Below are 49696 nucleotides of genomic sequence, written 5' to 3'. Positions count from 1 at the left end.
ATCTAAATAATGAAAGCCATCTGGCTTTCCATCTCTCATCATAAAACCACTATCGGGATCCGTTGTACTGATGCGGGTTTGTTTTTGTAAGGCAACGCCTTCCTTTCGAGGACTTAGTTCTTTTTTCCGTTTTCAAGACGATCTTCGTTGACGGCTGCTTCTAACTCTTCCATATACGCTTGTCGGCGGGACTTCTTTGGTTGTTTTTCATATTTATGTTTATTCGCATTCGCTTTGATATGAGTCTAGTCTGTCATTAAAGCACGTCCACCAACCATGCGATGTTCTATCGCCTGGCGAACAATTTCATCAAAAATGTCTTCAAAAATCGTCGTATCTAAAAAGCGTGTTCGGCGATTAAAACTAATCGTCGAATGGTGAGGAACGGCATCCGTTAACGATAAGCCTAAGAACCATCGATACGCCACATTCGTTTGAATTTCTTTGGCAAGTTGACGTTCGGAACGAACGCCATAAAAGTAACCAATAAACATCATTTTGAATAGCGTAATGGGATGAATGGAAGGACGTCCATTGTCTTCACAATAATAAGGAAGAAGCTTTTCTTCAATAAAGCTAAAATCAATTGTCGCTTCAATTGTACGCAAAAAGTGATTGGCAGGAACTAAATCTTCTACAGAAACCATCACTTGTTCATCTCGATGATTTTTAAGTGCACCCATCATGTTTCATCAACTCCAGTCTTTTTTTATCAGTGTTACCACTGATAAAAAAAGACAGACATAAAAAAGCTGTTGAGAACAAAGTTTCTCAACAGCCTGAAAAACGCAGCGAATATTTCGCTGCGTTTTTATTCGACAAGTCCTTTGTCGAATAGAGAAAGGGATTGCTTTCAACAGCAATCCCCTTTCTTATTTATTCTTCTTATTTTAACCACTCAGTGTGGAATACGCCTTCTTTATCAATACGTTGGTACGTATGAGCTCCAAAGTAGTCGCGTTGCGCTTGTAAAAGGTTTGCTGGCAGTGTTTCTGTACGGTAGCTGTCATAGTAAGCTAACGCGCTTGAGAAACTTGGCACTGGAATACCTTGCTTAACCGCGATTGAAATAACTTCACGAAGCGCAGATTGATATCCTTCTACGATGTCTTTGAAGTATGGGTCTAACAATAGGTTTGTTAAGTCTGCATCACGATCGTATGCTTCTTTAATTTTTTGTAGGAATTGTGCACGAATGATACAACCACCGCGGAAGATCATCGCAATATCCCCATATTGTAAATTCCAATCATACTCTTCAGACGCAGCTTTCATTTGAGCGAATCCTTGTGCGTATGAACAAATTTTACTCATATATAGCGCTTTTCGAATTGCTTCGATTAGTTCTGTTTTATCGCCTTCGTAAGAAGTTGCTTCTGGACCACTTAATACTTTACTTGCTTTTACACGCTCTTCTTTCATTGCTGAAATAAAACGAGCAAATACAGATTCTGTGATGATTGGTAGAGGCACACCTAAGTCTAATGAGCTTTGGCTTGTCCATTTACCAGTACCTTTTTGTCCTGCTGTATCTAAGATCACATCAACAAGCGGCTTGCCTGTTTCGTCGTCTTTTTTTGTAAAGATATCAGCTGTAATTTCGATAAGATAGCTATCTAGCTCTCCTTTATTCCACTCAGCAAATACCTCATGTAATTCATCTGCTTCTAAACCTAAAACGTTTTTCATAATGAAATACGCTTCAGAAATCAGTTGCATATCACCATATTCAATTCCGTTATGAACCATTTTTACATAGTGACCCGCACCATTTGGTCCGATGTATGTGCAGCAGTCATCTCCGTTTACTTTAGCAGAGATAGACTTTAAGATTGGCTCTACTAACTCGTAAGCTTCTTTTTGACCACCAGGCATGATTGAAGGACCTTTTAGCGCACCTTCTTCTCCACCTGAAACGCCTGTACCAACAAAGTTAATACCAAGCTCTTCTAATTCTTTATTTCGACGAATTGTATCTTGGAAGAATGTGTTACCACCGTCAATTAAAATATCACCTTTTTCAAGGTATGGTTTTAATGAATCAATTGTTGCATCTGTTGCTGCACCAGCTTTAACCATTAATAAAATTTTACGTGGTTTTTCAAGAGAATTAACAAACTCTTCGACACTGTATGTACCAACAAAGTTTTTACCTTCTGCCTCGGATTTTAAAAACTCTTCTGTTTTCTCCGGTGAGCGGTTGTAAACAGATACTGAATAGCCTCTGCTTTCAATGTTTAGCGCAAGGTTTTTCCCCATAACCGCTAAGCCAATAACACCAATTTGTTGCTTTGTCATGTTCTCTCTTCCCTTCGTTTTTTAATATGAATTAGTCACTTTAATCTTAACTGAACCACATAAAAACATTCAAGCTAGAATGCAGCAACCTTCATATCATCTATTATACATATTTGTATAGTACCATGGTTGTATTAAAAAAAAAACGAAAGCGCCTGCTTATGCAGACGCTTTTTAATATTAGCTTGCTTTTTTCATTGTTGCTACTTTGTAATGATTTTCAAAATAATCGTTTGTTTCATGAACAACAACCTTATATAACAACACAAGAGCAATTAAGTTTGGAATCATCATCAGCGCATTTGCCATATCTGCAAACGCCCAAACAACCGTTAAGTTTGCTACTGCTCCAAGGCCACAAGCCGCTACATAAATTGTACGATAAAGACCTGTTGCTTTCGTACCAAATAAATATTCAAAACATTTTTCTCCGTATACATACCAACCTACAATTGTTGAGAATCCGAAAAAAATAACAGAAAATGCAACAATATATTCACCAATTTGACCTAAGGACGACGCAAAGGCTGCTGAAGTTAAAGCTCCGCCATCTAAGTTGGCATTATGCGCCACACCAGAGATAGCACCTCCTGTTGGATCCCAGAAGCCTGTAATAATTAGTACTAACCCCGTCATCGTACAAACGATGATGGTGACAATGAATGTACCCGTCATCGCTACAAGGGCTTGTTTAACCGGATGATCCGACCGAGCATTTCCTGCAATTAAAGCTGCTGTTCCTAAACCGGCTTCATTTGAGAAGATTCCACGTGATACCCCACTACGAATTGCTTCAGAAACCGCGATACCAACAAATCCACTTGTTGCAGCTACTGGTGAAAATGCATATTCGAAAATCAATGCAAATGATGGAATAATTTTATCAACGTTTAAGAAAATAATTAATAATGACCCTGCAATGTATAGTAAAGCCATCATCGGTACAAAAAACCCTGCTACGGTACTAATGCGTTGAATACCACCAAAGATGATCAGAGTTGTTAAAACCGCTAATACGATTCCCGTCACAATTCCACTAATACCAAAGCTTTCATCTACAACGCTTGCAATGGTATTAGACTGAACGCTGTTTCCAATACCTAATGCTGCAAAGGCTCCAAAAAGAGCAAAGGCGATAGCCAAAATTTTAAATTTCGGTCCCAGCCCTTTTTCCACATAGTACATCGGACCGCCTGAGTACTCACCTTTATCATTTTTCACACGGAATTTCATTGCTAATAATGCTTCAGCGTACTTTGTAGCCATACCCAGTAAACCTACAATCCACATCCAGAAGATTGCCCCTGGGCCACCTAACGTGATAGCCGTGGCTACACCAGCGATATTACCGTTACCAATTGTTGCAGCCAAAGCTGTCATCAAGGCTTTAAAATTACTTACATCACCTTCAGCTTTTGCATCTTCTTCTTTTTCTTTTGTAAATCCTAATTTGAACGCATACATCAACTTACGGAACTGTAAACCCCTTAATGCAAAGGTTAAAAATAAGCCTGTCCCAAATAAAAGAATTAAGCTCGGTGTTCCCCAAAGAATTCCATTGATTTTCCCTAAAATATCTAGAATGTCCATTGATGCTTCCTCCCCATCTGTTAGCGCTTACATTCTAAATAAGCTCTAATAAATGATTCCCTGATATAATTTTAACATTTTCTCAGACAAGTTTTTTTGTTAAAATCATTAAAAAGGATAGTTTGTTTTTGTCTATTTTCACAAAATGTTTTTAATCAATAGTCAAAAGATTATCAAAAGATTTATGATAAATCAATATGTAATTATTTTTATTAAAGAGGGATTTAATATGAACAAACCGATTCGAGATCCATTTAAGGAAAACTTTGACACACTTGAAGAGTTTGCAGACCGTATTAGTGAAGTTTTACAATGCCCAATTACTATTGAAGATTCGAACCACCGTCTTTTGGCATATAGTACGCATGACGAGCGGACAGATCAGGCGCGTATCGCAACGATTATCGGTCGACGCGTACCCGAGAAAGTAATTAATAACTTGTGGAAAGAAGGTATTATTCCTCAATTATTAAAAACGGATGACCCTATTCGCGTTGAAAATATCAATGAAATTGGACTAGGGAATCGTGTAGCTATTTCAATTTGGAAAAACGACGAAGTATTAGGTTTTATTTGGGCTGTAGAAGTCGATAAAACCTTAAATGAAGAAGAGTTACTTCTATTAAAAAAAGCTGCTACCGTACTTCGCAATAAATTACTTCAACTTCAAATTCGTAAATATAAGCGCGAAGAACGTTCACAAGAGTTTTTTTGGAAGCTGCTCACAGGACATATGGAGTCAAAAGAGGATATCACGCAAGCTTTTTATGATGCGCAAATTACTCCACCCACGTCTTTTTCAATTGCAGTATTTCGATTTCAGGAAGATATTATGCCAGAATCTGAACGCCAAATTTCTTATTTACTAAAAACCATGCATCGTTTGAAAATTATTCTATATACAATTGATTGCAATGATCTTATTCTGTTCCTTTCTTTGGATTCAATTTTAACTCCATTAAAAGATCAGCATGATTTTGTAACATTCTTTAAAGATACAATGAAAGAAAGGTTCTCAATTGAGCAAATTGAAGCTAGCTTTAGCAGCATGTATTCTTCTTATGATCATATCGCCAAAAGTTACAATGAAGCACTAAACGTATTGAACATTAAGAGAAAGTTCCCGAAAGAAACGGCCCACATCGCAGGCTATCAAGAATTAGGGATCTATCAATTTTTAGATGTACTGCTAGAGAAAAGAACGCAAGATCACTTTGAAAATTACTCATTAGCTAAATTAAACGAGTATGATTTGCGCCACAATAGTACCTTAGTGGAAACACTCGAAGTATTTTTAGATTCAGACAACAACATTAACGATGCTGCTAAAGTTTTAAACGTTCACATTAATACTTTAAGTTACCGTTTAAAGCGTATTTCAGAGATTGGTGATATTAACTTAAAAGATACAAACCAAAAAATTACGCTTTATTTAGATATTAAATTACAAAAATATAAAAATAACCCATCAAATTAAGTAAAAGAGCCATTCTGCATATAGGATGGCTCTTTGCTTATTGATAGACCAAAAGACCCAACCTATGTCAGAACAACTAACAAATAATCAGAAAAATCAAAATAGTAAACGCTTCCATTTGTGTGTTTTCACAAAATAATACGATTGATTTCTTTTTTCCTGACAAAGAAAAAGAAAGAAGTTTTTTATATACTGTAGCTAGAAATAAGATTTCGTCTATTTTAAGGGAGGAAACATATTATGATTATTGGTGTACCAAAAGAAATTAAAAACAACGAAAACCGTGTAGCGATTACGCCTGCAGGAGTAGCATCATTTGTTGGTACAGGTCATCGTGTCTTAGTAGAAGCAGAAGCAGGAATCGGAAGTGGATTTACGAATGAAGACTACATGAAAGCTGGAGCAGAAATTGTTGAATTAGCTGCTGACGTTTGGGCTCAAGCTGAAATGGTCATGAAAGTAAAAGAGCCTCTACCTAGCGAATATGATTATTTCCGCCCAGGTTTAATTTTATTTACTTATTTACACTTAGCTGCAGAACCTACTTTAGCACAAGCGCTTAAAGATAAAGGTGTCACGGCTATCGCATATGAAACAGTTGCAGTAAACAGAACGTTGCCATTATTAACACCAATGAGTGAAGTAGCGGGACGCATGGCTTCTCAAATCGGTGCTCAATTCTTACAAAAATCAAACGGCGGTAAAGGAATTCTATTAGCTGGCGTACCTGGAGTAAGCCGCGGAAAAGTAACAATTATTGGTGGCGGTGTTGTTGGAACAAATGCTGCTAAGTTAGCAATCGGACTTGGTGCAGATGTAACAATTATTGACCTAAGCCCTGAACGCCTTCGTCAATTAGACGACATTTTCGGAAACCAAATCAATACGCTGGTTTCAAACCCTTATAACATCGCTGATGCTGTTGCTCAAGCAGACTTATTGATTGGCGCTGTGTTAATCCCAGGTGCAAAAGCACCTAAGCTTGTAACAGAAGAAATGGTACAATCAATGAAACCAGGATCTGTTATTGTTGACGTAGCAATTGACCAAGGTGGTATTGTTGAAACAGTTGATCATATCACTACTCACGATCAACCAACGTACGAAAAGCACGGTGTAGTTCACTATGCTGTTGCAAATATGCCAGGTGCAGTACCTCGTACATCTACAATTGCTCTTACAAACGTAACTGTACCATACGCTTTACAAATTGCATCTAAAGGTGCTTATAAAGCAATTCAAGAAAACCCAGCACTTAAATTAGGTGTAAACGTAGCAAATGGCGCAATTACGTATGAAGCAGTTGCACGCGACCTAGGCTATGATTATGTACCGGTTGAAGTTGCTTTAAACAAAGAATTAACTTCTATTTAATAAATCAAGAGACTGAGACATAAGTAGTTCAGCATCTACTATACCTGAACGATTGAGAGTTCATAACTTTTAATCGTTCAGGTTTTTTGTTGACTGTGAAAACAATGTTGGAAACAGGGTGGAATGGAGCGTAGGACACTCGACTCCTGCGGGAAAGAGAGGGAAAACGGAGATCCCAAAGCGCAGCGAGGAAGCTCAGGTTCCTCCCCGCGGAAAGCGAGTGACCGTAGCGCAATGGAATGAACGTGTTGAGACAAACTAAAGAGATGGGAACAGCTAGTGTTCGTCTTTTAGAAGCAATCATTTTGTTATGTCCCAAACTCTTGTTGTTTATAACAAATTATTCAAAGAAAACATCCATCATCTCTCACCCTCCTATTCCTCCCTTTTGAATTATATATTAGTAAAATATTATTACCTCTCATTGAATAGTTATTGTTAATTCTAAAAAGTTTAATTTTGTAAATTGAATCTCTACTATAAAAGCGCTAGAATAGAAGAAAATAAATAGCTTAGATTGAAGGGAGATTTTCCATGAGTATGAATAAAGTACTAACAATTGCTGGCTCAGATACTAGTGGTGGTGCAGGTATTCAAGCCGATTTAAAAACATTTCAAGAGTTAGGTGTTTATGGCATGACCGCTCTTACTACAATTGTTACAATGGATCCAGAAAACGGCTGGTCACACAATGTTTTTCCACAAGAAACATCAACTGTTGCCAAACAGTTAGATACCATTGTAAAAGGCGTAGGTGTGCAGGCTCTTAAAACAGGCATGCTGGGCTCAGTTGAAATTATTGAGCTAGCAGCAAAAGTAATTGATGAGCACGCTCTTAAAAATGTAGTAATTGATCCTGTTATGGTGTGTAAAGGGGAAGATGAAGTATTACACCCAGAAACAGCAGTTAGTCTACGCGATGTATTAGTGCCAAGAGCAACGGTTGTTACTCCAAACTTGTTTGAAGCAGGACAACTAAGCGGCATTGGAGCTATTAAAACAATTGATGAAATGAAAGAAGCTGCGAAAAAAATCCATGAACTAGGTGCACAGTTTGTATTAGTTAAAGGCGGAAGTAAACTAAATCACGATAAGGCTGTAGACGTTCTATATGACGGCCAAACATTTGAACTGTTAGAATCTGAACTAATCCAAACGACTTTCACTCATGGGGCTGGCTGCACATACTCTGCAGCGATTACAGCACAATTAGCCAAAGGTAATGATGTAAAATCAGCTATTTATACAGCTAAAGAGTTTATTACTGAAGCAATTCGCCATTCTTTCCCATTAAACCAATACGTAGGTCCAACAAACCACAGTGCTTATCGTCGTAAAAATGTGTTAATAACAAATTGAGGCTGGGACATAAGTAATTCAGCCAATGATAAACCTGAACGATTGAGAGTTTCTCACTTTTAATCGTTCAGGTTTTTTGGTTGATTGTGAAAACAATGTTGGAAACAGGGTGGAATGGAGCGTAGGACACTCGACTCCTGCGGGAAAGAGAGGGAAAACTGAGATCCCGCAGCGCAGCGAGGAAGCTCAGGTTCCTCCCCGCGGAAAGCGAGTGGCCGTAGCGCAATGGAACGAACGTGTTCAGACAAACCAAAAAGATTGGAACAGCTAGTGTTCGTCTCTTAGAAGCAATCATTTTGTTATGTCCCAAACTCTATACTGGCTTAAAGATACTCTCAATAGCTTCCGCTACACCATGTTCATCATTCGTTTTTGTTACGACATGAGCATGACGCTTTATTTCATCCGGTGCATTGCCCATTGCAACGGCTCTTCCTGCTTTATGAAACATCGAAAGGTCATTATAATTATCACCAATTGCCATTGTTTCTTGTAAGGAGATACCTCGGCTTTTGACGAACTTTTCTAATGCAATTCCTTTTTGAGCTTCTTCACTATTCACTTCAATATTTTCTTTACCTGAAGAGCTTACAGCAATTCCATGAAAAGCTTTTAACTCTTCACGCGCACGATTTAGCTTCTCATCATCGAATGAGAAAGCCAACATTTTATAAATCAATATATTTGAATCCTGAAAGAGTGGCTCATACTCTTCAATTAACTTTACTTTTCCTTCTTCAAATCGCTTTTTAGCTGCTTTTAATAACTCATCGTATTGATTTTTTAAGCTAGCACTCATATAAATATCCATTACAACAGAAAGTGCTTTATCATAGTCATTTGAGTATGTTCCATCACTTGTATACACCTCAAAGTACAGCTCATGCTTATTAAAAACCTCTTCAACAGCTTTAATTTTATCCAGAGACATTCCAAACGCTTCTAACTTCTCACCTTTTTTATTTCTTACCTCTGCTCCATTTATACAAATAAGAAACGTCTCAATGCCAGCTTCTTTTAGTAAAAAAGCAGCTTCTTCATAAGAGCGTCCAGTCGCCACAATAACTTCTACACCTTCACGCTGTGCAGCTTTAATTGCTTTGCTGTTCTCTACACTAATTTTTTGTTCGCTATTTACTAATGTTCCATCCATGTCAGTTGCAACGCATTTAATCATTCTGAGTCCCCCTGCTGTTTTTTATTTTTAGGTTAACATGTTTTATTACGTAGTCTTTGACTTCTATGTAAACAATATAATAAGTATTTGTGTAGACGACGTTACATTCAGCCAATTAACGGTTTACAAACTTCTTGTTCACGCTCTTAAACGTTAGTTCATGAGTAGAAGCTACTTGCCAATCCGCTTGTTCCATTCCTTCATGTAATCCTACTCCTATGGAAAACATATCCGTTTGTTTAATCGCGGTTAAGCCTGCAATTCCATCCTCAATCGCAACACAGTTTTTAGGGTGGGTACCTATCTCTTTTGCTGCTGTTAAAAAAATTTCTGGATCTGGCTTCCCACGCGTTACGTCTCTACTGGTTACAACCTTATCAAAATAAGACTGCAAACCGATTTTTTCTAATACATGCATCGCGTTTGAACTAGAAGAAGCGATTGCAAGCTTGGTCTCAGCTGCTTTTGCTTCTTTTATCAACTGAAAAATGCCTGGTAAGATGGCCTTTTCATCTAACGTTTCAATTAACACTTGATAATGACGGTTTTTCTTTTCCGCTAATGCATGCATCTCTTCTTCAGAATAAAATTTGTCACTTTGTCTTACAATTTGCTTAACTGTCTCATAGCGGCTAATTCCCTGGATTTGTTGATTCCAATCGTGTGTAAAATGAACACCTGTTTCATCAGCAATCATTTTATTTGCTTGGTAGTATAAGTTTATTGTATCAACAATTACACCATCTAAGTCAAAAATAAGCGCTTCAAACTGTGCCTGCATATGAAATCTCTCCTCTTCAACTATCTATTCTTTTTATCATATCGATTATTGAAATAAATTTCCTACTTTTATTTTTCAAAAAAGTGTTGCATTATGAAAGCCTTTTTATTAAAATAAATTTATGCAAGCGGTTGCACTATTTATATTCGTTTCAGCTATAAAATAACTGTAAACGCACACAACATATTGAAAGCCCATACAACGGGGAGGGGAAATAGTCATGAAGAAATTCTTTTCATTTGATTTTTGGCAGAAGTTTGGTAAAGCCTTACTGGTTGTTGTAGCTGTTATGCCAGCTGCAGGTATTATGATTTCACTTGGAAAGCTAGTTGGTATGACTGGTGGAGAAATGGCACTTGTGCAAACGATTGCCCGAGTGATGGAAGATATAGGTTGGGGTATTATTACAAACCTCCATATCTTGTTTGCGGTAGCGATTGGAGGATCTTGGGCAAAAGAACGTGCGGGTGGAGCATTCGCTGCACTAATCGCTTTTGTGTTGATTAACCGTATTACTGGTGCAATCTTCGGGGTTAACGCCGATATGCTAGCAGATCCTGAAGCAAAAATTACGTCTCTATTCGGACAAGAACTTGTTGTAAAAGATTACTTCACATCAATTTTAGGTGCTCCTGCTTTAAACATGGGCGTATTCGTTGGTATCATTGCCGGTTTCCTTGGAGCCAACTTATTTAACAAGTATTACAACTACGATAAATTACCTGAAGCTTTATCATTCTTTAACGGTAAACGCTTTGTACCTTTTGTTGTTATTGGTGGATCAATTGTTACAGCAATTATTTTATCGATTGTATGGCCATTCATCCAAGGTGCTTTAAACAGCTTTGGTCAGTGGATTGCAACATCTCGTGACACAGCACCAATCTTGGCTCCATTTATTTTTGGTGCATTAGAACGTCTATTATTACCTTTCGGTTTACATCATATGTTAACGGTTCCAATCAACTATACTGAACTTGGTGGAACGTATCAAATTTTAACAGGTTCTGGTGCTGGCTCAACAGTAGCTGGTCAAGATCCATTATGGTTAGCTTGGATTGCTGACTTAAATAACTTCCTAGCAGCTGGTGACACAGCTAGCTATCAACAATTGTTAAATGAAGTAACGCCAGCTCGCTTTAAAGTTGGTCAAATGATTCTATCTTGTGCTGCGTTAATCGGTATTGCTTTTGCAATGTACCGCAACGTTGATGCAGATAAACGCAGAAAGTATAAATCAATGTTCTTCTCTGCTGCACTAGCTGTATTCCTAACTGGTGTTACAGAGCCAATCGAATTCATGTTCATGTTTGCTGCTCCAGTTCTTTATGTTGTATACGCAATCATGACAGGTATGGCCTTTGCCATTGTTGATATTATTGATGTCCGCGTTCACGCATTCGGTGTTATCGAATTGATTACACGTACGCCAATGATTGTTAAAGCAGGATTATGGTTAGATTTAGTAAACTTTATTATTGCGTGTCTTGTATTCTTCGGATTAAACTTTGCAGTAGCAAACTTTATGATTAAACGTTTCAACTTCCCTACTCCGGGACGTAACGGAAACTATATCGAAGATGAAGCTTCAACTAGCGGTACTTCAAACGTAAAGAATGATTCTCTAGCACCTGTTATTATTGAATTGTTAGGTGGTCAACAAAACATTGAAGATGTTGACGCTTGTATGACTCGCCTTCGTGTAACAGTAAAAGATACTAGCTCCGTGGCTACTGAGGCGGAATGGAAACAAAACGGAGCTCTAGGCTTAATCGTAAAAGATAAAGGTGTTCAAGCTATTTATGGTCCAAAAGCTGATGTTCTTAAATCTGATATTCAAGACTTACTAGGAGCGTGAAGATGAAGTTACTCACTTTAAACTGCCATTCTTGGCAAGAAGAAAACCAGCTAGACAAGATTTCTTGTCTAGCTTCTGTAATTAAAGAGAAAGATTATGATGTAATTGCTCTACAAGAAGTTAGCCAGCATCTGGAGGCTCCTTATGTGAATAAGCATATTAAATCTGATAATTATGGATATGTTCTGTTACAAGAATTGAAAAAGCTAGGTGTTCACGATTATGAGCTTGTATGGGACATGGCTCACATCGGGTATGAAGTTTACGAGGAAGGCTTGGCTATCTTAACAAAGCACCCTGTTGTTGAAGAGCACTCTTTCTTCGTTTCAAGAACATCTGACGTAAACGACTGGAAAACAAGAAGAGTTGTTGGAGCAACAATTTCTTATAACGACGAACTGCTATCATTTTACTCTTGTCATCTAGGTTGGTGGGAAGATGATAAAGAACCGTTTAAAGACCAGTTTGACTCTCTATGGACTTCCATAAAAAAAGATCATCCATTTTTCTTATTAGGTGACTTTAACAACAATGCCTTTATTCGAAATGAAGGATATGACTATATGAAAAAGCACCCTTTATACGACACCTATGACCTTGCTCTTGAAAAAGATGAAGGAATTACGGTCCAAGGTAAAATTGCTGGATGGGATGAAAACAAAGAAAAGCTTCGTATTGATTTAATCCTAACAAGTGACCCTTATAAGATAGCTAAATCCCACGTCATCTTTAATGGTACTAATAAACCTGTTGTTTCCGACCATTTTGGCGTAGAAGTAGCATTAACATAATCACGTTAAACAAAGCTGTTGAAGCCTAGACTTCAACAGCTTTTCACATGGAATGATAGTAAATGCACATGATAATAATATAAAGCTTTATTAAATCTTTGTTGATTGTATAATACTTTGACATTTAAAAATGTAAATATGCTATAATGTGTTGTTGTTAATACAAGAATTAATATTCCTTTTATTTACTTATCTAACATTTAATTCATGTGTCAACATAGCGAAAATACTAAAATCAAAGAAGATAGGTGCAGAATCAAAATGAAAATTTTGCTCATTTCTAATATGTATCCATCTAAAGATTTCCCAAGCTATGGTGTCTTTGTGAAAAATACTGAGCAGATATTACTTGATAATGGTGTTTCAGTAGACAAAGCTGTCATGACAAAACGAACAGGCAAACTCGGAAAGCTAGTTGGATATGCTTCGCATTATTTAAAAATAATAGCAAGTGGCTTAACAAAAAAGTATGACTACCTTTATGTGCATTATGCTTCTCACAATGCTCTACCCTTGCTTATTTTAAAGAAGTTAAATAAACGTGTGAAAATTGTAACAAACGTTCACGGTTCAGATGTCGTTCCCGAAGTCCCTTCACAAGAAAAGTTTCAGCCACGGGTAAAAGAACTGTTGCATCGTTCACATAAAATTATTACTCCATCTCCTTACTATAAAGAACTAGTTCAAGAGAAGTATGGAGTGACAACGCCTATTTATATCTTTCCTAGCGGAGGCGTTAATTTTAAATTGTTTTATTCATTTTCTACTAAAGAAGAGGCTTATAAAGAGTTGAATTTAAATCCAAAGCAACGTTATATTGGCTGTGTAAGTCGCATTGATGTCGGTAAAGGATGGGAGTTTTATTTACAAGCCATCGCGCAGTTAGAAGCTGAAAGCCTTACGGATTATAAATACATTTATGTTGGTAGTGGAAAGGACGAGCCAAAGTTTAAACAGATGGTTCAAGAGTTGAATTTAGCAGATAAAATCATTCACTTTCCTTTGCTCCCACAATCCTCTTTAGCCTATGTCTATAATGTAATCGACGCATTTGTCTTTCCAACAATCCGTAAAGGAGAAAGCTTAGGTCTAGTAGGATTAGAAGCCATGGCCTGTGGAGCTCCTGTAATCGGTAGCCGTATCGGTGGACTCAAAGATTACATTATTGATGGTCAAAATGGCCTTTTCTTTGAACCTGGTCAGGCAGGAGAGCTGAAGGAGAAATTGCGCCTTTTTATGGAATCATCTGCAGAACAGAAGGAAAACATGTCATCACAAGCTGTGAAAACAGCTAAGTTATACAGTGTAGATGAGATTTCTCAGCAACTACCAACAATTTTCTTTAATGAGGTGTAAGAATGAAAATCGCAGTTTTAATTCCTTGTTACAACGAAGAAGTAACAATTGGAAAAGTAATTGATGACTTTAAGCAAGAGTTACCCGAAGCTGATATTTACGTCTATGATAACAATTCTAAAGACAAAACAAGTGAAATTGCATTAGCTCATGGAGCTATTGTTAAAAAAGAATTAAAGCAAGGAAAAGGAAACGTTGTTCGATCAATGTTCCAAGATATAGACGCTGATTGTTATGTAATGGTTGATGGTGATGACACGTACCCAGCTGAGTTTGTTCACCAGCTTATTGAACCTATTAGAAACAAAGAAGCAAATATGACTATTGGTGATCGTCTTTCAAACGGTACGTATTTTGAAGAAAATAAACGTCCATTCCATAACTTTGGAAACAACCTAGTTCGTTCATTAATTAATAAGCTATATAAAAGTAACATTACCGATATCATGACAGGATACCGAGCTTACGACAAGCTATTTGTAAAATCAATCCCTGTCATGAGCCCTGGATTTGAAATTGAGACAGAAATGAGTTTACATGCTTTGGACAAACGCTTCCGTTTGAAAGAGATTCCTATTGATTATCGAGATCGTCCAGAGGGTAGTGAGTCAAAGCTAAACACCTTCTCTGATGGTTATAAAGTACTTAAAATGATTTTTACTCTATTCAAGGAGTACAAGCCGTTACAGTTCTTCTCACTTTGGACTTTATTATTCTTAGTTGCTGGATTGGCGGTAGGAACACCTGTTATTTATGAATTTTTCAAAACAGGCTTTATTACAAAAGTCCCTTCATCAATCCTAGCAACGGGCTTAATTCTGCTTGGTGTATTATCGTTTGTTTCTGGACTTATCCTAGATACAATTGCATCGTTAAACCGCAAACAATATGAACTAGAATTAAATAAGAAGATTGAACAAATAAGGGAGTAATTACCGTGAATAAAAAACCTATTCTTTATTTAATAGCGACTGCTTTTGCATTGATAGGTATTTTTATTGGAGCCCCTGACAGAGTAAGTTTTTCTTCTGTTTTTATGTTGTTAGTATTAGTAGGCATAAGCTCTATTTTTATTTATAAAAATAGAGCTTATGCTTCATTTACATCAATACAATGGCTCCTGATCATAGCAGTCAGCTTCATCATACAGTTTTCTTTACTAAGTAACTTGCATATGACAGCATCCACTATCTTCGACTTTATTCTTTATATTCTTGGAAGATGGGTGATTGCATTAGGGTTTGTAATTGCTTGTGCAACAACCTTTAAAGCACATTTTAATCCAGATTCGTCTGTTGATTATCCAAACAAATATAAATGGATTATTGGCATTTGTATTTTAGCTATGAGCGCCTTTTATTGGTTAGCCTTTTTCCCAGGTGGAATGACGCCCGATTCTCTGGCTCAGTGGGAACAAGCACATACTCGTGAATTTAATGACTGGCACCCGATCATGATCACTTGGTTAATTATGATACTAACTCAAATATGGGATCACCCTGGAATGATTACGATTGTTCAAATCTTAGTCGTGTCTAGTATTTATTTATACACGTTTCACTTTCTTATTAAAAAGCAAGTTCCACCTATTGTTTTAGGAATTCTAACATTACTCGTATTATTAATACCGAGTTTTTTAATCTTTTCCATTGTTATCTGGAAAGATATCCTATACAGCGCCTTTTTGCTATTTTTTACGGTAAATATTGCGAGAGTATATTTATCAAACGGAGCATTTATTCAGTCTAAATATGGAATCTTTATGCTTCTTTTATCATCTTTTGGTGTAGCCTTTTTTAGACATAATGGATTCCCTGTGTTCGTTATTACATTTTTATGTTTAATCGTATTGTTTAGAAAGTATTGGAAACGCTTGGTTCCGCTATTTTTAGTGATTTTTATTTTACAACGAATTATCACAGGCCCTGTGTTCAACTGGTTAGATGTTAAACCTTCTGATCCTAATGAAGCGTTATCGATTCCGACACAACAAATTGCCAACATTATTGTCAATGATGGAGAGATGTCTAAATCTGAGCGTGAATACTTTAACAACGTTCTCCCGATTGAACTTTGGAAAGAAAAATATAATCCATATAAAAGTGACCCAATTAAATTCACGTGGGAATATTACGACCGGGAGTTTATTTTTCAAGACCTTGGTTTATATTTTAAAAATTACATGAGCATTGTTATCAAGAATCCATATCTAGCAATGGAAGGATTTCTAAAACAAACGGCACTGGTATGGCAAACAACGCCATTTGAAGATGGATATACCGACACGTATGTAACCAACGTATACTACGGAAATAAATTTGGACTTGAAAATACCGTGGTTTCACCGTTGATTACAAACACAGCAAAAGCATATTTGGAAGTCTTTAAAAGCCCTTCTTTATTTTTCTTATGGAAGCCTGCTTTTTATCACTGTGTTATCTTATTATTTTCTCTTTTCTTCATTGCGAGAAAAGGAATCACGTCTTCCATTGTTTTATTTCCATGGCTATTAAATACGTTATCAGTTTTAGCAGCGTTACCTGCACAAGACTTCCGCTACTTACTAGCAAGCGTATTTGTCAGCTTCTTCTTTGTCGGATTAGCTTTTGTTAGAAAAGGTGAAGAAGAGAGGGGTCAGTTTTGACAAACAACGTACAGTACAATAGAAAATTAGGCATATTTTTAATTATCATTGCCTCCATGTTTACAGCCATTGGGCAGCTTCTCTGGAAGTTATCCAATGGTTCATTCAACATTATGTTAATAATTGGCTTCTTACTCTACGGATTTGGAGCTATTTTTATGATTTTAGCCTTTAAATATGAAAGAGTTTCACTTCTTCACCCTTTTTTAAGCTTAGGATATGTCATCAGTATTGCATTAGGTTTCTTTTTATTAAATGAAGCTGTTAGCTTTACGAAACTAATTGGTACAGCTGTTATTATTGTTGGGGTACTATTGGTAGGTGACCATGATGATTAGTATACCGATTTTACTTATTATGACACTTCTAGGTTCAGTTGGAGCTGTCTTTTTCAAACAGATCTCCACAGCTTTAAGCGCTAAAAACACGAAAATGGCTATTATCTACTTGATAGGTGGGGGCTCATTTTACGGAATATCAGCATTGTTAAACGTATATGTCTTAACCTTGCTGCCTTACTCTGTTGTCTTCCCGTTAACGTCCATTACCTATGTATGGACACTATTGTTTGGCTACTTTTTGTTAAAAGAAAAAGTAACCGTCAAACAAATGATTGGATGCGCTCTTATCATCATTGGTTGTTTTATTATTGCTAATAGCTAAACAGCATAAAGGCAGGAGTTTTAATTTATGAAAAGCTTAAAGATTGCAAGTATTTTATTACTTGTTTCAACCTTGTTTTTAAAGTTTTCCAGTATGATTCGAGATTTAGTAATCGCCAATTACTTTGGTACAAGCTATATCGTAGATGCCTATAACGCAGCGATGATTATTCCCAACGCATTTATTCTATTTATGCTCACGGGCATGAAAGATGCTTTTATCCCTAGCTATTTGCGCTACGAAAAAGAAGGAAAAGGGAAATCGCACCTTACAAACATTGTAAAGTCTACGTTTTTTATTTGCTTAGTCATCTCTATTTTAGGCTCGATAGCAGCATTCTTTTATTTTCCTGCTAGCTACCCTAACTTTTCTAAAGCAGCGATTGATATTGGTATCTATACCGCAATTTTATACTTCTTATCGCTTTCTTTAGTTGGGGTAAACGCGGTATATGAAGGTGTATTTGATGCTAACAGTCAATATTCCTTCTCTGTATTTTCTCAAACCGTTGTTGTCTTATTTACTATCTTAAGTACGATTTTACTCCAGGATGTAATAGGTGGATACGCTATTGCCTTAGGATATCTATTAGGAACTCTTGCTTCCTTTCTCATTAAAGTTGTGTACTTTAAACCAAAGAATCTGCTGCTATGGAAGCAGAAGATAGATAGAGAAGAAGTTAAAATCTTTTATAAAGTTTTTATTCCTGTGGGTGTTACCATCATGGTGGGACAAATTAACCTAACAGTTAACTTCTTTTTTGCAGGGTCATTTGGAGAAGGCGTTATTTCTTACTTGAACTATGCCTTTCGATTAGTTAGTATTCCCCAAGCAATCTTTGGTGTGACCGTTGCGACAATCATTTACCCACTCATTGTAAAAGCTCTGAACGATAAAAATGAAGAGCGGTTTAAAACAGGAATCGAAAAAGGGCTAACATTTATGCTGATGTTACTTGTTCCGACACTTGTGATTATGAGCTTTTATATGAAAGATATTGTTCAAATTGCTTATGAACGTGGTGCATTTGACGCTACATCTACCTTGAAAACTACTGATACTTCTTATTATTATTTTGGATCGGTGTTCTTTTACTCACTACAAGCAATTTTAGCAAAAGGCTTCTATTCATTAGGAAAAGGCCACGTTATAATGCGTATCGGACTACTGTCAATCCTACTGAATGTCATTTTTAACTTAACATTCACGAAGTTTTTAGGTTATCAAGGGCTTGCACTTTCAATGTCCGTTGTGGGGTTTTTCTATACTGCCATTGTGTTCGTTATGCTAAATCGTCTCATCAATGGCTTCCACTTCCGCTATTTACTAAAGGAAACAACAAAAATTTTAGTAGCTAGCATCCCCGTTATGGTCGCTATGTACATCCTGAAGGATATACAAGCTTTAAACGACCTGCATGTTCTGGGTCGATTTACGGTTGTATGCTTAGTGGGAGGTTTAGTATACTTAATATCGACGTTTATATTTAAAGTAGATGGCATTATGATGGTTTTACGTAAACGAAAACGTTAAATTCACTAAAACAGGAGATTACTATATGAAGAACACATACTGGTTATTTTTTCTGTTTGTTGGTTTTATTTCAATACAGCCAATTATTGATATGCTAACAACATACATGGTTTTAAATGTAGAAAGTCCTCTTTCAATCGGTGTTATTATCCGGTTCATGTATATGGTATTTGTGGGGATTATCTTACTCGTATTTTTCAAAAAGTCCAAGTGGGCCAGATATTCAATTCTTTATTTAATTGTCTTTGCACTATTCCTTGGTGTTAATATTTACTTTAATAGTCAATGGAAAGACCCTTACTATTTAGCTCAAGAAGTAAAGTTCTTTAATAAAGTTGTTTATATGAACGTAACGCTCTTAGGAGCTATTGTGGTTTTTACAATGTATCGCCAATCTGTAAATGTCTCAAAAGCTCTCAATAAAAACTTATTAACTGCTTCTCTTATTATCAGTATTGTGTTCATTGGCACCATGCTTACTGGTACAGCTTTAGAAAGTTATCAATACAATAAAACTGGATTTAAAGGCTGGTTTTACGCTGCTAACGAACTTGGAGCAATCGTTGCTCTATTATTACCTTTAACACTTTTATTTGGCTTAAAGAAAACACAGTCGTTAAAGCAATTTTACTTTTGGATTCCGTTTATTTTACTTGCAGTATCTTCAATTATGATTGGAACAAAGGTAGGATTAGGAGCTGTTATTTTATCGTTAGGGGTTGCATTTGTTGTATTAGTACTTAAACTCTTTGCAACAAAACAACGTGCAGTAAAATCTAATTTAGTTATCTCAATTATTTTGTTGGTAGTAGTTGGAGTTACAACTCCTATCTCTCCTGCTTTCACAAACACATATGCGCATATCGATTTGCTAGAAAATAAAAAGAAAGAGCAGCAACCAGAGCAGCCAGAAGAAGATGATGCTACTGATACTAAAAAGAAAAAGCGACAAAAGTTAGACAATAGCGATATTGAAAATCTTATTTTAAGTAGTCGCGAAGACTTTTTAGCTCACCATAAAGAGCAGTATGCAGAAGCTCCTATCGCCCGTAAGCTTGTCGGGATGGGCTATGCAGGAAATTACACAGAAGAACAGCAGCCAAAAATGATTGAAATGGACTTTTATGACCTTTTCTTCTCACTTGGAATTATTGGATTTATTCTGTGGATTTTACCTCTTCTAATAATTGCTCTATACGTAATAAAACGATTCATTCGTGAGCCTTCTCAGCTTTGGAATGAGTCATTTATGATGTATAGTACCTCTGTTGTTTTAGCATTAGGTATTGCATTTGTTGCAGGTCATGTCTTTACAGCTCCTGCTGTAACCATTTATTTTGCTGTAACAGCAGCTTATCTTGCTTGTATTCACTTTTATAAATCAAATGCGTTAGATTAGTTTCAAAGCCGTTAGAGGTCATCTGCCTTTAGCGGCTTTTATAGTCAGTACAACTAATTTCCTCTTCTTTGTTTACCTTTGCTTAAGCTTCCCAAAACATTTTCCCTTCAAAAATGTTAATTTTATGTTAAGCTTGTAAAGCTATTATTTTTTTGGGGGAATGCTTTATGTATCAGCGCATCATTCAGTTTTTACCTACCTTTATCTTTTACTTATTCCTAACGATATTTTTATATGGGATAACCATAATTTCATTTACAGGTGACTACAATCTCGCTTTTGATTGGGCGCAGATTCACACCGCCTTTTTTACGATACTTGTTAGCCTTATCGCTTTATTATTAAGCTTTCTAACTGTTTGGATACTTGTTAAAAAAGAACTAATTACTCAGGTTGCTAATTCTAGAGTTTACCATCTCATTTCTGCATTTTTATTTGCAACGTTTATTGGGTTGGTAGGTGCCCTTTTATTTCTCATTTATCATATTGATTTACATCAGCTTGGTAAATCGATTGAATGGATTCAAGAGTATACAGATCGCTATTTATTAAGCTCATTTATTCTTGGTTTACTAGCATTTGGAGTCATTTTGCTGACGGGGGAAGTCTATATTGGTAGTGGAATTTCAATTCTATTGTTTTTTATCCTTGCGTTAACGAACCACTACAAAAAGATTTTTAGAAACGAACCGCTCTTCCCGAATGATTTCATTCAAGTTACCCAATTAAAAGAGGTTATACCAATGATTCGAGAGTCTATCTCCCTTTCAACCACCATATTTGTGGTTATTAGCGTAATAGCCTTGTTCGTTCTATGGTTACGTTCACCTAAGTTAAAAATTGATTGGCGAATCCGTATTATACTCATTCTTCCAATCATGTTTATCTCAAAATCATTCCTGTTTTTTGAAGATACCTTTGCGGAAAAGTACTATGAAAAATATTCAGCCATTATGCCGTGGAATCAGCAAAATAATTATTATTATAACGGTCCCGTTATCGGCATGATTTCGAATATCAAGACAAATATTTTGGAAGAACCTGAGGGTTACTCTGAAAAACGCGTCACAGCTGCTGTCGAGAATATGAAAAAAGAAGTGAAGCCATTCAGTAGTGATTCTAAAGCAGACAAAAAACCAAACATTGTCTTTGTCATGAATGAATCTTTTTGGGACCCTACCAAGCTAGACCTTTCTTTTTCAAAAGATCCATTAGAGCACACAAAAGAACTAATGAAGAAGTACCCTTCTGGGTCCATGCTCAGCCCTGCATTTGGTGGCGAAACAGCTAACGTAGAGTTTGAAGCACTAACAAGTTATTCAATGAATACGTTTAACCCTGGTGGTTTGCCTTTTCAACACATTTTAAGCAAAAAAGAATATCCTTCGTTTGCTTCTTATCTAAATCAATTAGGCTACTATACGGAAGCAATGCATCCAAATAACGGCATTATGTACATGCGTCAAAACGTCTATCCAAACCTAGGATTTGAAAAAAGTTTATTTATTGATGAAATGGACTTTACGGAAAAAGATAACGAAGGATTTGTTTCGGACGATTCAGTTGTTAATCAAGTTTTAGATACGTTAAAAAAATCAGATAAGCCAGCTTTTATTCACGCCGTGACAATCGGAAATCACCTTCCATATCCAGCTACAAAGTATAATGGTGAAAAAACAATATCTGTTGAAGGTGACAACTTATCTCCTGAAATGAAAAGCGAAATTGAAATTTATGCTGAAGGTATTAAGCAGTCCGATGACGCCCTGAAGAAATTAGAAACTGAAATACAAAAACTCGATGAACCTACACTTGTTGTATTTTGGGGAGATCATTTACCTGCTCTAGGAAAAAATCTTCAAGGCTATATAGAGGGTGGCTTTGGCAACACAGACGAATTTCAAAAATCAAAAGAATTTTATGAAACACCACTCTTATTTATGGCGAACTTTAATTTAAACATGGAGCAAGAGTTAGGAACGATTAGTCCTATGTATTTTGCGCCAATGATTGTAGATGAATTAAACTATAAGCCAACTCTATTTTATAGCTATTTATCAAAAATGAAAGAACATATTCCAGCATTTCGTAAGCAAATTTATCTAAATGATAAAGGAGAAGTTGTTCATGACACCTCTTCTTTAAAGCGAGACGCTATTCAATATATGAAGCAATATCAACTATTAGAATTCGACACCTTATCCGGAAAGCAATATGGAAAAGAGTCATTATATAAATAAAAAAAGGTCTCTCATCTCCATTGATTCGTTTCAATGAGGTTGGGGGACCTCTTTTCTTTATGGACGATATTTTGCTTTCACATTTAATTTCGACTGTCGAATAATTTGATTAACTACTTCCGAAAACACGATTCCAATGGCAATTGATCCTGAAATCATAAATGCTTTTGCAGCTAAGCTAATTGCTGTATTGTAATCATTTTCTACGAAGTTTCGCATGGCGTCATAGGCAATTCCCCCCGGTACGAGTGGGATAATACCTGCAACTGTAAAAATAATAATGGGCATGCGATATACCTTTGCATAAATTTGGCTAATAATTGCAATAAAAAACGCAGATGCTACTGTACTTGGTACTTCATCAATATTGTACATCGTCATCAGAAAGTAAATTAACCAGCCAATCATTCCAACAAAACCACACTTTAATAATGATTCACGTGGAACGTTAAAAATAATACCAAACGCAGCAGAAGCAATAAAGCTTGTAATAATTTGCTCAATGATTGTCATATGCAGCCCTCCTTCTTATAACAATGTAAATACAACTGCGATTCCAGCACCAATGGCAAAAGCCGTTAAGAAAGCCTCTGCACCTTTAGACAAACCCGATAACAAGTGTCCTGCCATTAGGTCCCTTACAGCATTGGTAATTAAAAGCCCTGGCACCAGAGGCATAACCGATCCAATAATAATTTTATCAAGTTCACTTCCAACACCGATTGTGACAAATAGCAGTGAAAGCGTACCAATGGTTAGAGAAGCAGTAAACTCGGCAAAGAATTTAATTGGAATAATACGATGGAAATAGACAAGTGCTAAAAAGCCAAGTCCTCCGGCTAACATAGCTGGAATGAAGTCTAACCATTGACCTTGAAACATGATTAAAAAACAGCCGCTTGAAATAGAAGCAGCCGCGAGCTGGACCCATAAAGGAAACGCAACGTTGGATTCTGCGATAGTTTCTAAAGCGTCATATGCTTCTTCTAATTGCAGTTGACCTTGACTGATTTGACGCGATACGCTGTTAACTAACGTTACTTTCTTTAAATCTGTTGTACGTTCAGAAATACGTATGAGCTTCGTTTTAGTGGGCTCACTCGTCTCCAGAGAAAACATAATTCCGGTTGGAGTTACATAGCTATGTGATGTTTTAATGCCAAATGAAGCAGCAATCCTCATCATTGTATCTTCTACTCGATATGTCTCTGCTCCACTTTCTAGCATAATTTTCCCTGCCAGTAAGCAGACGTCCATAATGTCATATCTATCTAATTTCTTTTCTTTCATCTTCTCACTCCAAACGTCTAAAGTCTGGTTTGTTTCTTACAGCATACAGTGTATAAGAAACAAAGGATGATACGCAATGCTTAATTAAAAAAAGTGTGGATTTCCCACACTTTTTTCTTAACGGACTTTTTGCTTTTGAGATAAAAACAGCGTTCCTAGCTCTTTACCATTAATTAAATCGCGTAGGATAGCAGGGTCTTTACCGTTTGCTAAAACCACGTTAATCCCTTCTACCGTAGCACGCTTCGCAGCCGTTAATTTTGTTACCATTCCACCTGTTCCCACAGAAGTTCCACTACCTCCCGCAAACTCTTCTAGCTCAGGCGTGATTTTTTCAATGACTTTAATAAGCATCGAATTCTCATTTTTTGTTGGATCTGAGTCAAAGAAGCCATCAATATCTGATAAAATCACCAATAAATCAGCTTGAATAAGTACTGAAACGATAGCCGATAAATTATCGTTATCTCCAAAGCGTACAATATTCTCAATTTCGTCAATTGCTACGGTATCATTCTCATTAACAATTGGAATGACGCGGTCTTCAATCAACTTTTCAAATGTATTGACGACGTTATTTCGAACGTGTTCATCTTCAATAACGTCTTTGGTTAACAACACTTGCCCCACAATATGACTATATTCTCCGAAAAATTTACTATAAATATGCATTAATTCAGACTGTCCTACAGCGGCCGCTGCTTGCTTGTCGCGAATTAACGTTGGTCGATTTGCTAACTTTAATTTCTTGACTCCTACTTGCACTGCACCTGATGTAACCAATACCACTTCTTTACCCGAATTCATTAAATCAGACAAAACACGCGTTAATTTTTCAATGCGCCCTAAATGAATCTCTCCATTGTCGTATGTTAAAGTTGATGTCCCTACTTTGACAACGATACGTTTACAGCTATGTAATTGATCTCGATACCCCATGCTGTTCATTCCTCCAAAAGCTTATAATTTTAAAAAATTATAGCAGACTTCATCAGAAAAGTCTTATTCTTTTTGATTACTCGATAATTTCTGTTTTTGAAATTATTTCCTTTATACATGGTTTAGATAAGACGCATAGTAGGAATATAACTAGAAAACGGGTGTGAGAGGATGAGATGAATGGAACGTAATCACACAATGATTCAGTTTTTTGAATGGCATTTGCCAGCTGACCAAAATCATTGGAATCGTTTAAAGGAAGTAGCACCTGAGCTAAAGGAAGCCGGCATTGATGCTGTTTGGATTCCTCCAGTTACAAAGGCATCTTCACCTGATGACAATGGCTATAGCGTATACGACGTCTATGACCTAGGTGAATTTGAGCAAAAAGGAAGCACCGCTACAAAGTATGGAACAAAAGAGCAATTACACGAAGCAATTCAAGCGTGTCATGACCACGGAATCAGCGTGTATGTTGACATTGTCATGAACCACAAAGCAGGGGCTGATGAAACAGAGACCTTTCAGGTAATTGAAGTAGATGCTGATAATCGAACAAACGAAATATCTGAGCCTTTTGATATTGAAGGGTGGACAAAATTTACATTTAACGGTCGAAACAATAAGTACTCAGATTTCCAATGGAATTTTACACATTTTAATGGAACAGACTATGATGCTAAAGAAGATCGTTCTGGTATCTTTAAAATCCTTGGTGAAAATAAAAAGTGGAACGAAGAGGTGGATCAGGAATTTGGAAACTATGATTATCTGATGTATGCCAACATTGATTACGACCATCCCGATGTTAAAGGTGAAATGATTTCCTGGGGAAAATGGCTAGCAGAAACGTTAAATTGTGACGGCTACCGACTGGATGCCATTAAGCATATTAACTATAACTTTATCAAAGAATTTGTATCAGAAGTCGCTGCTGAGCAAGGAGAAGATTTTTATTTTATAGGCGAGTTTTGGCATCCTGACTTAAGAACAGCAGCAGATTTTTTAGATCATGTTGAACACGGTATTGATATTTTCGACGTTCCTCTTCACTACAAGTTATATGAAGCTTCACAAAAAGGAAGAGATTTTGATTTACAAACAGTATTTGATGATACACTTGTCCAAGTCCATCCATTAGATGTGGTTACCTTTGTAGATAATCATGATTCGCAGCCCAACGAGTCCCTTGAATCATGGATAGAAGACTGGTTTAAAGAATTAGCGTACGCCTTAATTTTACTTCGAAAAGATGGATACCCATGCATATTTTATGGGGATTTCTTCGGTATCTCTGGGGACAACCCTATGGATGCAAAAAAGGACATGCTCACAAAGCTTTTATCGGTGCGCTACCACAAAGCGTATGGAGACCAAGATGACTATTTCGATCATCCCAATACAATTGGCTGGGTTCGTCATGGAGACCCCTCTATTGAAGGCTCTGGCTGTGCTGTCATTCTTTCAAATGGAGATGAAGGAGATAAGCAAATGTTTGTAGGAAAAGAGCACGCTGGTAGTACTTGGATTGATATGCTTGAAAAACGAGACGATCAGGTTACAATTGATGAGAATGGCTATGGTTGTTTTACGGTTAATAGTCAAAGTGTATCCGTATGGATTAAACAATAGAAAAGAGTTTGGGACAAACCAAAATGATGGCTTCTAAAAGATGAACACTAGCTGTTCCCATCTTTTTGGTTTGTCTGAACACGTTCGTTCCACCCTGTTTCCAACATTGTTTTCACAATCAACCAAAAAAACCTGAACGATTAAAAGTTATGAACTCTCAACCGTTCAGGTATAATAGAGGCTGAACTACTTATGTCTCAGTCTCTTTTTCACTTTTTCGCTTCATGCACTTTTAACTTCTTGCCTTTGATGCTTTTATTTTTTAATACCTTCAATACAGATGGACCTTTACCGTTTAAAATCTCAACGTACGAATGATTATCTTGGATGGTAATAATCCCAATATCTTGAGCGGACATACCAGGCAATTTAGCAATAGTTCCCACAAAATCAACCGCACGAATTTTCTTTTTCTTACCGCCATTAAAATATAACTTCATAATATCTTGGTTAACTTTTTCACGCTTCTCTTCTCTTAGAACTACCGGTGCTTCCATTTTCTCTTGAAAAGCCGTTCTGTTAGCTTTTACTTCTTCAACAGATGGTGGGTTACTTAACTGAATATCAGCTTGGCTGTATTCACGAATTTCTTCTAAGAACTTTTGCTCATAAGACGTCATAAACGTAATGGCTTTTCCTGACTTACCAGCACGTCCTGTTCTACCCGTACGATGCACGTATTTTTCTTTTTCAAGTGGGAAATCAAAGTTAATGACAAGCGTAATATCTTCGACGTCAATTCCTCTAGCAGCAACGTCAGTGGCTACTAGATAGCGAAACTCACCGCGCTTAAAGTCATCCATTACTTCAAATCGATCTTCTTGAACCATCGCTCCGTGCAGTAAATCAGCAGAATAATCACGTTCGTCTAAGTACTGAAAAACTTCTTTTACTCGTTCTTGTGTTCGACAAAAGATGATGCAGCTATCTGGGTTTTCAGCAACCGTGACATCTGATAACAAGGAAAGCTTACTCCCTTCTTCCACTTCCATCACGTGATGTGTAATAAGCTGCGGTGCTTTTCCTACTGTTTCGATTTGGATACGCTCAGGATTAATCATATATTTCTTAGCTAAACCTTCAATATCAGCTGGAAACGTTGCAGAGAAAAGCATCGTAGTTCGACTAGTCGGAAGCTTATCTAGAATCGCTGATACTTGATCAATAAAACCCATGTTTAACATTTCGTCTGCTTCGTCTAATACAACATATTTTAAACATTCAACAGATAACGTGCCTTTTTCAATATGATCTAAGACGCGGCCAGGTGTCCCCACTACGATATGCGTTTTTTGTTTTAGCATAGTCTTTTGCTTCATAAAAGACTGTCGGCCGTAGATGGCCACGCTATTAACACGCTTATAGCGACCGATACTCTTCATTTCATCACTAACCTGTGCCGCTAATTCACGGGTAGGCGTCAGCACAAGTACTTGTGGCTTGTTTTCAAGCCAATCTACTTTTTCACATAGTGGAATGGCAAAGGAAGCTGTTTTTCCGCTTCCTGTTTGTGAGGTTACAATTACGTCTTTATCTTCTAATACTTTGGGAATAACACGCGCTTGAACTGGTGTTGGTTGGTTATATTCTAAGGCATCTATGGCCTTTATGATTGGATCACTAATTGCGTAATCAGTAAATGTTGAACTGGACATATGGTTCCTCGCTTTTTTATTATTTAACGTTCCTTGTTACATATAGAATTCACTTTATAAGCTTTTATTAGTATAAACGATTTATGAGAGAGAACAAACAATGAAAAAGCTTCGGCTACTTATGGCCGAAGCTTTTTCATATTCTTATTTACTTTTTTTGATTTGTTCCTAACTCTTCAACCTTCACATTTTCAAACGTAGCTGTACCACCAGAAGAAAATAGCGAAATGCCTTGGTCTTCAGCTAAGGGAAATACTAAATTGGTATGCACCACTTTCCCACCGTCTATAAACACTTCTACGCTTGTTTTATCAACGAGAACCGTAAGACGTGCATTTTTGTTATTACCACCAAAAGGCGCTTGGCTTTCTTGAAACTTTTTCTCTTCGTCTGGATTTTCTACAAACGCTCGATTTACGTAGGAATAGTTTTCAGAAATAGCTAATCCCACATCAATATGTCGAGACTTGTCCTCTGATTCACGTAAACGCAAACCAATATTTTCGCTGTCTTCCCAAGACACATCAGCTTCTATTCGGTACGTTTCTCCCTTCATATCCAGTGTGTTAGATTCATCTATTAATGTTATATCATTATATTTTTTCTCCGATTTTACAAGCTGTTTTAAATCAGCCACAGGCTGAGAGGCTAATGCGTAACCGTACTGTTCATCTTCTTGTAGCGTAATTTCTCGAACAATTGAATCCGTTCCATTAAATCCGTCGGCTTCCATGGTAGGAGTGTTGTCTGCATATGACCATTTGTTCATCCAAGCAAGTCCGTAACGCTTGTTTAACTTGTCGTCAGCCTGGCCATCTTCAAGTGTAACGCCACCATACCAATCAAAACCGTAATCTAGCCACTGAGGCTCTTCATGCTCTTTTTCAAAGTTCTCTCCATTAAAGTCACCGATCCAATAAGCATAGTTGTTTGGTTTATCGACTGCTTCACCATTTGCACTCATACCAAGCACCCACTTAACAGTGCCATTAGGGGCTCTCATTTGGAATAAATCTGGACACTCTAATACGCCATAATCCTCCGTTTGAAAGTCACCAGTGAACTTCCATTCCTTCAGATTCCCTGATTCATAAAATCCAATTTTAGAACCTTCTGCAAGCAGCATCACCCATTTATCACGTTCATCGTCCCATATAATTTTGGGATCGCGAAAATCTTCTATGCCAGGATTGGATAATACAGGTTCATCGCCAGCACTTTGAAACGTTTTTCCTTCATCTGTGCTATACCATAAATACTGCTCTTGCTTCCCTCCGTCTTCTGAAGGTTGCGTTACAACTGCGATAAATGCATTCTCTCCAAATCCAGCTGTATTGTTACGATCAACAACAACAGAACCTGACCATGGATCTCCATTTTTATTCGTGTACTTTGGAATTGCTACTCCTTCATCTTTCCAATGAACAAGGTCTTCCGAAGTTGCATGGCGCCATTCAGTTCCATTACCATCGGGATAATCCTTATTGTAAAGGTAATAGTAGTGATACTGTCCATTATAGAAAATCGGCTTTTGTGGATCATTTTTCCATTTATCAGGTGCCGTAAAATGGTAAGACGAGCGATAAGATGTTGATTCCACAGGTTTTTTTTCGCTCTTATCTTCTTTATTCATTTGATTCATCCATACATAAATGCTAGCGCCTATTATGATTGCTAAAATGATAACTAGCATAGTCCACCTTCTCTGTATTGAATTCAACCTGCCCATACTATCACCACACTTCATTAAAAGTATTATGTCACCCAATGGTTTTACCCAATAAATAAAAAGAAAATGCCACTATCATGACATTTTCTTTTTCATTTCATATCAAAGATTATTTTTTCTTTTCATCATACGTGATTTGACCTTGTTCTAAAGTACCATTTTGGACAACTGAAGATTTGTTGCCTTTCATATCAAGTAAGAATGAAGGTGCAAACGTTGATTTCTTATCTTCAAAGAATCCGCGGTTTGTCATATAGCTTGTTACAACAAATTTGTCAGAGTCTTTTTGTGGAATCACGTAGTGTGCGTATGTCCATGTTACATCATTTGGATCTAAATCTTGATGCAATACAATACCTGTGTTATTCATTGGTTTATATGGACCTGTTAAAGAATTTGACACATAGCCAAGCATGTAAATATCTTTATCATCGACACCATCAGTCGTCATTTTAGAACCACGTGTGCTTGTAAATAAATAGAACTTGCCATCTTTTTTGAAGATATTGGGAATTTGATACAATTAGTGGCTTCATTTCATTTTTCAACGTGTAGTCATCGTTAATTTCAACGATACCAATCGCACCGTTTGCAAGCTCTGCTTCATCTTTCTTGTCACTATTGTCAAGGTTCTTAAACTCATCGCGGAAGAACTTCATACCGTTGCCGTAGTATGCGCGATTATAAAGAGACTCTTCACCAGAATAACCATATTCAGTACCTGTGTTTGCTTCAAAAACTAAATATTTGCGACCTTTATCTTCAATGTAGTGAGGGTCACGTAGCGTATGGTTGTTCATAAAGTTACGATCTTCGAAAGCTTTGTTTACAGACTCATACGTTTTGCTGTCTCCACCTTCGTAGATTGATTTATGATCTTCAACACCGTCAACTTTCAGCGTGTTTTCTTGTTGTTCAGAAACATTAACCTGTGCTGTTGTAAGAGTTTGTTTACCGAATAATTTTTGGCTTTCATTAAAATCACCACGGTTTGTATAGAATAAGCGAATTTCACCGTCATCTGTGAATAATGCAGATCCTGACCATTCTTCTATTTGTCCTTTTAAGTGCTCGTCGTTTGCTTCGTACTTGTCATTATCGTCAAATACACGACCAGCATTTTTCCAAGCGTCAACGGAATTGTCTCCTGCTTTTTTATAGAACATGTAGATAAATGTATCGTTAGGGTTCTTAGGATCTCCAGCTAAACCAAATACAATGTGATAACCGTTATATTCCGCTACCGTACCGTCAGCATTTTGCAATGGCCACGTATCCCATACGTCCATTTTAATTTTGTTTCCATTTTTATCTGTTTTAACAGCTGATTCTACATTTTTGATTGTTGATTCATCAAAGCCTGGTACCGTATAGCGCTTGTCACCATGTTGGTTTACCATGTTCTTCATTGCTTCACGCGTAATTTGTGAAGTACCGTACGTTTCTTTATAGGATTTTGCTTGTGCTTCATCTACACCTTTACCTTTAGCAGAAGCAGGTGTAAAGCTACCTCCTAATAAAATTGCTGCACTTAGGGATGCTACCGTTGCTTTTGACGCAAAATTACGAAAGTTCATCAAGTTTTCCTCCTAGTAGATAGTTTTTCATGCTTTGGCAAGACACGGACGATACTTCTTTGACTTTAATTAGTTTTGGCTTGATTGATCGTTCGTTCCATACCTGATACATTAAGTATAAAAAACAATGCTTTGGCTGAATACGGCATAAATTGATTGAGTTTTCGTCTTAAATTGATATACATGACAAAAGAATGACAAAAGAAGCCCTTTCTCAAATTGAAAAAGGACTTCAATGATTATGGCTTGCTATCTTCTCGTAAAACTTCATCTAACTGTCTAAGTGTTTCATCTTTTGAAAGCTCTCGATTTAAGTATCTTTTTAGCGTACGACCTGCTTCTCGCTTAGCAGATGATGAATAAGCAAACCAATTGGAATTATAGGTTTCTTTCGTGTGGTAAACATTCAGTACTTCTTTACTAATGGGACCTATATCATTTGTTTTTATATGCTTAAAAGCTGGAGCAAAGCCAAACCGTTCAGTCATAAATTGCTGACCTTCACTTGATGAAACCGTCCAATTTAAGAATTTTTTAGCTTCTCGCTTTTTTATTGAAGATGCTTTTTTATTCACAACCCAGTAGTTTGGAACACCTGTTAAGATTTTGCTGTTGGCTTTATCATTTAATGGAACTGGAAAAATACCAAACGACTTATCGAGAGCTTCCTCATCTAATAGCGGCTGTACCCAGCTTCCCTGCAGTATCATCGCTGCTTCTTCATTTGCTAACATCTCCACTTCAGTATAATAATCTGTTTTCGTTGCAGATTGATTTCCATATTGGAGAGTTAAGTCTAAGAATGATAACAAATCTTTTGCGATTACGTTTGTCGTAAAGCTTTCTTTCCCTTTTTTCAGCTGATGATTAAATTTTATTGGATCTTGCTGAATTGCAAAAGCAAGGCTAGTTAAGTGATAACCCAACTTCCACTCTTCGTAATAGCCGTTTGCAAAAGGCGTAACACCGATGTTTTTAAGCTTCTCTGCTGCCACTTTTAACTCTGAATACGTGCGAGGAATAGATTGAATACCAGCTTTTTGAAATAGCTCTCTATTATAAACAATTCCAAAACCTTCAATATCCATCGGCATGCCATATACTTTGTCTTCTACCGTAATTGGCTTTAACGTATCAGGATATGCTTTTTCAACCCAAGGCTGGCTACTCAAGTCTTCTAAATAATTAATCCATTCTTTTGTCGCATCATAGCCGATATTTGTAAAGATATCGGGCCCTTGACCTGCAGCAATTTGGGCAATGATATCAGAGAAATCATCCGATGCTCCACCCACCGTTTCGACATGGATTTTGACATTTGGGTTCTGTCTTTCATACTCCTGTACCATTTGTTCAAACTGCGTTGCAATTTCGACTTTAGGATTACGTATAGTTAAGACGACCTGTTCTGTTTCTTTATTTTCCGTTTCAGTTTGAGCGTTTGAAGAACCACAGCTTGTCAACACACTCAGTAAAAGAGAGACAAAAAACAGGTAGCATATTTTTTCTTTCATTTATTCACCCTTGCCTCTCTTAGCCTATATAGATGATTTTTCACTATCTCTTACATTGGCGTATAAAGCCCGGTATTCAAAAGGAGTTAAACCAACTACCTTCTTAAACAGCTTCGAGAAATACTTTTCATCCTGATAACCAAGCATTAACGAAATAGAATGAATGGTTTCAGCCGTTTCTAATAACCACTGTTTCGCTTGTCTTACTCTTAAATTTGTTACATATTTAGATAGCGTCATACCCGTTTCTTTTTTAAATTTCCTTGATATATGTTCTCTTGTTAAAAAAAACATTTTTGATAGTTTCTGGAGGCTAATATCTTCCATATAATAGTCTTCTACATATGCTACTATTTCTTGCATACGCTTCAGTGCTTCTAGCTCATCCACTTGACGAATTGCTCGATATTGATTGCCCTTTAGTGCTGTCAAAAGACCGTTAAACACCTCTGGAATTTGATTAAAGGAAGAGAATGAATCTTGAACCAAACGAATTGGAATTGAAATATTTTCACTTATCCACCGCTCTACATAAACCCATTGATGTTTTGCCGTTAGGACAATGTACAGATTCTCCTCACCCTGAAATGTAAAAGTTGCTCCCATATTCCGCGCTTGTAATTCATTTGAAAGCTCATTAATACAAGGATCAGGTTGATGTCCTTGATAAAAATATAGCAGTGTAAAATCTATGTCTTCCGCTTCTGGAATTATTGAATGTAAAAATGCTGTATCTGTTCCTTCATTTAAACATAAGGACGTCATTAGTTGACTGTGACGAAGTTTTTTAGCCTCGGCTAGTATTTCTTCGTTTTCTTCTTGTTCTGCCTCTAAAGAGTCTACTACTTTTGTTAACACTTGTTGAAAAGCTTCGGGGTCAATTGGTTTCAGCAAGTAATCAAAGCTATTTAATTGAATAGCTTTGCGCATAAATGTATAATCATCATACCCCGTAACAAGTATGACTTTTCCTGTATACGAATGTTGATTTAACCTTTCAATCAGCTGTAAACCACTCATTTTTGGCATTTTAATATCCGTAAAAATCACACCAGGCTTTTCTTTTTCAATTATCTCCAAAGCCTCTATGCCATTAGTAGCTTCTAACACTTCATTGATTCCTACGCTTTCCCATTCTCCTAGTTGGCGCATCACTTTACGAACATTTTTCTCGTCATCAACAATCAACGCTTTCACTATATTTACCTCCCTTAGCAGTCAAATCAATAGCTGTTTTATTCAAATTGAAATTCTACTTATTAATAGGAATTGTCATCATTACCTCAAAGCCTTTTCCCTCTAGGCTATCAATATGAAACGCTGCTTCATGACCAAAATGTAGCAATAGCCGATCATAAATATTCTTCAACCCTATACCTTTTTGTGTAGCACTACGGTTATAAATGGTTTGACGAAGTGAATTCAGCTCAGCTTCTTGAAGGGTTGGACCATAACTTTTCACTGCTAGCTTAATAACTCCCCTTTCTTTTTTACCAATAATTTCTAAACGTGATTCGTCACTATACTTTTCATAGCTATGCTTAAAATAATTTTCAACTAAAGGTTGTAGGAGCATACTCGGAATAAGCTCATTCTCAACTTCTTTATCTACTGAGAATTGAACATCGACCTCTTCTCCAAACCGCTCTTTTTGTAGCACCAAATAAGAATGGATATAGTCTAGCTCTTTATCTACTGTTACTAATTGATCTGCTTGCAATGAGTAACGCATCATCTTTGATAAAGAAATGATCAATCCATAAACCCCTTTTGCTCCAGAATCTAAAGCAACAGCGCCTATTGACTGCAAAGCATTGAATAAGAAATGTGGATTCACTTGAGACTTGAGCGCTCTTAGCTGACTTTTCTTTACTTCAATCTCCAACTTATATTCCCGATCAATATGATTGTTAATACGGTGCAGCATTTCTTGCATATGATTTTCTAAATGGCCAATCTCATCTTTGCGAGAAGTTGTAAGCATCACATCCATGTTTCCACCTTCAATGGATCGTACTTTATCACTCAAAACTCTTATTGGCTTTGTGACAATGCGTGAGATTAGAAAAACCATAATTACTCCCAGCACTACCACGCCCAATCCCAACACAACGTTTGTATAAGCCGCTTTTTTAGCATCTTGAAACAAGGCATCTTTAGAAATAATCTTCACTACTCGCCAGTTATTCAGTGGTGCCTGTAAGCTTTCAGTGAGTACAAGCTCTGTTGACTCACTCAATGCTGTAAGCTCCTTTTTATTAATCATTTGTCCCATTTGCTTTGAATCACTGGAATACATTACTTTATAATCTTCGTTAAGTAAGAAAACCGATGTACCATCGTCTCCCTCAAGCTGTTTTACTAATGGAGAGTACGAAGTAATATCAATATCCATTGTTAGAAAGCCAAGAAACTCTTCACTTAAAATGTTTTTAATTTTATGATGCATTGTTACTACCATGGAATCTTCTGTCTTAGGGATAATTGGAACGTTGTCATAATTTTTAGCTTTATGCGGTTCTTCAATCACATAATCTTGCTCTGATTGATAAAGCTGTTTAAATGGAGGGTGCTTGACATAATTACTTTGTGTTTTTGGTGCGCTCAAATTTGATTTATAAACAATCAATGATTCTTTTTCCTTGTGAAAATAAAAGCGGAGCTGCACCAATTCTGGCCTTGTCGCTGAAAATGTTTCAATACTCTTTTCAAAAGATAAAAAATTACTGCTATTTTCTTTTGGCAAGCCCTCATCAAAAACTTGTAGTATATCTGGCATGTTATAAACGGAATACGGCAATGTAATCATTTTTTCAAAGTGTTGCTCAAGATCATTTCCCGCTTCACGTAGCTCTTCACGGCTTTTTTCCAACTCTTTGTTCTCAATGCTACTTTTTGTATTTCCATAAATAATAAACACCGACAGGAAGTATGGTAAGATAATAAATATTACTAGAAGCAGTAATAATCGAACTTGAAAGCTTCTCATTTATTGGCTCCTTTTCTATGTTGTTAAACCACCTGAAAAGCCCTTCCTAAAGCATTTATAGACTATAACAAGGCTTATATTACGTCAATCATACCGAAGTAATACTTACTACCCCTAAAAATATGTAAAATAATGTTTTTTTGGTTTATACTGGTTTTTTTATAAGATTTACTATTTATAATTCATGAATTTTTATACATTTTCTTCTTAAGATATTTTTTTATATAGGTATTTAAACCCAAAAAATGTAATTAGAATATAAATAAAATACCATTTTTATCCTATTTCAAATGACACCGTATACTTTTCTGTTGTCAGCAAAATGAAGCTAATGTAACGGGCTTCAATTATTCTCAATCATCACCTTTTATTTTCATACTTCCTTTCCTCCATTAGATAAAAAAGACACTTATACATTTCCAGTTTATACAATCATATTATTAGATAAAAAACGCACAAGAGTGATAAGATATATGTAGAAACACTGTACAAAACCTTGCTTTTCAAAGGAAATCAGACGATCAGACAACTTTTTTAAAAAACTTGCTATATTTCCTTTGACAAAACAACAGGTTTTATATAATAATGAGTATTGAATTAGAATTATTATAATTTATTGAGGAGGAATTTCGATATGTCATTAATCGGAACTGAAGTAAAACCATTCGTAGCACAAGCTTACCAACAAGGTGAATTCCTTGAGGTTACTGAAGAAAACTTTAAAGGTAAATGGAGCGTAGTTTGCTTCTACCCAGCAGATTTCACTTTCGTATGTCCAACTGAATTAGGTGATTTACAAGACCAATACGCAGCATTAAAAGAATTAGGCGTAGAAGTATATTCAGTTTCTACAGATACACACTTCACACACAAAGCATGGCATGACCATTCAGAAACAATTAACAAAATTGAATACATTATGATTGGTGACCCTTCACAAAAAATCTCGCGTAACTTTGAAGTATTAAACGAAGAAGAAGGTCTTGCTGATCGCGGAACATTTATCATCGATCCAGATGGCATTATCCAAACTGTTGAAATCAACGCTGGTGGTATCGGCCGCGACGCAAGCACACTTGTTAACAAAATTAAAGCAGCACAATATGTACGTAAAAACCCAGGTGAAGTTTGCCCAGCTAAATGGCAAGAAGGTTCTGAAACACTAACACCAGGACTTGACCTTGTAGGTAAAATCTAAGGAGTTTGATTACATGTTATTAGATGCAAATATCAAAGCACAGCTAGATCAGTATCTTCAATTATTAGAAAGTGACATTATGCTAAAAGTAAGCGCGGGAGAAGATAAAGTATCTCGCGACATGCTTTCATTAGTAGATGAACTAGCAACAATGTCATCTCGCATTAAAGTTGAAAAAGCTGAATTAGAGCGTACACCGAGCTTTAGCGTAAATCGTATCGGTGAAGATACAGGTGTAACATTTGCCGGCGTCCCTTTAGGACATGAGTTTACTTCATTAGTTCTTGCTTTATTACAAGTAAGTGGACGTGCACCAAAAGTTGATCAAAAAGTGATTGACCAGATTAAGAACATTAAGGGCGAATACAAATTTGAGTCTTATATCAGCTTAAGCTGCCATAACTGCCCAGATGTTGTACAAGCTCTAAACTTAATGAGTATCTTAAACAATGGTATCTCTCACACAATGATTGACGGTGCGGCTTATAAAGAAGAAGTAGAAAGCAAAGATATTATGGCAGTTCCAACTGTTTACCTTAATGGTGAAGAGTTTGGCAGCGGTCGTATGACAATCGAAGAAATTTTAAATAAACTGGGCAGCGGCCCAGATGCAGCAGAGTTTGCTGATAAAGATCCTTACGATGTACTTGTTGTTGGTGGCGGTCCGGCTGGTGCAAGTGCCGCGATTTATGCAGCGCGTAAAGGTATTCGCACGGGTATTGTAGCCGAGCGCTTTGGTGGACAAGTTATGGACACAATGGGCATCGAAAACTTTATTAGCGTTAAGAAAACAGAAGGTCCTAAACTCGTAGCAAGCTTAGAAGAGCATGTTAAAGATTACGGCATTGACGTAATGAATTTAGTACGCGCTCGTAGCTTAAAGAAAAAAGACCTTGTCGAACTTGAGCTGGATAATGGCGCTGTTTTAAAAAGTAAAACAGTCATCCTTTCAACAGGTGCTCGCTGGCGTAATGTTGGTGTACCTGGAGAAGCAGAATTCAAAAACAAAGGTGTAGCTTACTGCCCACACTGCGATGGTCCTTTATTCGAAGGTAAACGCGTAGCCGTTATTGGCGGTGGAAACTCAGGCGTGGAAGCAGCGATTGACCTTGCAGGTATCGTAAATCACGTAACTGTTTTTGAATATATGTCTGAACTGAAAGCCGATGCTGTATTACAAGAGCGCCTAAACAGCCTTCCAAACGTAACTGTCGTGAAAAACGCTCAAACAAAAGAAATTACCGGAACTGATAAAGTAAACGGTATTACTTACATTGATCGTGAGACAGAGGAAGAAAAACACGTTGAATTAGAAGGTGTATTCGTTCAAATAGGCTTAGTACCAAACACTGATTGGTTAGGCGATGATGTAGAACGTACACGTATGGGAGAAATCGTTGTTGATAAGCATGGTGCGACTAACATCCCTGGCGTATTCGCTGCGGGAGACTGCACAGACAGTGCTTATAAACAAATTATTATCTCCATGGGTTCAGGTGCAACAGCAGCTTTAGGTGCTTTTGATTATCTAATCCGTAACTGATTAAAAGTTAACGATTTATCCAATTGAAAGAACCCTTGTCTTTGGACAAGGGTTCTTTTTTTATAGTTACATTCCAATTTGAGTATTTTCTTTTTTACGCTTAGAACGCCCTCTCCATGCTGGCACTATCACTGCTAAGATCGTTAATACAATCAGTGACATAGCCAATGGACTCGTTAAGAAAATATTCCAGGATCCCCCTGAAATCGTCAACGATTGACGAAGCGAATTTTCCATCATTCCACCTAAAATAAAAGCTAAAATGAATGGTGCTGCCAAACCTTTAATAGATCCCCTCCCAAATATTCAAATGGCTTTTTTATTTATTTAAAGGCTGGAATAGCTGTTTCATCGTACTTTTCTTCTAAGAATTTACGAACTTCTGGGCTTGTCATTGCTTCAGCTAGCTTTTTAATTGCATCTGAATCAGCATTATCTTTGCGCGCTACTAAGGTAATTGCAAAATCATTGTCTACTCCTTCAGTAAGAAGTGCATCACTTTTTGGTGTTAAACCAAGAGGCGCGGCATAAGCTGGCGTCATGACTACCGCATCCGCATCATCATACATTCTCGATAGCATCAGTAAATCAACTTCTTTAAACTTAAGGTTTTTGGGATTCTCTTTAATGTCCGCCTTCGTATAATACGTATCTTTCTTGTCACCTAACTTGATAACATCATGCTGCGCAAGCAAAGAAAGAGAACGATCAATATTAGAAACGTCATTAGCAATGGCCACAGTCGCACCATCAGGTAATTCTTCTACTGACTTATAGTTCTTTGAATATACGCCATAATTTGCAAAATAAATTGGCTCAACGGCTACTAATTCTGCGTTGTTATTACGATTAAATTCTTCCATATAAGGCACGTGTTGAAAGAAGTTTGCATCTACTTCTCTAGCTGCAAGCGCGCTATTGGGCTGTACGTTATCACTCAAGACTTCTACTTGTAAGTCAATGCCTTCTTCCTTTAGCTTTGGCTTTACAAGGTCTAAAATCTCTGTCATTGGTGGTATTAAAGAGGCTACTTTTAACGTAACTTCTTCTCCATCTTGTCCTTGCTTATCTTTATTTTCATTTGTTTTGTTTGCTTGGCCACAACCACTTAGTGCTACAACAAGCACCAACATAAAAAAGAATAGTTTTTTCATTTTTTTTCCTCCATTATTTATCTTTTATCCAACACTCTGGCCACAGTCATTCCAACAAATTGGACGAACTGCACCAACACAATCATAATAATAATCATGTACATCATTAAATCTGTTTTAAATTGTTGATACCCATACCGAATGGCGAAATCACCAATTCCTCCTCCGCCAACAACTCCCATAATAGTCGAATACGAAATAAAGCTAATAATGGATGTCGTCAGTCCAAGGATTAGACCCGAGCGTGCTTCTACATAAACAAACTTAAACATAATTTCTCGAACAGATGCCCCCATCGAAATCGCTGCTTCGATAACACCTTTAGGCACATCTAACAGCGATTGCTCAACAAGACGTGAGTAGTGCGCAATGGCAATAATCGAGAGTGGAATTGTTGCTGCTGCTGTTCCAATTGCTGTCCCGAGGACAAAACGAGTAAACGGTATGAGGAAGACGACCAGTAATAAAAATGGAAACGAGCGAATTGTATTTACCATTAGGTTTAAGATTGAAAATATGAGTTGATTTTCAATCAATTGCCCCTTCCGACAAAGAAATAAAAAAGTACCAACGGGAAGTCCGATGAGAACTGCAACTAAAATTGAAACACCAACCATCACAAAGGTTTCACCAATAGATTGCCATATTTCAGTTTCATATTGTGCCAAAACTTCAAGCATTGTCTATTTCCTCTCCCTCTGTTAATTGATCTACAAAATATTGTGCCCGATTCTCTTTCATTTGAACACCTTTTGGCTTTGTCGTTACCGTTTGATAGAGAGATCCATTTTCGAGAACGGTGACGCGATTGCATATGCTTTTAATGACTTCCATCTCATGGCTGACAATCACGATGGTCACACCTAAGTGCTGATTAATATCCTCTAATACTTTTAATAGATCAGCTGTAGTATTAGAATCCAGAGATGAGGTCGGCTCATCACAAAGTAACACTTGCGGCTTGTTTGCCAAAGCTCTTGCAATGGCCACACGCTGCTTTTGGCCACCGCTTAGCTGAGCTGGATACTTATCTTTTAGCTCAGCTAAGCCAACAAAGCTTAAGCATTCTAGCACGCGCTTTTTCTGTTCCTCTTTTGGAGATCTTGTTAGCTCTAATGAAACAGCTACGTTATCGTACACTGTCTTATTAGAAATTAGATTAAAGTGTTGAAAGATCATCCCAATCGACTTTCTCGCTTCTCGAAGCTTCTTCCCACTCATCTTTGTTAAGATTTGAGCATTCACTTCTACTTCTCCCTCATCTGGAATTTCAAGTAGGTTCATAAGACGAAGCAACGTTGACTTCCCCGCTCCACTCGCTCCAATAATTCCATGAATCTCACCGCTATTTATCTCTAAAGATAACTCTTTAATCGCCTGAAACTGTGCAAATCTTTTACTTACACGATTTAATTTAATCATGAAAACCCCCTCCTTTCTTTAGTTGAAGGGTGAGAACATTCCTATGAACAGCTGCACTTAAAATAGAAATTATTCACCGCTGTTTATTTTAACATTATTTTATGCGATTTTATGAGGTTTTACTATATATTCAGCTTGAGCTTACATGCTTTTATTCTTAATCGCCTCGGCAAGTTCATATAAAGCATACTGCTCTTTAATTTTATAGGTTCTACCTTCTTTTTGCAGGTATCCTTTCTCACATAACTGTGTCAATACGTGCAACAAGTGGCGATACGAAACACCGAGATAGTCACAAACAATGACGTGCTTTTCTCGGTAAACTCCGTTATCAGCCGTCTGTATAATAAAGTCCGCAAGCCTGTTCTCTAGAGGGAAAGCTAAGCTCTGTGAGTATTTAGCTGCCATTAACGTTGCTTTAACACTCAAAAACTTTGTTAATTCTCGAAGAAACTTAGCGTCTTCAAGCAACCTGGTGCGACATTGGGAGAAAGGCAACACCAAACAAACTGTTTTGGTGGCGGCTTGAATTCCTTTTGTATAGTACACATCGTTTAATAATTCCATTTCACCGATATAATCATGCGCATTGATAAAGTTAAGAAGCGATACTTTCCCGTTTTGATGTGTTACGTATATTTTCGCTTTTCCTTCTGTCACATAAAATAAAAAATCTGGTCTCCTTCCTTCGCGGATAATCCACTCATCGCGCTTATACTCTCGTACCTCAAGAAACTCTTCAATTTCAAAAGAAAACTGATTAGCAATTGAATGCCTTTCTAGATACAACCGCTTTTTTTCACCTTTGTAAATTTCCATCTGCCACCTCAAAACTATGAGATATCTCATAGTAATCATATTTATTCTCATGATATCATGCGATTGATAAGGAGGATACGAATGAATACACAACGGTGGATGAGCACACATTTTTTTAGTTTTTTTCTGACATGGGGAATTTTTCTACCCTATTGGTCGGGCTGGATGATTCAAACAAAAGGAATTAGCGTTTCAGAAGCTAGTTTTATTATGAGTATTGGCTTAGTGGCGAGGGGGCTTTCTACACTATTTGCTTTTCCTTATTTATTAGAACGAGTCAGCAATAAAGCGCTTTTAAATATTGCGGGAATTGGCACGTTGATTGGGATTCTTTGTTACATTCCAGCTAATTCGTTTACAAGCTTACTAGTTGTAACCGTCTTTTTGCATATTTTTTACCCAACCTTAATGCCAGCTTTAGATAGCGTCGCTGGTGTTCTTGTACAAAGTAAACAGCTGAAACACTACGGAAAAAGTCGTCAATGGGGATCGATTGGATTTGTGTCTGTAGGTATCCTGTTAACTGTATTTACAGGAATACTTGGAGATAACGTGATCTTTTGGGCGCTACTGCTTGGGATTAGCTGCTTTGTCGCTCTTAGTTTCACAAGTGCTCCGGACATTTTATCGAAGAAACCACAAATAAACCAAGGTAAAAAGGTAAATATCATAGATTTATTTCGCACCAAACATTTCTTAGTTGTACTTATTATTGTGGTGCTGCTTCAAGCCGCCCATGCTACTTATTACAACTATGGCTATATCTTTTTAAAAGAAATCGATGCGCCAATCTATCTAATCGGTGTCATTATCAATATTGCCGTTATTGCTGAGATTATTTTCTTTTCGATTGCAGATAAACGCTTTAGCCGATTTTCACCGGGTACCCTATTAGCATTAGCTGCAGCTGGCTCTTCTCTGCGATGGGTGTTAGTATTCATTTTTCCAAACATTATTGTCTTTTGTATGGCCCAAACCCTACATGCGTTTTCATTTGCGATGGGGCACTATGCTTTCATGAAATACTTAACAGCAAACATTCCACATACACATATTCCAAAAGCTCAAGGCATGTACTCAGCTTTCGCACTCAGCTGGAGCACGGCTGTATTCACAGTTTTCGGTGGCTTCTTATATGAAATTGAGCCAAGATATGCTTTCATTGGAATGCTTGCGTGTAGCTTACCTGCGATGTTAATTGCGCTTATCTACCGGAAGCTAGAAGTGGAAAAGAAGATTTTATTGTCTGCTTAGATGTTTTGATAATTAAATTTTGATTAAAAGAGTTTGAGTTTTGGACACGAACAATAGATGTTCCCATCTCTTTAGGTTATCTGAACACGTTCGTTCCATTGCGCTACGGCCACTCGCTTTCCGCGGGGAGGAACCTGAGCTTCTTCGCTGCGCTTTGAGATCTCAGTTTTCCACAGGAGCCGAGTGTCCTACGCTCCATTCCACCCTGTTTCCAACATTGTTTTCACAATCAACAAAAAACCTGAACGATTAAAAGTGAGAAACTCTCAATCGTTCAGGTATAGTAGGGGCTCCACTACTTATGTCTCAGTGTCTTCTTCCACCACTAACATACTATTGATTTCATCATATACATTGGCGAAGGTATTCGAATTTACTTCATCACCAATCACTGCTTTTATAATTTCTTCAAACACCGCTTTATCTTCCTCGGCAGTCATGATTTCATTGCAGTTCAACACATTTTCGATACGGTTTATTCGCTTTGCTCCCAGCATAAAGGATGTGATTAATGTCTGCGGCGTTGTCCGTAAAGCTAAGGAACGGAAATCCACAAATTCGAGAGACAAGTTTAATAACGGGATTGGCTTGATATAAACGCTATAAATGTCAGCGATTTTCAGTAAATCGTTATCCAACTTAAATTGTTTTCGAATCTCTGCTATATCTTTGTTATTCATCTCTAATTTTAACTCCCTGGCTAGTAAGATTCGTGTTTTGTATATTTTAAAGTTAAATTGCTAATAATGTGTACGAATATGGAGTTTTAAGTACGAATAGAAATGTTTTTTCTCAATAAGAGGGGTGAGATGTACATGTTTTGGAAAAAAAAACAGATTGAAAGTAAGCTTGCTGCTCAATCAATAGCTGAATCTGAATTATCGATAGAAGCTCTGAAAAAAAGCCTCGTTCAAATGGATGATGCAGAATTTGTGGAAATTGACATTTCCGTTATTCGAAAAATTCATCTTGTTTACATACGAACTCTCATTGACCAAGAAAAGTTAAATGAAAGCATTATAAAACCTTTAAATAAATGTTCCAAACCGTCTATTCAAGATTGTATTACGAATTCCTCCATTATTCACATTCCTAATTTTATAGAGGCAAAAAAACAGTTGTTTTCAGGTTCCATTTTGTTATTTGATTCTTCGCAACACCTTTGGTTAGCTGTGCCATTAAAAAATCCTATTGGACGTGCCATTGAAACTTCCGAAACAGAAACCATTATGTTCGGAGCAAAGGACAGCTTTAGTGAACAAGTAGAACAAAATATTACGCTTATTCGAAGACGACTCCCCATACATGAACTGAAAGCAGAGAAGTTTACTGTCGGTTCTATGAGCGAGACAAGTGTTGTTTTAATGTACATAGAGGGGCTGACTAATCCAGAATTTGTTTCAACAGTCAAAGAGAAGATTTCTGAAATTAATTTTGATCTCTTCTTTGACTCCTCTCAAGTTGCGGAATTCATGGAGGAACATCAAAACAGTATTTTTCCTCAGTTTCAGCAAACTGACCGGCCTGATATAGTTGCTTATTCTCTGGGATTAGGAAAGATCACCCTTCTGGTAGACAATACACCATTTGCTCTTGTTGCACCCATTACTTTTTTCCATTTATTCCAATCACCCGATGACTATATTAATCGATGGGTAATTGCCAGTTTTTTGCGCATCATCCGATATGCCAGTTTTGTTCTGTCAATCACATTGATTCCTTTCTATGTGGCATTCACAACTCATCACTATCAAATGATTCCTATGGAAACACTTCTGGTCTTGGTCGAATCAAGGAGCATGCTTCCTTTTACTCCTTTTTGGGAAGCATTTATCATGTTAATTTTTATTGAAGTCATGAAAGAAGCAAGTTTAAGAATGCCTACAAAAACTGGTCAAACACTTGGCGTTATTGGTGGTATTGTGATTGGTCAAGCGGCTGTTGAGGCTGGATTCGCTAGCAAGGTATTAATTGTCCTGGTTGGGATCTCGACGATAGCTTCCTTTCTTATTCCCAACTACCTTATGACAAAAACAAATTCATTAATTCAATTGATACTTCTTGTTTTTTCTTCTTTACTTGGGATAATTGGGATTGCACTAGGAAGCATTGCTATTTTGGCTCATCTTAATAGCTTGTCTTCACTCAAGCAACCCTATTTTTCACCAGTTTCCCCTTTTTTCGGTAAGGATTGGATTGACTTATTCATTCGAGGGCCATTAGTCAAAATGTTGGAGCGTCCAAAGCATCTTAAACCTCTAAAACAGAAGAGAGATAAAACTAGGAGATGACTTGATGATGGAAACCCACCAATTATTTAAAAAGAATGAAACCTATAATGGGTTCTATGCCATGTTGTTGGTAAATCGCCTCCAAATGCTATACTTTTATCTGATTATGCCAAATATCTTGATCAATCCATATATGATTTGGGTGCTTATAGCTGTCGGGATATTATCCCAACTAAACCTTCTTCTTTTATCGAAGTGGCTTTTAACCCGTTTATCTAGCAATGGATATAATGGATTTGTCCAATTATTTGGAAAAAAATTGGTACGTTTTCTCTCTTTCATCGGGTTGTTCTTTATTCTACTTAAACTTTCCGTCATAACGTTAGGATTCAGCGAAATTGTTCAAACATTTATACTTCCATCAACAGATACAAATTTTCTTGTCTTTTTTATTTTGTTGTTATGTTTTTATATCGCAGGTAGGGGCGTTGAACATACCATTCGTTTTGTGTTGATTTCTTTTTTCTGTACATTTTGGATGTTCACATGTTTCGTTTGTTTCGTCTTCCCTCCAATAGCTCAACTCAGTGATTTGTATCCACTTATTCCAATGGAGTGGAAAGTAGAAAATTGGAAAGCCGTTTTTTTTATTTTGTCTTCCTATTCTGGTCCGGAATTTCTGGTATTTTTGGGACCATGGCTTAAAACAAACAATAAAACATTTCGCTATTTGTCTTACGGAAACGCTCTCACCGTTGTAGAGTATGTATTCCTATTTATAGCATCCTTATTTTATTTCGGTTCCAATTTTTTAAGTAAAACTCACTATCCAATTATTAATATGGGCCGTTATTTACAAAACCCAGTGTTTGAACGAATTGATATAATGATGCTTTCCTTTCTATTATTTAACCTAGTTTTTGCAGTTTCTCTATTTCTATTATTGTTTTATGGAGCATCTAAAATAGCTTTTGGTAAAATGAGCAAGCCGACCAGTGGTAAAGGTTTGTTATTCAGTGTATTCCTTATTTTTATTGGAATGGTTCTTGTGAATGAATTATTTTGGAAGTCTTGGGAGAAGCAGAACTTTTTACTTAATCTTCAAATTATAGCTGGAAGCATAAGCTATTTTCTTGTTCCACTTGTTATTGTTTTAGTTTTAGTAATGAAAAAAGAGGCGGTTAAAAAACATGCGTCTACATAAAAAGATATGTAAAATATTGATACTCCTTTTTATGACTTTTTGGTTATCTGGCTGTGCCCCTGTTACCGAAAACAACCTTATTGAAGAAATTTCCCCCGTTACCTTTTTGTCAATTAGTAAGGGGGATAAAGGGAAATTAAAAGTCAGTACAATTATGCCTCCTCTAAGTAAAGAAAATAAGTTTGTTATGTCGCAAGAAGTCAGCTTATTAAAGGAGGGAGTACAGAAGTACAACTTAAACTTCAACCAGGAAATTAAATTCGGACAAATGCGGATGCTGGTAGTTAGTGATGAACTTGCAAAAGAGGGAATTATGTCCATTATAAATGTATTATTGACTGATCCGGATATTTCTCCGAGAATCTATTTAGTAATCGTAAAAGGAAATTTTGATGAATACTTGGAAAGTCAATTGGACAAAGATGAAAACTTTGATTACTCGTTTTACCGAATGCTGAAGCATTATGAGGAAAAAAACCAAGGAGAATTAACTGTCGTTAATCTTCATCAATTTAAACATTTGCTCTATACTCCTTATTCAGATCCTTTTTTGCCTGTATTCAAAATAGAAGAGGATGGGGTCAACTATGAAGGTACAGCCTTGTTTAAAGATGACAAGCTAGTTGAAACTATTTCATCTTTAGATGATCGTATCTTCCAGCTGATAAACAACGGTCACTACTTAGTTGTTTTACCAATTCAAAAATTTGAAATTGTACTGGGTCATGTTAGATCTAAAGTAATAGTAGATATCGATAGCAGTTATTCTACAATGACCTATACCGTGAATATAGACACTAGGATTGAGGAATACCGGGGAGAGAAGCAATTATTTGACCCACAGCAGTTAGAAAATATGAAAAAAGATATCGAAACCCATCTTGAAAAACAAACACATGAACTAGTTAAAAAGATGCAAGAATTGAAAGTGGATCCATTACAGCTTGGCATACAAACAAAAAGACCATTCTCAAAACCAATGGAAGAAAAAAAATGGATTGAAATGTTTGAGAAGATGGACATTAAAATAAAATACAATATTAATATCGACCCTTTGACGGATGCAAATTCAAAAAGGCAAAACTTTTAATTTTTCTTATCGAATAACTCATAACGTAAACAAAATGAGACTGAGACATAAGTAGTTCAGTCCTTACTATACCTGAACGATTGAGAGTTCATAACTTTTAATCGTTCAGGTTTTTTGTTGATTGTGAAAACAATGTTGGAAACAGGGTGGAATGGAGCGTAGGACACTCGACTCCTGCGGGAAAGAGAGGGAAAACTGAGATCCCGCAGCGCAGCGAGGAAGCTCAGGTTCCTCCCCGCGGAAAGTGAGTGGCCGTAGCGCAATGGAACGAACGTGTTCAGACAAATCAAAGAGATGGGAACAGCTAGTGTTCGTCTTTTAGAAGCAATCATTTTGTTATGTCCCAAACTCATTTTGTTTACAATCTATCGCTTTGTGTGATATCTGTCATAATTATACAATAACACAAGCAAGCGTTGTGGTCGAAAATTTGGGAAATGACCATAATTTCATCACATCCGCCTGGCTTTGCTCCAAAAATGTCTGCGGCTTTTCTTTTACCGTTTGTTTGCTACCAATAATCGATGAGCCTAATTGTTGCTAGAGAGCATTTAAGTAAATCTGTCTTTTTAGATGAGTAAAATACTCTCAATTGAATCTGGTTAAAAAATCCAATTATATAAATAGGTGTTATTCATATTATAAAGCTTATAAAAACATTTCTTTACTTATGGTACGATTCACCGTAGTTATTTAAGAGGCAAAAATAAAGCATTGGTAAACGATTTTACCAATGCCCTTTTTCTTATTAGTGATATTTCTGATTTTAAAATCAACATTATTTATGTCCAATCGAATTGTTTAACGTCTGCATTTTCCAACATTTGATAAATGACATTTATCTTAGATCTTTCTTGTCCATAGAAGCGGTTTTTACAAAAGGTAAAAATCATTCGAGTTTTTGCTCTAGACATTGCAACAAAAAATGTAAATGTTTCATCATCTGGAGAATCCTCAAAATTCCAAAAAGCTCTATCTTCTAGTCCCAATAAAATCACAGACTCAAACTCAAGACCTTTACTTTTATGAATTGACATAATTGGGATTGAATAAATCCCCAAAAAATCTTCTATTGCTTTATTCCAAACCTTATGCTTTTCATATGAATAAAAAAGGAACTCCGCTGTTTGCCTTACTTTTATTTCCAGATATTTCCCTTTCCTATACTCTGGATAACTACTTTTAATTAAATCTAAACCTATCAAAGTTAAAATTTTGTATAACCATTGCGGCTCTTTATCAAAACATGTTCTTGACTAAGAGCCGTAGCCGTATTGAATCCATTCTTCATTGCACTCCAATAAAATGTGTTGCTTATAGCACTCCGGATTGCGAGTGAAATAGTGACGACGCTGCAGAGCCTTGATTTTATTATTTTTTCCTTCAACCGATGCATTCGTAAAACGCAATTGATGATAATTACAGATTTCTTCTTGCCAATTGTGCATCGTTTTTAAACAGATTTCTACAATCGGATGGTCAATTGCTTTTCCTTGCGCCAGCCATCTTTCGTAACCTTTTTTGGCAAGGCTATACGATGGACTGCAGTCATGCCAAGCAATGAAGGCTTCTTTCCATTCATACACTTGGCGAAGTAATTTCGCATAACCAAGCAGTCGTTTTAAAATCACCATTTCGTCTCTTGTGAGCTGGTCATGACGTTTACCAAGAATACGGAAGTGTTGTTTTAAATCGGCTTTCGCACAGGGAGAAAGGCTCTTTTGAACCTGTTTTCGCATAGTTTGTAAGGTATCCGTTACGTAACGATTGACGTGAAAACGATCGGCAATTCGAATGGCATTTGGATCCATTTCTTTTACGAATGTATGATAGCCTTGCGCTAAATCTATGACGACAGCGACGGGATTAAGCGTCTGCCAAATCGGCTGCGCTTGATAATAATCCTGTAATTCTGC

At 36.8% G+C, this 49696-nt stretch carries 39 protein-coding genes and 4 pseudogenes (1 of these 43 running past the window's edge); 20 read left to right on the top strand and 23 right to left on the bottom strand.

What is annotated here, in order from left to right; translation table 11 throughout:
- From A2U94_RS20550 to A2U94_RS05650, 3 genes and pseudogenes are all read right to left on the bottom strand, one after another.
- A pseudogene (locus A2U94_RS20550) lies at positions 1-686 on the bottom strand (transposase); the annotation flags it as partial.
- 199 nt (positions 687-885) lie between these two features.
- Positions 886-2298: an NADP-dependent phosphogluconate dehydrogenase gene (gnd, locus tag A2U94_RS05655; protein ID WP_025910295.1), complete on the bottom strand. Its 1413-nt coding sequence runs from the start codon at positions 2296-2298 to the stop codon at positions 886-888.
- 180 nt (positions 2299-2478) lie between these two features.
- Positions 2479-3888, bottom strand: coding sequence for an alanine/glycine:cation symporter family protein (locus A2U94_RS05650; protein WP_025910296.1), 1410 nt, complete (start codon positions 3886-3888; stop codon positions 2479-2481).
- 229 nt (positions 3889-4117) lie between these two features.
- Here A2U94_RS05650 and A2U94_RS05645 point away from each other — a divergent pair, with 229 nt between their 5' ends.
- From A2U94_RS05645 to pdxK, 3 genes are all read left to right on the top strand, one after another.
- Complete coding sequence (locus tag A2U94_RS05645; RefSeq protein ID WP_025910298.1) at positions 4118-5365, top strand: PucR family transcriptional regulator; 1248 nt, start codon at positions 4118-4120, stop codon at positions 5363-5365.
- Between the two features lie 240 nt (positions 5366-5605).
- Positions 5606-6739: an alanine dehydrogenase gene (gene ald / locus A2U94_RS05640; protein ID WP_025910300.1), complete on the top strand. Its 1134-nt coding sequence runs from the start codon at positions 5606-5608 to the stop codon at positions 6737-6739.
- Between the two features lie 534 nt (positions 6740-7273).
- A complete protein-coding gene (pdxK, locus tag A2U94_RS05635) occupies positions 7274-8098 on the top strand; it encodes a pyridoxine/pyridoxal/pyridoxamine kinase (protein WP_025910301.1) in 825 nt (274 codons plus the stop codon).
- 313 nt (positions 8099-8411) lie between these two features.
- On the opposite strand, the gene A2U94_RS05630 is transcribed toward pdxK, so the two are convergent.
- A complete protein-coding gene (locus A2U94_RS05630) occupies positions 8412-9275 on the bottom strand; it encodes a Cof-type HAD-IIB family hydrolase (protein ID WP_025910410.1) in 864 nt (287 codons plus the stop codon).
- Between the two features lie 115 nt (positions 9276-9390).
- Positions 9391-10056: a beta-phosphoglucomutase gene (pgmB, locus tag A2U94_RS05625; protein WP_025910412.1), complete on the bottom strand. Its 666-nt coding sequence runs from the start codon at positions 10054-10056 to the stop codon at positions 9391-9393.
- A 220-nt stretch (positions 10057-10276) separates the two neighbouring features.
- On the opposite strand from pgmB, the gene A2U94_RS05620 reads away from it, so the two are divergent.
- The 10 genes from A2U94_RS05620 to A2U94_RS05575 all read left to right on the top strand — a co-directional run bounded on the left by A2U94_RS05620 (position 10277) and on the right by A2U94_RS05575 (position 22540).
- Positions 10277-11914 (top strand): PTS transporter subunit IIBC, encoded by a 1638-nt coding sequence (locus tag A2U94_RS05620; RefSeq protein ID WP_025910413.1) that lies wholly within the window; start codon positions 10277-10279, stop codon positions 11912-11914.
- A 2-nt stretch (positions 11915-11916) separates the two neighbouring features.
- Positions 11917-12705, top strand: coding sequence for an endonuclease/exonuclease/phosphatase family protein (locus A2U94_RS05615; protein WP_025910414.1), 789 nt, complete (start codon positions 11917-11919; stop codon positions 12703-12705).
- A gap of 261 nt (positions 12706-12966) precedes the next feature.
- On the top strand, positions 12967-14061 hold the full coding sequence (locus A2U94_RS05610) for a glycosyltransferase (protein ID WP_035320951.1): 1095 nt from the start codon (positions 12967-12969) through the stop codon (positions 14059-14061).
- A 2-nt stretch (positions 14062-14063) separates the two neighbouring features.
- Positions 14064-14993: a glycosyltransferase family 2 protein gene (locus tag A2U94_RS05605; protein ID WP_025910415.1), complete on the top strand. Its 930-nt coding sequence runs from the start codon at positions 14064-14066 to the stop codon at positions 14991-14993.
- A gap of 5 nt (positions 14994-14998) precedes the next feature.
- A complete protein-coding gene (locus A2U94_RS05600; RefSeq protein ID WP_025910417.1) occupies positions 14999-16705 on the top strand; it encodes a DUF6020 family protein in 1707 nt (568 codons plus the stop codon).
- Entirely contained in the window at positions 16702-17043 is a 342-nt protein-coding gene (locus tag A2U94_RS05595) for a DMT family transporter (RefSeq protein ID WP_025910418.1), read from the top strand. Before A2U94_RS05600 ends, A2U94_RS05595 begins: the two co-directional genes overlap by 4 nt.
- Positions 17033-17368 carry an EamA family transporter gene (locus A2U94_RS05590; protein ID WP_224840091.1) on the top strand — a complete coding sequence of 112 codons (336 nt, stop codon included), beginning with the start codon at positions 17033-17035 and terminating at the stop codon, positions 17366-17368. Before A2U94_RS05595 ends, A2U94_RS05590 begins: the two co-directional genes overlap by 11 nt.
- A gap of 27 nt (positions 17369-17395) precedes the next feature.
- Entirely contained in the window at positions 17396-18901 is a 1506-nt protein-coding gene (murJ, locus tag A2U94_RS05585; RefSeq protein ID WP_025910420.1) for a murein biosynthesis integral membrane protein MurJ, read from the top strand.
- A gap of 25 nt (positions 18902-18926) precedes the next feature.
- Positions 18927-20300 carry an O-antigen ligase family protein gene (locus A2U94_RS05580; RefSeq protein WP_025910422.1) on the top strand — a complete coding sequence of 458 codons (1374 nt, stop codon included), beginning with the start codon at positions 18927-18929 and terminating at the stop codon, positions 20298-20300.
- A 167-nt stretch (positions 20301-20467) separates the two neighbouring features.
- A complete protein-coding gene (locus A2U94_RS05575) occupies positions 20468-22540 on the top strand; it encodes an alkaline phosphatase family protein (RefSeq protein ID WP_025910423.1) in 2073 nt (690 codons plus the stop codon).
- A 57-nt stretch (positions 22541-22597) separates the two neighbouring features.
- Here A2U94_RS05575 and A2U94_RS05570 read toward each other — a convergent pair whose 3' ends face one another.
- From A2U94_RS05570 to proB, 3 genes are all read right to left on the bottom strand, one after another.
- Positions 22598-23053, bottom strand: coding sequence for a threonine/serine exporter family protein (locus A2U94_RS05570; RefSeq protein WP_025910424.1), 456 nt, complete (start codon positions 23051-23053; stop codon positions 22598-22600).
- A 15-nt stretch (positions 23054-23068) separates the two neighbouring features.
- A complete protein-coding gene (locus A2U94_RS05565; RefSeq protein WP_025910425.1) occupies positions 23069-23830 on the bottom strand; it encodes a threonine/serine exporter family protein in 762 nt (253 codons plus the stop codon).
- 117 nt (positions 23831-23947) lie between these two features.
- Positions 23948-24769, bottom strand: a complete 822-nt coding sequence (proB, locus tag A2U94_RS05560; RefSeq protein WP_025910426.1) for a glutamate 5-kinase — start codon at positions 24767-24769, stop codon at positions 23948-23950.
- A 180-nt stretch (positions 24770-24949) separates the two neighbouring features.
- Between proB and A2U94_RS05555 the strand changes: the two genes are divergently transcribed.
- Positions 24950-26401 (top strand): alpha-amylase, encoded by a 1452-nt coding sequence (locus tag A2U94_RS05555; RefSeq protein WP_025910427.1) that lies wholly within the window; start codon positions 24950-24952, stop codon positions 26399-26401.
- Positions 26402-26610: 209 nt separating this feature from the next.
- On the opposite strand, the gene A2U94_RS05550 is transcribed toward A2U94_RS05555, so the two are convergent.
- The 6 genes and pseudogenes from A2U94_RS05550 to A2U94_RS05525 all read right to left on the bottom strand — a co-directional run bounded on the left by A2U94_RS05550 (position 26611) and on the right by A2U94_RS05525 (position 35865).
- A complete protein-coding gene (locus A2U94_RS05550; RefSeq protein WP_025910428.1) occupies positions 26611-28056 on the bottom strand; it encodes a DEAD/DEAH box helicase in 1446 nt (481 codons plus the stop codon).
- Between the two features lie 148 nt (positions 28057-28204).
- A complete protein-coding gene (levB, locus tag A2U94_RS05545) occupies positions 28205-29749 on the bottom strand; it encodes a 2,6-beta-fructan 6-levanbiohydrolase (RefSeq protein ID WP_090752834.1) in 1545 nt (514 codons plus the stop codon).
- A 145-nt stretch (positions 29750-29894) separates the two neighbouring features.
- Positions 29895-31362 (bottom strand): annotated as a pseudogene (sacB, locus tag A2U94_RS05540) (levansucrase).
- A gap of 239 nt (positions 31363-31601) precedes the next feature.
- Entirely contained in the window at positions 31602-32876 is a 1275-nt protein-coding gene (locus A2U94_RS05535; RefSeq protein WP_025910431.1) for an ABC transporter substrate-binding protein, read from the bottom strand.
- Positions 32877-32900: 24 nt separating this feature from the next.
- Positions 32901-34073 carry a response regulator transcription factor gene (locus A2U94_RS05530; RefSeq protein ID WP_025910432.1) on the bottom strand — a complete coding sequence of 391 codons (1173 nt, stop codon included), beginning with the start codon at positions 34071-34073 and terminating at the stop codon, positions 32901-32903.
- A 55-nt stretch (positions 34074-34128) separates the two neighbouring features.
- Positions 34129-35865 (bottom strand): cache domain-containing sensor histidine kinase, encoded by a 1737-nt coding sequence (locus A2U94_RS05525; RefSeq protein WP_025910433.1) that lies wholly within the window; start codon positions 35863-35865, stop codon positions 34129-34131.
- A 634-nt stretch (positions 35866-36499) separates the two neighbouring features.
- Here A2U94_RS05525 and ahpC point away from each other — a divergent pair.
- A complete protein-coding gene (gene ahpC, locus A2U94_RS05520; RefSeq protein WP_025910435.1) occupies positions 36500-37063 on the top strand; it encodes an alkyl hydroperoxide reductase subunit C in 564 nt (187 codons plus the stop codon).
- 13 nt (positions 37064-37076) lie between these two features.
- Positions 37077-38606, top strand: a complete 1530-nt coding sequence (gene ahpF / locus A2U94_RS05515; protein WP_025910436.1) for an alkyl hydroperoxide reductase subunit F — start codon at positions 37077-37079, stop codon at positions 38604-38606.
- 66 nt (positions 38607-38672) lie between these two features.
- On the opposite strand, the gene A2U94_RS05510 is transcribed toward ahpF, so the two are convergent.
- The 5 genes from A2U94_RS05510 to yeiL form a co-directional block, all read right to left on the bottom strand.
- The gene (locus A2U94_RS05510; RefSeq protein ID WP_025910437.1) at positions 38673-38885 is read right to left on the bottom strand and encodes a hypothetical protein; all 213 of its coding nucleotides are present in this window, start codon (positions 38883-38885) and stop codon (positions 38673-38675) included.
- A gap of 44 nt (positions 38886-38929) precedes the next feature.
- Positions 38930-39760, bottom strand: coding sequence for a MetQ/NlpA family ABC transporter substrate-binding protein (locus A2U94_RS05505; RefSeq protein ID WP_025910438.1), 831 nt, complete (start codon positions 39758-39760; stop codon positions 38930-38932).
- A 17-nt stretch (positions 39761-39777) separates the two neighbouring features.
- Entirely contained in the window at positions 39778-40440 is a 663-nt protein-coding gene (locus A2U94_RS05500) for a methionine ABC transporter permease (RefSeq protein ID WP_025910439.1), read from the bottom strand.
- The gene (locus tag A2U94_RS05495) at positions 40433-41182 is read right to left on the bottom strand and encodes a methionine ABC transporter ATP-binding protein (RefSeq protein ID WP_025910440.1); all 750 of its coding nucleotides are present in this window, start codon (positions 41180-41182) and stop codon (positions 40433-40435) included. Before A2U94_RS05495 ends, A2U94_RS05500 begins: the two co-directional genes overlap by 8 nt.
- Positions 41183-41323: 141 nt before the next feature.
- Positions 41324-42001, bottom strand: coding sequence for a transcriptional regulator YeiL (yeiL, locus tag A2U94_RS05490; RefSeq protein WP_025910441.1), 678 nt, complete (start codon positions 41999-42001; stop codon positions 41324-41326).
- An 81-nt stretch (positions 42002-42082) separates the two neighbouring features.
- Between yeiL and A2U94_RS05485 the strand changes: the two genes are divergently transcribed.
- The gene (locus A2U94_RS05485; protein ID WP_025910442.1) at positions 42083-43255 is read left to right on the top strand and encodes an MFS transporter; all 1173 of its coding nucleotides are present in this window, start codon (positions 42083-42085) and stop codon (positions 43253-43255) included.
- A gap of 305 nt (positions 43256-43560) precedes the next feature.
- Here A2U94_RS05485 and A2U94_RS05480 read toward each other — a convergent pair.
- Together A2U94_RS05480 and A2U94_RS22280 are read right to left on the bottom strand one after the other, a co-directional pair.
- Positions 43561-43840: pseudogene (locus tag A2U94_RS05480) on the bottom strand (DUF4317 family protein); the annotation flags it as partial.
- A 41-nt stretch (positions 43841-43881) separates the two neighbouring features.
- Positions 43882-43935 (bottom strand): annotated as a pseudogene (locus A2U94_RS22280) (hypothetical protein); the annotation flags it as partial.
- 135 nt (positions 43936-44070) lie between these two features.
- Between A2U94_RS22280 and A2U94_RS05475 the strand changes: the two are divergent.
- The 3 genes from A2U94_RS05475 to A2U94_RS05465 are packed head-to-tail and all read left to right on the top strand — an operon-like array spanning position 44071 to position 47780.
- Positions 44071-45546 carry a spore germination protein gene (locus A2U94_RS05475; protein ID WP_025910444.1) on the top strand — a complete coding sequence of 492 codons (1476 nt, stop codon included), beginning with the start codon at positions 44071-44073 and terminating at the stop codon, positions 45544-45546.
- Between the two features lie 4 nt (positions 45547-45550).
- On the top strand, positions 45551-46690 hold the full coding sequence (locus A2U94_RS05470) for a GerAB/ArcD/ProY family transporter (protein ID WP_064484032.1): 1140 nt from the start codon (positions 45551-45553) through the stop codon (positions 46688-46690).
- Positions 46677-47780 carry a Ger(x)C family spore germination protein gene (locus A2U94_RS05465; protein ID WP_025910447.1) on the top strand — a complete coding sequence of 368 codons (1104 nt, stop codon included), beginning with the start codon at positions 46677-46679 and terminating at the stop codon, positions 47778-47780. The genes A2U94_RS05470 and A2U94_RS05465 overlap by 14 nt, the downstream gene beginning before the upstream one ends.
- Positions 47781-48562: 782 nt before the next feature.
- Here the strand turns inward: A2U94_RS05465 and A2U94_RS21450 are convergent.
- Positions 48563-48985, bottom strand: a complete 423-nt coding sequence (locus A2U94_RS21450; RefSeq protein ID WP_025910448.1) for a 3'-5' exonuclease — start codon at positions 48983-48985, stop codon at positions 48563-48565.
- 51 nt (positions 48986-49036) lie between these two features.
- A protein-coding gene (locus A2U94_RS05455; protein ID WP_062954439.1) for an ISL3 family transposase crosses the window boundary here: on the bottom strand, positions 49037-49696 show its 3' portion. 588 nt of this gene lie beyond the right edge of the window; 660 of the gene's 1248 nt are visible here — the last part of the coding sequence; its start codon lies beyond the right edge, outside the window — the gene reads right to left on this strand; its stop codon occupies positions 49037-49039.

It is taken from the genome of Bacillus sp. VT 712, assembly GCF_001614195.1.
In the GTDB taxonomy this organism is placed as follows: Bacteria; Bacillota; Bacilli; order Bacillales; family Bacillaceae_H; genus Priestia; species Priestia flexa.
The sequence above is the reverse complement of the archived record's forward strand: the minus strand, read 5'-3'. Positions and strand labels throughout refer to the sequence as shown.

Bases quoted from the DNA above. Each gene is read 5' to 3' on its own strand.
- A2U94_RS05575 (WP_025910423.1), top strand. From the start codon at position 20,468: ATGTATCAGCGCATCATTCAGTTTTTACCTACCTTTATCTTTTACTTA.
- A2U94_RS05570 (WP_025910424.1), bottom strand. From the start codon at position 23,053: ATGACAATCATTGAGCAAATTATTACAAGCTTTATTGCTTCTGCTGCG.
- A2U94_RS05590 (WP_224840091.1), top strand. From the start codon at position 17,033: ATGATGATTAGTATACCGATTTTACTTATTATGACACTTCTAGGTTCA.
- A2U94_RS05470 (WP_064484032.1), top strand. From the start codon at position 45,551: ATGATGGAAACCCACCAATTATTTAAAAAGAATGAAACCTATAATGGG.
- murJ (WP_025910420.1), top strand. From the start codon at position 17,396: ATGAAAAGCTTAAAGATTGCAAGTATTTTATTACTTGTTTCAACCTTG.
- A2U94_RS05495 (WP_025910440.1), bottom strand. From the start codon at position 41,182: ATGATTAAATTAAATCGTGTAAGTAAAAGATTTGCACAGTTTCAGGCG.
- proB (WP_025910426.1), bottom strand. From the start codon at position 24,769: ATGGGGTATCGAGATCAATTACATAGCTGTAAACGTATCGTTGTCAAA.
- A2U94_RS05610 (WP_035320951.1), top strand. From the start codon at position 12,967: ATGAAAATTTTGCTCATTTCTAATATGTATCCATCTAAAGATTTCCCA.
- A2U94_RS05650 (WP_025910296.1), bottom strand. From the start codon at position 3,888: ATGGACATTCTAGATATTTTAGGGAAAATCAATGGAATTCTTTGGGGA.
- A2U94_RS05565 (WP_025910425.1), bottom strand. From the start codon at position 23,830: ATGAAAGAAAAGAAATTAGATAGATATGACATTATGGACGTCTGCTTA.
- A2U94_RS05620 (WP_025910413.1), top strand. From the start codon at position 10,277: ATGAAGAAATTCTTTTCATTTGATTTTTGGCAGAAGTTTGGTAAAGCC.
- A2U94_RS05505 (WP_025910438.1), bottom strand. From the start codon at position 39,760: ATGAAAAAACTATTCTTTTTTATGTTGGTGCTTGTTGTAGCACTAAGT.
- A2U94_RS05645 (WP_025910298.1), top strand. From the start codon at position 4,118: ATGAACAAACCGATTCGAGATCCATTTAAGGAAAACTTTGACACACTT.
- A2U94_RS05535 (WP_025910431.1), bottom strand. From the start codon at position 32,876: ATGAAAGAAAAAATATGCTACCTGTTTTTTGTCTCTCTTTTACTGAGT.
- gnd (WP_025910295.1), bottom strand. From the start codon at position 2,298: ATGACAAAGCAACAAATTGGTGTTATTGGCTTAGCGGTTATGGGGAAA.
- A2U94_RS05475 (WP_025910444.1), top strand. From the start codon at position 44,071: ATGTTTTGGAAAAAAAAACAGATTGAAAGTAAGCTTGCTGCTCAATCA.
- yeiL (WP_025910441.1), bottom strand. From the start codon at position 42,001: ATGGAAATTTACAAAGGTGAAAAAAAGCGGTTGTATCTAGAAAGGCAT.
- A2U94_RS05605 (WP_025910415.1), top strand. From the start codon at position 14,064: ATGAAAATCGCAGTTTTAATTCCTTGTTACAACGAAGAAGTAACAATT.
- pgmB (WP_025910412.1), bottom strand. From the start codon at position 10,056: ATGCAGGCACAGTTTGAAGCGCTTATTTTTGACTTAGATGGTGTAATT.
- ald (WP_025910300.1), top strand. From the start codon at position 5,606: ATGATTATTGGTGTACCAAAAGAAATTAAAAACAACGAAAACCGTGTA.
- levB (WP_090752834.1), bottom strand. From the start codon at position 29,749: ATGCTAGTTATCATTTTAGCAATCATAATAGGCGCTAGCATTTATGTA.
- A2U94_RS05500 (WP_025910439.1), bottom strand. From the start codon at position 40,440: ATGCTTGAAGTTTTGGCACAATATGAAACTGAAATATGGCAATCTATT.
- A2U94_RS05580 (WP_025910422.1), top strand. From the start codon at position 18,927: ATGAAGAACACATACTGGTTATTTTTTCTGTTTGTTGGTTTTATTTCA.
- A2U94_RS05550 (WP_025910428.1), bottom strand. From the start codon at position 28,056: ATGTCCAGTTCAACATTTACTGATTACGCAATTAGTGATCCAATCATA.
- A2U94_RS05465 (WP_025910447.1), top strand. From the start codon at position 46,677: ATGCGTCTACATAAAAAGATATGTAAAATATTGATACTCCTTTTTATG.
- A2U94_RS05525 (WP_025910433.1), bottom strand. From the start codon at position 35,865: ATGAGAAGCTTTCAAGTTCGATTATTACTGCTTCTAGTAATATTTATT.
- ahpF (WP_025910436.1), top strand. From the start codon at position 37,077: ATGTTATTAGATGCAAATATCAAAGCACAGCTAGATCAGTATCTTCAA.
- pdxK (WP_025910301.1), top strand. From the start codon at position 7,274: ATGAGTATGAATAAAGTACTAACAATTGCTGGCTCAGATACTAGTGGT.
- ahpC (WP_025910435.1), top strand. From the start codon at position 36,500: ATGTCATTAATCGGAACTGAAGTAAAACCATTCGTAGCACAAGCTTAC.
- A2U94_RS05630 (WP_025910410.1), bottom strand. From the start codon at position 9,275: ATGATTAAATGCGTTGCAACTGACATGGATGGAACATTAGTAAATAGC.
- A2U94_RS05615 (WP_025910414.1), top strand. From the start codon at position 11,917: ATGAAGTTACTCACTTTAAACTGCCATTCTTGGCAAGAAGAAAACCAG.
- A2U94_RS05485 (WP_025910442.1), top strand. From the start codon at position 42,083: ATGAATACACAACGGTGGATGAGCACACATTTTTTTAGTTTTTTTCTG.
- A2U94_RS05555 (WP_025910427.1), top strand. From the start codon at position 24,950: ATGGAACGTAATCACACAATGATTCAGTTTTTTGAATGGCATTTGCCA.